Origin of the sequence: Pseudomonas sp. B392_1p, from assembly GCF_052245235.1 — a bacterium.
GTDB lineage: Bacteria > Pseudomonadota > Gammaproteobacteria > Pseudomonadales > Pseudomonadaceae > Serpens > Serpens gallinarum.
Genome location: NZ_JBQPXM010000003.1, coordinates 230,687 through 288,357, shown reverse-complemented (window position 1 = coordinate 288,357; position 57,671 = coordinate 230,687). Strand labels below are relative to the sequence as shown.

43 protein-coding genes, 3 tRNA genes and 1 pseudogene (2 of these 47 running past the window's edge) are annotated in these 57,671 nt (G+C 59.7%); 30 read left to right on the top strand and 17 right to left on the bottom strand.

Translation table 11 applies throughout. The features are described 5' to 3' along the window. Positions 1 to 4,998, top strand: partial view of an LPD38 domain-containing protein gene (locus tag ACTV8E_RS05840; protein WP_443198833.1) — the 3' portion only. The gene continues 4,116 nt to the left of window position 1, outside the view; 4,998 of the gene's 9,114 nt are visible here — the last part of the coding sequence; its start codon lies beyond the left edge, outside the window; it ends in the stop codon at positions 4,996 to 4,998. Here the strand turns inward: ACTV8E_RS05840 and ACTV8E_RS05835 are convergent, their stop codons facing one another. Then, positions 4,999 to 5,229, bottom strand: coding sequence for a hypothetical protein (locus ACTV8E_RS05835; RefSeq protein ID WP_443198832.1), 231 nt, complete (start codon positions 5,227 to 5,229; stop codon positions 4,999 to 5,001). It lies immediately after the preceding gene. 46 nt (positions 5,230 to 5,275) lie between these two features. Beyond that, complete coding sequence (locus ACTV8E_RS05830) at positions 5,276 to 5,878, bottom strand: hypothetical protein (RefSeq protein WP_443198831.1); 603 nt, start codon at positions 5,876 to 5,878, stop codon at positions 5,276 to 5,278. A gap of 790 nt (positions 5,879 to 6,668) precedes the next feature. On the opposite strand from ACTV8E_RS05830, the gene ACTV8E_RS05825 reads away from it, so the two are divergent. From ACTV8E_RS05825 to ACTV8E_RS05770, 12 genes are all read left to right on the top strand, one after another. Beyond that, positions 6,669 to 9,032, top strand: a complete 2,364-nt coding sequence (locus ACTV8E_RS05825; protein WP_443198830.1) for a DNA polymerase II — start codon at positions 6,669 to 6,671, stop codon at positions 9,030 to 9,032. Positions 9,033 to 9,431: 399 nt separating this feature from the next. Beyond that, positions 9,432 to 9,659 (top strand): PLD nuclease N-terminal domain-containing protein, encoded by a 228-nt coding sequence (locus ACTV8E_RS05820; RefSeq protein WP_443198829.1) that lies wholly within the window; start codon positions 9,432 to 9,434, stop codon positions 9,657 to 9,659. A 107-nt stretch (positions 9,660 to 9,766) separates the two neighbouring features. Then, complete coding sequence (locus tag ACTV8E_RS05815; RefSeq protein ID WP_443198828.1) at positions 9,767 to 11,566, top strand: thiamine pyrophosphate-requiring protein; 1,800 nt, start codon at positions 9,767 to 9,769, stop codon at positions 11,564 to 11,566. A gap of 230 nt (positions 11,567 to 11,796) precedes the next feature. Beyond that, positions 11,797 to 12,441 carry a response regulator transcription factor GacA gene (gacA, locus tag ACTV8E_RS05810; RefSeq protein WP_273535078.1) on the top strand — a complete coding sequence of 215 codons (645 nt, stop codon included), beginning with the start codon at positions 11,797 to 11,799 and terminating at the stop codon, positions 12,439 to 12,441. 2 nt (positions 12,442 to 12,443) lie between these two features. After that, on the top strand, positions 12,444 to 14,273 hold the full coding sequence (gene uvrC / locus ACTV8E_RS05805) for an excinuclease ABC subunit UvrC (protein ID WP_443198827.1): 1,830 nt from the start codon (positions 12,444 to 12,446) through the stop codon (positions 14,271 to 14,273). A 34-nt stretch (positions 14,274 to 14,307) separates the two neighbouring features. Next, complete coding sequence (gene pgsA / locus ACTV8E_RS05800) at positions 14,308 to 14,868, top strand: CDP-diacylglycerol--glycerol-3-phosphate 3-phosphatidyltransferase (protein ID WP_251836155.1); 561 nt, start codon at positions 14,308 to 14,310, stop codon at positions 14,866 to 14,868. A 61-nt stretch (positions 14,869 to 14,929) separates the two neighbouring features. Continuing rightward, a tRNA-Gly gene (locus tag ACTV8E_RS05795) sits at positions 14,930 to 15,005 on the top strand. A gap of 40 nt (positions 15,006 to 15,045) precedes the next feature. Then, positions 15,046 to 15,119: transfer RNA gene (locus ACTV8E_RS05790), tRNA-Cys, on the top strand. A 111-nt stretch (positions 15,120 to 15,230) separates the two neighbouring features. Then, a tRNA-Leu gene (locus tag ACTV8E_RS05785) sits at positions 15,231 to 15,317 on the top strand. A 1,055-nt stretch (positions 15,318 to 16,372) separates the two neighbouring features. Continuing rightward, complete coding sequence (locus tag ACTV8E_RS05780) at positions 16,373 to 17,170, top strand: AraC family transcriptional regulator (RefSeq protein ID WP_443198826.1); 798 nt, start codon at positions 16,373 to 16,375, stop codon at positions 17,168 to 17,170. A gap of 257 nt (positions 17,171 to 17,427) precedes the next feature. Beyond that, complete coding sequence (locus ACTV8E_RS05775) at positions 17,428 to 18,162, top strand: AzlC family ABC transporter permease (protein ID WP_443198825.1); 735 nt, start codon at positions 17,428 to 17,430, stop codon at positions 18,160 to 18,162. Further along, the gene (locus ACTV8E_RS05770; RefSeq protein WP_251835934.1) at positions 18,159 to 18,461 is read left to right on the top strand and encodes a hypothetical protein; all 303 of its coding nucleotides are present in this window, start codon (positions 18,159 to 18,161) and stop codon (positions 18,459 to 18,461) included. Before ACTV8E_RS05775 ends, ACTV8E_RS05770 begins: the two co-directional genes overlap by 4 nt. Positions 18,462 to 18,535: 74 nt before the next feature. On the opposite strand, the pseudogene ACTV8E_RS05765 reads toward ACTV8E_RS05770, so the two are convergent. Beyond that, positions 18,536 to 19,197: pseudogene (locus tag ACTV8E_RS05765) on the bottom strand (PFL_4669 family integrating conjugative element protein). Between the two features lie 775 nt (positions 19,198 to 19,972). Here ACTV8E_RS05765 and ACTV8E_RS05760 point away from each other — a divergent pair. The 5 genes from ACTV8E_RS05760 (at position 19,973) to ACTV8E_RS05740 (ending at position 24,334) form a co-directional block, all read left to right on the top strand. Beyond that, a complete protein-coding gene (locus ACTV8E_RS05760) occupies positions 19,973 to 20,191 on the top strand; it encodes a hypothetical protein (protein WP_251835936.1) in 219 nt (72 codons plus the stop codon). Between the two features lie 685 nt (positions 20,192 to 20,876). Continuing rightward, a complete protein-coding gene (locus ACTV8E_RS05755) occupies positions 20,877 to 21,473 on the top strand; it encodes a paraquat-inducible protein A (RefSeq protein ID WP_443198824.1) in 597 nt (198 codons plus the stop codon). Then, positions 21,470 to 22,096: a paraquat-inducible protein A gene (locus ACTV8E_RS05750; RefSeq protein WP_443198823.1), complete on the top strand. Its 627-nt coding sequence runs from the start codon at positions 21,470 to 21,472 to the stop codon at positions 22,094 to 22,096. Before ACTV8E_RS05755 ends, ACTV8E_RS05750 begins: the two co-directional genes overlap by 4 nt. Continuing rightward, positions 22,096 to 23,721, top strand: coding sequence for a PqiB family protein (locus tag ACTV8E_RS05745; RefSeq protein WP_443198822.1), 1,626 nt, complete (start codon positions 22,096 to 22,098; stop codon positions 23,719 to 23,721). Before ACTV8E_RS05750 ends, ACTV8E_RS05745 begins: the two co-directional genes overlap by 1 nt. A 25-nt stretch (positions 23,722 to 23,746) precedes the next feature. After that, positions 23,747 to 24,334, top strand: coding sequence for a PqiC family protein (locus ACTV8E_RS05740; protein WP_443198976.1), 588 nt, complete (start codon positions 23,747 to 23,749; stop codon positions 24,332 to 24,334). 9 nt (positions 24,335 to 24,343) lie between these two features. Here the strand turns inward: ACTV8E_RS05740 and ACTV8E_RS05735 are convergent, their stop codons facing one another. The 4 genes from ACTV8E_RS05735 to ACTV8E_RS05720 are packed head-to-tail and all read right to left on the bottom strand — an operon-like array spanning position 24,344 to position 29,153. Beyond that, positions 24,344 to 25,378, bottom strand: coding sequence for a DUF2955 domain-containing protein (locus tag ACTV8E_RS05735; RefSeq protein WP_251835940.1), 1,035 nt, complete (start codon positions 25,376 to 25,378; stop codon positions 24,344 to 24,346). Between the two features lie 8 nt (positions 25,379 to 25,386). Next, complete coding sequence (locus tag ACTV8E_RS05730) at positions 25,387 to 26,514, bottom strand: HlyD family secretion protein (protein WP_251835941.1); 1,128 nt, start codon at positions 26,512 to 26,514, stop codon at positions 25,387 to 25,389. Then, positions 26,511 to 28,034, bottom strand: a complete 1,524-nt coding sequence (locus tag ACTV8E_RS05725; protein ID WP_443198821.1) for an efflux transporter outer membrane subunit — start codon at positions 28,032 to 28,034, stop codon at positions 26,511 to 26,513. The genes ACTV8E_RS05730 and ACTV8E_RS05725 overlap by 4 nt, the downstream gene beginning before the upstream one ends. A 15-nt stretch (positions 28,035 to 28,049) precedes the next feature. Continuing rightward, the gene (locus tag ACTV8E_RS05720) at positions 28,050 to 29,153 is read right to left on the bottom strand and encodes an AI-2E family transporter (protein ID WP_443198820.1); all 1,104 of its coding nucleotides are present in this window, start codon (positions 29,151 to 29,153) and stop codon (positions 28,050 to 28,052) included. 347 nt (positions 29,154 to 29,500) lie between these two features. Here ACTV8E_RS05720 and ACTV8E_RS05715 point away from each other — a divergent pair, with 347 nt between their 5' ends. The 5 genes from ACTV8E_RS05715 to ACTV8E_RS05695 all read left to right on the top strand — a co-directional run bounded on the left by ACTV8E_RS05715 (position 29,501) and on the right by ACTV8E_RS05695 (position 37,218). Continuing rightward, positions 29,501 to 31,801 (top strand): Orn/Lys/Arg decarboxylase N-terminal domain-containing protein, encoded by a 2,301-nt coding sequence (locus tag ACTV8E_RS05715; RefSeq protein WP_443198819.1) that lies wholly within the window; start codon positions 29,501 to 29,503, stop codon positions 31,799 to 31,801. A gap of 53 nt (positions 31,802 to 31,854) precedes the next feature. Beyond that, the gene (locus ACTV8E_RS05710) at positions 31,855 to 34,155 is read left to right on the top strand and encodes an Orn/Lys/Arg decarboxylase N-terminal domain-containing protein (protein WP_443198818.1); all 2,301 of its coding nucleotides are present in this window, start codon (positions 31,855 to 31,857) and stop codon (positions 34,153 to 34,155) included. 72 nt (positions 34,156 to 34,227) lie between these two features. Further along, positions 34,228 to 35,577, top strand: coding sequence for a putrescine-ornithine antiporter (potE, locus tag ACTV8E_RS05705; RefSeq protein WP_443198817.1), 1,350 nt, complete (start codon positions 34,228 to 34,230; stop codon positions 35,575 to 35,577). An 8-nt stretch (positions 35,578 to 35,585) separates the two neighbouring features. Further along, positions 35,586 to 36,491, top strand: a complete 906-nt coding sequence (locus ACTV8E_RS05700; RefSeq protein WP_443198816.1) for an amino acid ABC transporter substrate-binding protein — start codon at positions 35,586 to 35,588, stop codon at positions 36,489 to 36,491. Positions 36,492 to 36,549: 58 nt separating this feature from the next. Beyond that, positions 36,550 to 37,218: a DUF3313 domain-containing protein gene (locus ACTV8E_RS05695; protein WP_443198815.1), complete on the top strand. Its 669-nt coding sequence runs from the start codon at positions 36,550 to 36,552 to the stop codon at positions 37,216 to 37,218. A gap of 31 nt (positions 37,219 to 37,249) precedes the next feature. Here the strand turns inward: ACTV8E_RS05695 and ACTV8E_RS05690 are convergent, their stop codons facing one another. Next, positions 37,250 to 37,927 carry a hypothetical protein gene (locus ACTV8E_RS05690; RefSeq protein WP_443198814.1) on the bottom strand — a complete coding sequence of 226 codons (678 nt, stop codon included), beginning with the start codon at positions 37,925 to 37,927 and terminating at the stop codon, positions 37,250 to 37,252. Between the two features lie 288 nt (positions 37,928 to 38,215). Between ACTV8E_RS05690 and ACTV8E_RS05685 the strand changes: the two genes are divergently transcribed. After that, on the top strand, positions 38,216 to 39,184 hold the full coding sequence (locus ACTV8E_RS05685) for a hypothetical protein (RefSeq protein WP_443198813.1): 969 nt from the start codon (positions 38,216 to 38,218) through the stop codon (positions 39,182 to 39,184). Positions 39,185 to 39,189: 5 nt separating this feature from the next. Here ACTV8E_RS05685 and ACTV8E_RS05680 read toward each other — a convergent pair whose 3' ends face one another. Next, a complete protein-coding gene (locus tag ACTV8E_RS05680) occupies positions 39,190 to 40,083 on the bottom strand; it encodes a DUF2950 domain-containing protein (protein ID WP_443198812.1) in 894 nt (297 codons plus the stop codon). Between the two features lie 10 nt (positions 40,084 to 40,093). Next, the gene (locus ACTV8E_RS05675; protein WP_443198811.1) at positions 40,094 to 41,458 is read right to left on the bottom strand and encodes a DUF3300 domain-containing protein; all 1,365 of its coding nucleotides are present in this window, start codon (positions 41,456 to 41,458) and stop codon (positions 40,094 to 40,096) included. Between the two features lie 196 nt (positions 41,459 to 41,654). Here ACTV8E_RS05675 and ACTV8E_RS05670 point away from each other — a divergent pair, with 196 nt between their 5' ends. Together ACTV8E_RS05670 and ACTV8E_RS05665 are read left to right on the top strand one after the other, a co-directional pair. Then, a complete protein-coding gene (locus tag ACTV8E_RS05670) occupies positions 41,655 to 41,999 on the top strand; it encodes a hypothetical protein (RefSeq protein ID WP_443198810.1) in 345 nt (114 codons plus the stop codon). Between the two features lie 446 nt (positions 42,000 to 42,445). Continuing rightward, positions 42,446 to 43,453 (top strand): AraC family transcriptional regulator, encoded by a 1,008-nt coding sequence (locus tag ACTV8E_RS05665; RefSeq protein ID WP_443198809.1) that lies wholly within the window; start codon positions 42,446 to 42,448, stop codon positions 43,451 to 43,453. Positions 43,454 to 43,557: 104 nt separating this feature from the next. On the opposite strand, the gene ACTV8E_RS05660 is transcribed toward ACTV8E_RS05665, so the two are convergent. After that, complete coding sequence (locus ACTV8E_RS05660; RefSeq protein WP_443198808.1) at positions 43,558 to 45,228, bottom strand: arylsulfatase; 1,671 nt, start codon at positions 45,226 to 45,228, stop codon at positions 43,558 to 43,560. A gap of 455 nt (positions 45,229 to 45,683) precedes the next feature. On the opposite strand from ACTV8E_RS05660, the gene ACTV8E_RS05655 reads away from it, so the two are divergent. From ACTV8E_RS05655 to galU, 3 genes are all read left to right on the top strand, one after another. After that, positions 45,684 to 47,984, top strand: coding sequence for a multiheme c-type cytochrome (locus tag ACTV8E_RS05655; RefSeq protein WP_443198807.1), 2,301 nt, complete (start codon positions 45,684 to 45,686; stop codon positions 47,982 to 47,984). Positions 47,985 to 48,213: 229 nt separating this feature from the next. Continuing rightward, positions 48,214 to 49,152, top strand: a complete 939-nt coding sequence (locus tag ACTV8E_RS05650; RefSeq protein WP_443198806.1) for a DNA replication terminus site-binding protein — start codon at positions 48,214 to 48,216, stop codon at positions 49,150 to 49,152. 177 nt (positions 49,153 to 49,329) lie between these two features. Beyond that, positions 49,330 to 50,169: a UTP--glucose-1-phosphate uridylyltransferase GalU gene (galU, locus tag ACTV8E_RS05645; RefSeq protein WP_251835960.1), complete on the top strand. Its 840-nt coding sequence runs from the start codon at positions 49,330 to 49,332 to the stop codon at positions 50,167 to 50,169. 97 nt (positions 50,170 to 50,266) lie between these two features. Here galU and ACTV8E_RS05640 read toward each other — a convergent pair whose 3' ends face one another. Next, the gene (locus tag ACTV8E_RS05640) at positions 50,267 to 50,689 is read right to left on the bottom strand and encodes a VOC family protein (protein WP_443198805.1); all 423 of its coding nucleotides are present in this window, start codon (positions 50,687 to 50,689) and stop codon (positions 50,267 to 50,269) included. Between the two features lie 80 nt (positions 50,690 to 50,769). Here ACTV8E_RS05640 and gorA point away from each other — a divergent pair, with 80 nt between their 5' ends. Then, positions 50,770 to 52,125 (top strand): glutathione-disulfide reductase, encoded by a 1,356-nt coding sequence (gene gorA / locus ACTV8E_RS05635; protein WP_273535250.1) that lies wholly within the window; start codon positions 50,770 to 50,772, stop codon positions 52,123 to 52,125. A 100-nt stretch (positions 52,126 to 52,225) separates the two neighbouring features. Here the strand turns inward: gorA and ACTV8E_RS05630 are convergent, their stop codons facing one another. The 5 genes in view from ACTV8E_RS05630 to ACTV8E_RS05610 are tightly spaced (at most 46 nt apart) and all read right to left on the bottom strand, a layout consistent with a single transcriptional unit that may run on beyond the window. Beyond that, positions 52,226 to 53,266, bottom strand: a complete 1,041-nt coding sequence (locus ACTV8E_RS05630; RefSeq protein WP_443198804.1) for an acyltransferase family protein — start codon at positions 53,264 to 53,266, stop codon at positions 52,226 to 52,228. Positions 53,267 to 53,312: 46 nt separating this feature from the next. Then, positions 53,313 to 54,251, bottom strand: coding sequence for a glycosyltransferase family 2 protein (locus ACTV8E_RS05625; protein WP_443198803.1), 939 nt, complete (start codon positions 54,249 to 54,251; stop codon positions 53,313 to 53,315). 8 nt (positions 54,252 to 54,259) lie between these two features. After that, positions 54,260 to 55,549 (bottom strand): O-antigen ligase family protein, encoded by a 1,290-nt coding sequence (locus ACTV8E_RS05620; protein WP_443198802.1) that lies wholly within the window; start codon positions 55,547 to 55,549, stop codon positions 54,260 to 54,262. Beyond that, positions 55,536 to 56,663, bottom strand: a complete 1,128-nt coding sequence (locus tag ACTV8E_RS05615) for a glycosyltransferase (protein WP_443198801.1) — start codon at positions 56,661 to 56,663, stop codon at positions 55,536 to 55,538. Before ACTV8E_RS05615 ends, ACTV8E_RS05620 begins: the two co-directional genes overlap by 14 nt. Beyond that, on the bottom strand, positions 56,660 to 57,671 hold the 3' portion of the coding sequence (locus ACTV8E_RS05610) for a WecB/TagA/CpsF family glycosyltransferase (RefSeq protein ID WP_443198800.1). The gene runs 797 nt beyond the window's last position; only the last 1,012 of its 1,809 coding nucleotides appear in the window; its start codon lies off the right edge, out of view; it ends in the stop codon at positions 56,660 to 56,662. The genes ACTV8E_RS05615 and ACTV8E_RS05610 overlap by 4 nt, the downstream gene beginning before the upstream one ends.

Sequence of the window (57,671 nt, the reverse complement as noted above, 5' to 3'; positions counted from 1 at the left end):
GCCGACGATAAAGGCAAGCCCAAGGCCCAGAAAGTGACCATCGAGGACGCAGGCGAGAAGCTTGGCGGTGCCCGCAAGGACGAGCTAAGGACGGTTCGCGAGCGGCTAGATGATATGGACGATGCAGCCATTGCCGGCAGTACGCTTAGCCAGCTCTGGCCCAAGGACGAAGTTGATCGGATCCAAGATCCATTCAATGCCGCCGCCTATTACGTTGTGCGCAGCTACATTCCGGCCAAGCCGCGTGTTGCGTACAAGGTCAAGCGCTGGGTCGAGAAGGTCAAAGCCGCTCGCGACATTCTGGATACGCTCGGCAGGCTGGGCGCGGATGCAACCGTCAACAAGATGCGCGAGTTCAGCCCATCGCTGAATCTGGTCGCCGATCAGATCGAGCTGCTGACTGCCGTGGATCGCGGACAGTGGGGCCGGATTGGCGAGGTAAGGCGCGCTACTGGCCGCTACAACAAAGACGGCGAAATGGTCCCGGGCTCTTGGGTCGAGGTGAAGATCGACGGGCGCGGCGCTTCTTTCTACGGGCATGAGTCGGTAACCAGCGCGCTGCCTGAGATCAAGGAGGCCCTGGAGCAGAAAGAGGCTCCAGAGAAGAAGATGAAGTTTGCCATCTACTACAGCAAGAGCAGTGGAGCGGCATACATCACAAAGGATGGCGACAAGGAGCGCCGTCAGCTGAAGTCATTCCCGGACACCACGGCAGCCCGCAAATACCTGGATGAGCATCATGATGATTTGGTCGCCGCATGGGATGCGGTGAAGAACAGGGACAACGTGACCAAGGCGGATATGCGCCGGGACAGCAACGACGAGCGCGTGGGTCGCGACTACCGCAACGGCGAGGACGTAACGCCGGATCAGTTCCTTGAGGCCTTTGGGTTTAGGGGGGTCGAGTTCGGCAACTGGGTGAAGCAGGGGGCTGGCGGAAGGGAGCGTCAAGGAATTCTCAATGATGCTTACGATGCTTTCATGGACCTCGCCAGCGTTGTTGGTGTCCCGCCGAAAGCGTTGAGCCTGGACGGCAAGCTTGGCATCGGCTTTGGCTCGCGCGGTCGCGGCAGTGCCTCGGCCCACTATGAGCCCGGCACAACCGTCATCAACATGACCAAGACCAAGGGCGCAGGAAGCCTGGCGCACGAATGGTTTCATGCCCTGGACAACTACTTCGCCGGCAAGCGTGATGCAGCAGAAGCCGGGACGGTGCGCGAAGGGGCGTATATCACCTATCGTCCGGAGCCGATGCTGGTCAACAAGCGCTACCCGTCGCAGCGCATGACCCGCGCCAAGCTGAATATGTACCAGGTCAGCCATCCGGGCGCAGCGCTTTATGCCGAAGAAAACTGGTCGCCAGATCCCAGTCACCCCAAAGGCGTGAGGCAGCAGGTTGAGAAGGCGTTTGCCGAGCTGGTGGAGACGCTTGACCGTTCACCAATGACTCAGCGCGCTGCTGTGCTGGACAAGGGGACTGCGGACGGCTACTGGTCACGCATCATCGAGCGCGGTGCACGATCGTTCGAGACGTATGTGATTGCCCGCCTGGCTGACCAGGGCGCCCGCAATGACTACCTGGCAAACGTGCAGACGCTTGAGCAGTTCGTACGCGACCCTGGCCGCTATCCGTACCTGACCCCGGGCGAGCAAGGCCCTGTCAATGAGGCGTTCGACAAGCTGTTCACCGCCATAGAAACCCGCGAGACGGACAGCGGCGTGCAGATGTATCGCCTCGAGGACGGCGCTCTGTCTTCGGCTCGTGAAATACGGGACGCTCTAGCTCAATTGCCCGAGCTGGCCAGCGTCACGGTGGTTCAGTCATTCGAGGATCTGCCTGCGCCAGTGCGTGCCCGTGCTGAGCGCGATGGTGTTTCCCCAGGCGATGTGCGTGGGGTGTTCCGCGAGGACGCCCAGTATCTGGTCGCCGACAATCAGTCGAGCCTGGAAGACGCCATCCGCACGGCCGTGCATGAAATGGTCGGTCACCGTGGCATTCATGGCCTGCTGGGCAGCGAACTCAACGCAACCATGGAGCGCATCTATTCGAGCGAAATGACCCGCGCAACGGGCCGCAAGCGCATCGATCAGATCCGCGAGCATTACGCCAAGGTGCTCAAGGGCAAAACGCCCGAGCAGCAGCGCTTGATGATTGCCGAAGAGATCGTGGCGCACCTGGCCGAAGAGGGTGACCGCCCCACGGTACTGCAGCGCGTCGCCTCCAAGATCCGCGAGCTGCTGCGCAAGCTGTTCCCCCGGGTGGCATGGACGTACACCGACGTGCTGGCCCTGATTGGCCAGTCGAGGGACTGGCTGCGCCGCAACAATGCCGCCGTCGAGGCGAGCGAGAACGAGCAGCTGTATAGCTTGCGCTCCAGTCGGCCGCACACCTCTGAGGCGTTCAGCGACCTCACCGCCAAGCAGAAGGAAGCGCTGGGCAAGATTGCGCCGCTCACGCCACAGCAACGCGCCATCGACTGGTTCCGCCAGCAATCTGACCGGGCGTTGTTGAAGATCCGCCAAGGTCTGGTTGATCGCTTTGCCGCGCTGCGCGACCTGGATGAGGCCGCACACGGCAAGGACATCCTGAGCACTGACATTACGAGCAGCTCTTGGGTGCTTGCGCGCATGTCGTCCGCGGCGAGTGGTGCGCTGCACGCCATGCTCAACAACGGCCGGATCTTCCTGGACCAGCAACAGAAGGTGATCGACATCCAGCCCGGCACGGCAATGGGTCTGGGGTCAACCCTGGCGCGCCTTGGGACGGCGGCCGAAATTGAGCGATTCATGGGCTGGATTGCTGGCAACCGCTCCGCCAAGCTGGCCGCCGAAGGACGGGAAAACCTTTTCGATGCGGCGGAAATCGATGCATTGCGCACGCTCAACCGTGGCACGACCGAAGGCGGAAAGGATCGCGGCACCCTGTACGACGAGGTGTTCGCCGAGTTCCAGCAGTACCGCGACGACGTGCTGGCCATCGCCGAGCAGACCGGCATCATCACGCCGGAAAACCGTGCTATGTGGCGCGACGAGTTCTATGTTCCGTTCTACCGCGTGATGGATGACGATGGCCCGACCGGCCCAATGGCATCCAAGGGGCTGGGCCGCCAGGAGGCCTACAAGAAGCTCAAGGGCGGCAAGCAGAACCTGAACGATCTGCTGCAGAACACCCTGCTGAACTTCAACCACCTGCTGACCGCGAGCCTGAAGAATCAGGCGGCTGCGCAGGCAATCACCAATGCCGAGCAACTGGGCATCGCGCAGCCGGTGAGCGAATCGGCACGCGACAAGAAGGCCAGCACCTTCGTGCTCAAGGATGGCGTAAAGCAGTGGTACAACATCGACGATCCGCTGGTGTTCGAGGCGCTGAGCTCGCTCGGCGATGCCGGGCTGAACAATGCCGCCGTGCGCGCCATGAGCTTCTTCAAGCGCCTATTCACCAACATGACCACGATCACGCCGCAGTTCATCATCGCCAACTTGCTGCGCGACTCGATGTCGGCCACGGCAACGTCACCGGTGAGCAAGAACTTCCTGAAGAACATCGCCGTGGGCGGCAAGGACTGGACCGACGCACGCAAGCGGGCGCGAATGCTCGCCAGTGGCGGCGCATTCAGTTTCGGCCACATCTACAGCAATGATCCGGAGGAGGTGAAGGCGCACCTGACGCGCAACCTGCGCAGCGCCAAGCTGATCGACGGGCCGAAGCTGGTACCGCAAGCGCTCAAGGCGGGCTGGGATGCCTGGAACGCCTTCGCCAACACGGCAGAAAACACCAACCGTGCGGCGATCTTCGGGCAGAACGAGCAGGACAAGGGAAAGCTGGCCGCCGCCTTCGAGGCGCGCGACCTGATGGACTTCTCGATGCATGGTGCCTGGCCGGCGGTGCGGTTCCTGATTCGCGTGGTTCCGTTCCTCAATGCGCGCCTGCAAGGCTTGGACAAGCTGTACCGCGCCGGGGTTAAGCCCTCGCTACTGACCGCGTTCGGTAAGGGCGATGACGCGGACAAGCAGGCAGCCAAGCGTTTCATGGTGGTGACCACGGCGCTGTCGCTAGCGAGCATGGCGCTCATGCTGGTCAATAACGACGACGAGGAATATCGCAAGCTGGAAGAATGGCAGAAGGACACCTATTGGTTCGTCCGCCTGGGCGGCAAGGCCTTCTTCATTCCCAAGCCGTTCGAAGTCGGGGCTATCGCTACCATGACCGAGCGACTGCTGCAGCAGGCCATTGACGACAAGGCCACTGGCAAGCTGTTCGCCCAGCGCCTTGGCCACACGCTGACCCAGACCTTTTCGTTCTCGCCGGTACCGCACATGTTCCAGCCGGTGCTGGACGTGTATTCAAACGTGGACGCCTTTACGGGCAGGCCGATTGAGTCGGCCGGCATGGAGCGATTGAGCAAGGGGCTGCGCGCGCGGACCAACACCACGGTGGTGGGCAAGGCTGCATCGGCTGCCACTCGCGTATTCGGTGACGAATTCCCGCTTGCGGTATCGCCGATCCAGGCTGATCACTTGATTGCCGGTTACCTCGGCCAGGTCGGGGCCTGGGGCGCGGGTCTGGTCGATACGTTCTGGCGGTCGGCAAAGGGCGAAAGCCAGCCGGCGAAGCACTGGCATGAGTACCAACCGATCCGTCGTTTCTATCGCGACCTGGATACGCCAGCCGCCTACACCCGTTACAGCACACTCTTTTATGAAGGGCTGCGCGAGGCGGGGCAGGCCTACGCTGACGTGAAGGAGCTGCAGGAGTTGGGCCGCATGGAGGAGGCGCGTAAGGTTATCGGCGAGAAGCGCGACGTGCTGGGCATGCGCAAGCAGCTCAACCAGGCACAGCGCCGGCTGTCTGCGATCAACGCGAGGATGGACTCCGTTCGGCTGAGCGAGCTCGATGCCGATGCCAAGCGCCGGGAGCTGGATCGTCTGCTGGTGGTGAAGAACCGATTGACCGAAGCTGCGGGCAGGCAGATTGAGGAGCTGCGCGCCAGGCGCTGATCAGCGCCGCTTGGACTGGCCGGCATATAAGCCGGTCAGCACCAGGGCACCGAAAAGCAGGGCGGGCACGTTGATCAGTAGGCCAATGAGCATGAAGAACAACGGTATGCCCACCAGGCTTACAGTCAGCCAGCCGCCGGTTGTTTGCCAGTGGCGTGGCATCTGGGTCATGACCAGGCCGCCAAGGACCAGGAAGCCGAGTATCCCGCCGATAAGGGTTTGATAATCCATAGGAGGGAAGATACCGAGTGGCTGGATGGACTGCGAGGGCCGCTGACTACTCTGAGGCGCGGAGGTGGCCGGCCTTCTTGAGGGCGTCGGCCAGTTCGCTGGCGAGGCTTGAGGCGAACACTTCATCGGTTACGTTAAGCAGGCCTTGACCTGACACGCGCGCCCCACCAATCCAGGCCTTTTGAAGTGTCGCGGTATCGATGAGCACGATGTCGAAACCCTGCTGTCGCGAGTACGAGTAAGTAGAGAAGGTGCTGCTGTTCGCGCTCGCAGAGTTGCCGTAGACGTTGACGGTGCCAAATGACTGGCTGCCAATGTACTGGCTTGAGCTGGACTCGCCGCCAATGATGATGGACAGGTATCCATCCACGCTACGCGAGCGAAGCGTCTCGGATATCTGTTCGTTTGTGTATGTGCGAGTCGGAGAAAACAACTCGAGCGACGTAGCGCATCGAACGCTTGGAGAGGACAGCGCTTTGCAGACCTCGGAGGTGATTAGCTGCTGAGTCTCGAAGTTGCCGCCAGAGTGCACGACAAGGTTTCTGAATTCGGTGCCCTTGAATGAGGGGTCGCTAAAGCTTGTCATTTTGGTATTGGCGCAGCCGGCCAGAACCATGACGGCAATGAGGCCGAATATTCCTTTTTGCATGTGAGGCTCCTTGTTTGATGGCCTCGCGATACTACAACAGGATAGGGATTTTGATATGCCCAGAACGGGCGAGAAGGGGCGAAAATCGTTTCCGCAACTGGAAAGACGACCCGCGTGGAATGCGGCCTGCAGAGCAGCGAAAATGCGTTGATTGCGGAAACGAATATCGCTGTAAGCCGCATGGTTACTGGTTTCATCGGTAGACTTGAAAACCGCCGACGGGCAACTGTCCTAGAGTTCGAATCTCTACGCTTCCGCCATATAAGTGCTTGATTTCACTGGGGTTTAGACCGAGCCAACCCTGAAAAAGGGGCGATTTGGGAACACTTTGGGAATATCAGGCAAAAGAAAGGGGCCTTTACGGCCCCTTTTTCATTTTTCAACCGAGCTTTAGCGCCTGGTTGAGCAGGCTCACGACATCCGGGCCGTCTTCGTTGATCCCACTTCGCGTTGTACTGCTCAGCATCTGACTGGCGAATGTATGCCGTCAGGTGCTCGGTCCGCGCTGTCGTACGCCAGCTTTCTTCAACTGGCTGATCCACCAGCCGTGCGTAGTGCGTCGGATGTTCGATACGGCTCGCCGGTGGCCCAACACGAAGCGCACCACTTGGGCCCGGTTGTCGCGGTCAATCACCTCGATGCGTTCGGCTTTCGAGTGCTGGTGTGCTGTACTTGCAATCCGGCCTGACTTTCAAGCGCAACATGTTGGTTCGGACGTTCAACCCGCACAAACGACCAGCGTGCTGAGCATGTAGTATTCCCTCGTCAGCATTCTCTCAAGGTCATCGGCGTGGAAGGGCAACTGGGTTTCGTGCTGACGCGGCACTGGCGCGACACGTCTGCGGGCATCGAGGTCGAGTTCTGGCTGGCGACCGATAACGGTCCCTGTCGTGTACGTGTTCCCGTGCAGCCAGCGGTGGCCTTTGTGCCGGCCGAACAGCGCGAGCGCGCCGAGCAACTGCTGTACGGCGAGCCGGATGCCGAGCTGCGCGAGCTCGGGCTGTGCGATTTCCGCCATCGTGCGATGCTCGGACTCTACTGCCGTCAGTACCGCCACCTGCTGAGTCTGGAAAAGGCGCTGCGGGCCGCAGGCGTGGACGTCTACGAGGCCGACATCCGTCCGCCCGAGCGTTTCCTCATGGAGCGCTTCATCACTGCGCCGGTGTGCTTCAGCGGCACGCTGGGCGACGACGGTCTGCTGCGGGATGCCCAACTGCGTTCCGTGTCGGACTATCGACCGCGCTTGCGGCTGGTCTCCCTCGATATCGAGACCAACAGCCGGGGCGACCTCTATTCCATCGCCTTGGAGGGCTGCGGCCAGCGCCAGGTGTACATGCTCGGCCCGGCCAATGGCGACGCGACCGCGCTGGATTTCGACCTGGAGTATTGCGACAGCCGCGCGAAACTGCTGGAGCGACTCAACGACTGGCTGGCGCGCCATGATCCGGATGCCATCATCGGCTGGAACCTCGTGCAGTTTGACCTGCGGGTGCTGCGCGATCACTCCCAGCGCCTGAAGGTGCCGCTGCGCCTGGGGCGCGGTGGCGAGGAGATGGGTTGGCGCGAACATGGCAGTCGCAACAGCCATTTCTTCGCCGAGGCCGCCGGGCGGCTGATTATCGACGGCATCGAGGCGCTGCGTTCGGCGACCTGGAACTTCCCCTCGTTCAGCCTGGAGAACGTGGCGCAGACGCTGCTGGGGGAGGGCAAGGCGATCGACAACCCCTACCAGCGCATGGCGGAGATCGATCGCCGCTTCGCTGAGGACAAGCCGGCACTGGCGCACTACAACCTCAAGGACTGCGAGCTGGTGACGCGCATCTTCGCGAAGACCGAGTTGCTGACGTTCCTGCTGGAACGGGCCACGGTCACCGGCCTGGCGGCCGACCGCAGCGGCGGTTCGGTGGCGGCCTTCACCCATCTCTACCTGCCGTTGATGCACCGCCAGGGTTTCGTCGCGCCCAACCTCGGCGAGCGCCTGCCGGAAACCAGCCCCGGTGGTTTCGTCATGGATTCGCGCCCGGGCCTCTACGAGTCGGTGTTGGTGCTGGACTACAAGAGCCTGTACCCGTCGATCATCCGCACTTTCCTGATCGACCCGGTCGGCCTGATCGAGGGGTTGCGCCAGCCCGATGACGCGCACTCGGTGCCGGGTTTCCGCGGCGCGCGCTTCTCGCGCACCCGGCACAGCTTGCCAGCGATCGTCGCGCGTGTCTGGGAAGGCCGTGACGTGGCCAAGCGCGACGGCAACAAACCCCTGGCGCAGGCATTGAAGATCATCATGAACGCCTTCTACGGCGTGCTCGGTTCGAGCGGCTGCCGCTTTTTCGACCCGCGCTTGGCATCCTCGATCACCCTTCGCGGACACGAGATCATGCGACGTACCCGCGAGTTGATCGAGGCGCGCGGCTACCAGGTGATCTACGGCGACACCGACTCCACCTTCGTCTGGCTCGGGAGCGGGCACGCGGAGGACGCGGCGGGCCGCATCGGCCGCGAGCTGGTGCTGCAGGTCAACCAGTGGTGGCGCGACCATCTGGCTACCGAGTTCAGCCTCGACAGTGCCCTCGAACTGCAGTACGAGACCCATTACCGACGCTTCCTGATGCCCACCATCCGCGGCGCCGAGGAGGGCAGCAAGAAGCGCTACGCCGGACTGGTGCAGCGCGCCGACGGCAGCGAGGAGATGGTTTTCAAGGGCCTGGAAACCGTGCGTACCGACTGGTCGCCGCTGGCCCGGCAGTTCCAGCAGGAGCTCTACCAACGCATCTTCAGGCGACAATCCTTCGAGGATTACGTGCGTGACTACGTGCGCAGCACCCTGGCGGGCGAGTTGGATGAGCTGCTGGTCTACCGCAAGCGCCTGCGCCGGCGCCTGGAGGACTACGAGCGCAACGTGCCGCCCCATGTGAAGGCGGCGAGGCTGGCCGATGAGTTCAACGCCCGCCAGGGACGCCCACTGCAGTACCAGCGCGGTGGCTGGATCAGCTACGTGATCACCGTTACCGGCCCCGAGCCCCTGGAGAATCGCCAGGCGCCAATCGATTATGACCACTACGTGATGCGCCAGCTCAAGCCGGTGGCCGACGCCATCCTGCCCTTCGTACACAGCGACTTCCAGCGCCTAGTGGACGGGCAGATGGATCTGTTCTGAAGCGAAGGCCTTCCCAGATAGAAACACCCATGCGGCGCTTGCGCGCGGCATAGGTTAGCGCGCAGGTAATGCATGGCTGGAGTGATGGTGACGATGCCAGCAGCGTGGGGCCCCTCTTTCTTTCTAGCCGTATGCCCCGCAACGCAGGCGTAGGCGGGCTACTGCCTGGATCGCACCGTATGGCCAGGTCTTTGAACTGTTCAACAGTTGCATACCTCGAAACCAGACAGCGACAGGTCGCGTTTAAGCGTTTCGCTTGGATCAGCAGTTCAAAGTTAGTAGCTGTGAGCCAGCTGTTGCACTTAAAGGAGATTAGTGCTGGCAAGTGCAATACGGTGTACTGACTCCAGAAGCCAAGAACCTCGTAGCGGTTTCCCGGTCATTTTTGAGGACTTAGCCATGTCTGATGCCGTGATTTATTTCTGGATAGCTGTAGCCGCGATCATCCTGCTGCTGGATTTGTGGGTGATGGTCAGTATTTTTCGCAGTGATAAGACGGTAGGTGTCAAGGCAGCTTGGGCAATTGGATTGATCATCTTTCCCGTGCTGGGGCTTATCGTTTGGGGCGTGGCAGGGCCGAGAGGGGTCAAACAAGGTCCCAGTTCTCCCGAGCACAGTAAGGGATAAGCAAGCCGCCACGTTTTGGTCGCGTCATCGTCTTCAAGGCGATACTGCGGTATTTAAGGCACCGAGGCGCTGGCGATTCTTGAAATCACTAAGCAACGGGGTGCTTTATGAGCAGCTTGACCGTTAGCGATTATTTCATCGAACGCCTCTATCAGTGGGGCGTTCGCCGTATTTACGGCTATCCGGGAGATGGCATCAATGGTGTGTTCGGCGCCTTGAACCGGGCCGATGGAAAAATCCGCTTCATCCAGGCGCGCCATGAAGAAATGGCGGCGTTCATGGCATCAGCTGAAGCCAAGTTTGGTGGAGGGCTGGGGGTCTGCATCGCGACATCAGGACCCGGTGCTACGCACTTGCTCACGGGACTCTACGATGCCCGTCTTGATCACATGCCCGTGCTGGCAATTTGTGGGCAACAGGCACGCACCGCGTTGGGTTCTCATTACCAGCAAGAGATTGATCTGGCGTCTATGTTCAAGGACGTCGCTGGCGCCTTCGTGCAGCAAGCCGCAGCCCCTGCGCAGGTTCGTCATTTGATCGACCGCGGGATACGCACGGCACTGGCCGAGCGCAAGGTGGCGGTGATCATCCTGCCCAATGATTTGCAGGACGAAGCTTACAGTGAACCACCGCGTGCCCATGGTGCGGTGCATTCCGGTATCGGTTATGCGCGTCCCAGACTATTGCCCCACGATGAGGATCTGCGCCACGCCGCCGAGGTGCTTAATGCAGGTAACAAGGTAGCCATTCTGGTCGGTGCCGGTGCACTGGGGGCTGCTGATGAGGTTATCGCCGTGGCGGAAAGGCTCGGTGCCGGTGCGGCCAAGGCGCTGCTCGGCAAAGCGGCACTGCCGGATGACCTGCCTTGGGTCACCGGTTCGATCGGCCTGCTCGGCACCGAGGCCAGCTATAAGTTGATGACCGAATGCGACACGCTGCTGATGATCGGCTCAGGCTTCCCTTACGCCGAATTCCTGCCTGAGGAGGGTAAGGCCCGCGGCGTACAGATTGATATCAAGGCGGACATGCTGAGCATTCGCTACCCCATGGATGTGAATCTGCACGGCGATGCTGGGGAGACGCTACGCGCCTTGCTGCCGCTGCTGATGGAGAAGGCTGATCGCAGTTGGCGCCGACAGGTCGAGGAATGGCGCGGCTCATGGGATAAGACGCTGGAAGAGCGGGCCATGGCCAGTGCTGATCCTATCAATCCACAGCGCGTGGCCAGCGAGCTGTCGCCCCGTCTGCCCGATGACGCCATCATTACCTGTGATTCTGGCTCCTGCGCCAACTGGTTCGCCCGCGACATCAAGATCCGCCGCGGTATGATGTGTTCGCTTTCGGGCGGGCTGGCCTCGATGGGGGCGGCGGTGCCCTATGCGATTGCCGCCAAGTTTGTCCACCCAGACCGTCCGGTTGTGGCGCTGGTCGGTGACGGTGCCATGCAAATGAGTAATCTGGCCGAATTGATTACTGTGGCCAAGTACTGGAGGGAATGGCAGAACCCACAGTGGATCTGCTGCGTATTCAACAACGAAGACCTCAACCAGGTGACCTGGGAGCAGCGGGTGATGCAGGGCGATCCGAAGTTTGAGGCCTCGCAGAACATCCCTGATGTTCCCTATCACCGCTTCGCCGAATCCATCGGGCTTCGGGGTATCTACGTCGACCGCGAGGACGCAGTAGCCGGCGCCTGGGACGAGGCGCTGGCTGCCGACCGGCCAGTGGTGATCGAATTCAAAACCGACCCGGACGTACCTCCGTTGCCTTCGCACATCACGCTGGAACAGGCCAAGGCATACGCATCTGCGCTTTTAGGGGGAGATCCTGATCGGTCCGGGATCATCAAGCAGACCGCCAAGCAGGTCTTGGGCTCTTTGCTGCCTGGGCATCATAAGGGCAAGTAGAGGGTACTTCCAACGCTTTGGGTCAGGCAGTTCAGCCTGGCCCCACTGCTGTCGGCCCTGAACATGATCCTGTCCGCTGCTGGCTGTGCCTAAAGCTTCTCCGAGCGGTGTCGAGAGCTCCCGTGATATCGTGCGCCTGGACGCGCTAGGCCCTTGGAGTATTTTTTGTTAGGGTGATCTGAATACTAAGAAACCGCCAATTTGAGCGGACATGCGAAACGAGGTGTCTTTTGATTAGGGTACTGGTGGTCGATGATCACGATCTGGTGCGTACGGGCATCATTCGCATGCTGGGTGATATCAGCGAGTTGAGCGTGGTAGGGGAGGCCGATTCGGGTGAGGCGGCACTGCTGAAGGCGCGTGAGCTGCAGCCGGATGTGGTGCTCATGGATATCAGGATGCCTGGCATCGGAGGTCTGGAAGCAACTCGCAAACTTCTGCGTAGCTTCCCTGGCATTAAAGTGCTGGCTGTCACCAGTTGTGAAGAAGACCCGTTTCCTACCCGGCTCTTGCAGGCGGGTGCGGCCGGTTACCTGACTAAGGGGGCCGCGCTGGAGGAAATGGTACAGGCGATTCGTATGGTTCACGCTGGGCAGCGTTTTCTTAGTCCGCAAATCGCGCAGCAGTTGGCACTCAAATCCTTCCAGCCCAATAGCCAATCTTCACCGTTCGAATTGCTCTCGGAGCGGGAAATTCAGATTGCGTTGATGATTGCCAATTGTCATAAAGTGCAGAATATTTCGGACAAGCTCTGCTTGTCTCCCAAGACTGTGAATACCTATCGGTACCGCATTTTCGAAAAGCTTGCCATTACCAGTGATGTGGAACTGGCACTGCTGGCTGTGCGACATGGAATGGTGGATGCCGTCGGCTGATCATGTCTACACCCGTTTTTGATCCGGCAGCCTTTTTGGCTGTCTGTAGCAATCACCCAGGCGTCTATCGCATGTTCGATGCGAGCGCCAAACTGCTCTATGTGGGCAAAGCCAAGAACCTCAAAAAACGACTTTCCAGCTACTTTCGCAAGACAGGTCTGGCTAGCAAAACGGCTGCGCTGGTCTCCCGCATCGCGCAAATTGAAACCACGATTACCGCCAATGAAACCGAGGCGCTGCTGCTCGAACAGACGCTGATCAAGGAATGGCGGCCGCCGTACAACATTTTGCTGCGTGATGATAAATCCTATCCTTACGTGTTTCTGTCCAGTGAAGACCTCTACCCACGCTTGGGTATTCATCGCGGCGCGAAGAAGCAAAAGGGTCGCTATTTTGGCCCTTACCCCAGTGCTGGCGCGATCCGGGAAAGCTTGGCTCTATTGCAAAAAGCTTTTTTGGTGCGCCAATGTGAAGACAGCTTCTTCAAAAATCGTACTCGTCCCTGCCTGCAATACCAAATCAAACGTTGTAAAGGGCCGTGTGTGGGGCTGGTAGACCCTGGCGAGTATGCTGAGGATGTGCGTCGTTCGGTGATGTTCTTAGAAGGACGCAGCAATGCGCTGACCGAGGAGCTGTCGACGGCAATGGAGCAGGCAGCGATGCAGCTTGACTTCGAGCGGGCAGCAGAACTGCGGGATCAGGTAGCAATTTTGCGCCGCGTGCAGGATCAACAGAGCATGGAAGGTGGCACGGGTGATGTCGATGTCGTCGCTGCCATCATCAATCCAGGCGGAGCCTGCGTGCATCTGATCAGCGTGCGCGGCGGAAGAGTGTTGGGCAGCAAGAATTTTTTCCCCCAAGTAGCGATTGAGGAAGAGAGCGGGGCCGTCCTGGCGGCTTTCCTGGCACAGTATTATCTCGCCAACAGCGAACGTGACCTGCCAAGCGAACTGATCGTTAACACTCAGCATGAAGATTTTCCGGTCTTATTGGCCGCTATTGTCGAGCTGCGCGGACGAGAACTGAGTATCAGCTATCGGGTGCGTGGTAACCGGGCGCGCTGGCAGCAATTGGCGGTGACCAATGCCGAACAGGCACTGACCTCGCGCTTGGCCAATCGTCAACACACCGCTGCCCGGTTTGAAGCGCTTGCCGTAGCTTTGGAACTTCCCGAAGTCCCGACACGCTTGGAGTGCTTCGATATCAGCCACTCGAGCGGTGAGGCAACGGTGGCGTCCTGCGTGGTTTTCGGTCAAGAGGGGGCGGTGAAATCCGATTATCGCCGTTACAACATCGAAAACGTGACCGCAGGCGATGACTATGCCGCCATGCACCAAGCCCTGACCCGACGCTTCAGCAAGCTCAAGGAGGGCGAGGGCAAGCTTCCGGATATCCTTCTGGTGGATGGTGGCAAAGGGCAGTTGAACATGGCCCGCGAGGTGTTGCAGGAACTGGCGGTGCCCGACTTGCTGCTGCTAGGTGTGGCCAAGGGCGTGACCCGCAAGCCGGGCCTGGAAACGCTCTACTTGAATGATGCTGCCCATGAGTTCACATTGCCGGCGGATTCACCGGCACTGCATTTGATTCAACAAATTCGCGATGAAGCGCACCGCTTTGCGATAACCGGACATCGGGCGCGGCGTGGCAAGGCTCGCCGAACATCAACGCTTGAAGAGATTCCAGGCGTTGGTCCCAAGCGCCGCCGTGAGCTGCTTAAACACTTTGGAGGCTTGCAAGAACTCACGCGTGCTAGCAGCGAAGAAATCGCCAAAGTCCCGGGAGTCAGCAAAAAGCTCGCCGAGTCGATTTATGACTCGCTGCACAGCGGGTAGAATGGCTGCACATCCCGTTGCCCCAGCCGTGCTAATGAATATTCCTAATTTGCTCACTGTTCTGCGTGTTCTGCTAATTCCCGTCTTTATTTTACTGTTTTATCTTCCGTTCACATGGAGCTACTGGGCTGCCAGTGCGGTTTTTGCCATTGCCGCTGTCACTGACTGGTTCGACGGCTACTTGGCGCGACGCTTGCAGCAGAGCACGCCTTTTGGAGCTTTTCTCGATCCAGTGGCCGACAAGCTAATGGTTGCCGTGGCTTTGGTTCTGCTGGTTGAAGAACATGCCAGTCTCTGGCTTACACTGCCGGCGGCAATTATCATTGGTCGTGAGATCGTCGTGTCTGCGCTACGCGAATGGATGGCCGAACTGGGTGCCCGTGCTCATGTGGCTGTCTCCAGATGGGGGAAGTGGAAAACCGCAGCACAGATGGTTGCTCTGGTGATTCTCCTGGGTAATCCGCCCGCGTTCACTGCCTGGGTGGTACTGGGTTATGTGTTGCTGATCGTCGCGGCAGGACTAACCTTGTGGTCGATGTTGCAATACCTGCTGGCCGCTTGGCCGCATTTAAGTGCTACCCCAGAAAAGAAATAACTTTTTTGAATCAAGGGGTTGACGGACCATTTGAATTCTATAGAATGGCGTCCGTCACCAAGCGGGAATAGCTCAGTTGGTAGAGCACGACCTTGCCAAGGTCGGGGTCGCGAGTTCGAGTCTCGTTTCCCGCTCCAATTTTTACGATGACGCCGCGGATGCGGCGTTTTCGTTTGAGGCCGGGTGGCAGAGTGGTCATGCAGCGGATTGCAAATCCGTGTACGCCGGTTCGATTCCGACCTCGGCCTCCACTATTAAAACCCCTGTAACTCTCTGAGCTACAGGGGTTTTTCTTATCTTGCTTAAGCGGGCAGGGCTGTATATATTCCTGACCCACGCGAAATCAAGCGATTGCAGCTACCGCCCGAATGGCGAAATCGGTAGACGCAGGAGACTTAAAATCTCTCGACCGCAAGGTCATGCCGGTTCAAGTCCGGCTTCGGGCACCATTCACCATGCGGGTTACAGCGGTTTTAGTGCTTCTTCCCAAGTTGCCGAAAATGAGCTGTCAATCACCGGTCAATCACCAAGCTGCTCTTACCTCAAAGCACTGCTGGTGGTTTTATTACGCATCAACATCCGTCTCATCCTCGCTACTCTCCTACTTGGATGGGGTGCAAGGGGTCGTGTGTTCGAATCACTCCGTCCCGACCAAATAACTCCAAAAATCCAGTCACTTAGCGGTGACTGGGTTTTTTTGGACGATTTTTTTTGCCAATTTCGATTTTTGCCCCACTTTTTGCCCCACCCTAAGTTCCACGGTTTTACAAAGCAGGCCGCGCGGCAACTGTTTCTTATCGGAGAGGTGCTGAGTGTTGCTTGCTAGGTAAGGGGAGCGTCGCAGGAAATGAACGATTCGGCGCGAGAAATGGTGGAGTTGCTGGCTGACGCGCAATCTGCACGGCACTGTAAATTGACCTGGCCTGCTTACTATCTGAATCGCGCCTATTACAAAGAGAAGGTCGCCTGTTCAGCCGAGCTTATCGCCACCGCGACGTGCAGCCACCTTCGCTAGCTCTGCCCAGTCAAGATGCCCATCACTCTGCGCGATGGCTTCGATCATGCTATAGCGCAGCACGCTTCCAAAAGGCAGCGGAAGGTTGTTGGCTTCACAGCGCTCAGCGCCAACCGTACCTCCTTCAAACCAAGGGACAACCTGAACCCCGCAGGCGAGAATCGCTGTTCGGTGATCATAGCGCCGTAGCCCTTGTAGACGGGTGAAGGGTAGTGAGCATGAGTCGGCCAGGAGAGGACAGCCATCCCAATAAATAAATCTGTCCCCCCGTTTACTGTTCCCCCGGTTACTCAATACGCTATCCATATCCTGATCGGAAAGCTGGCGTATCATCATCTGCTCCCTAAATTCTGACAATGGCGCGTTGATCGGTCAGGAACCAGCACGTCATGCGACTGCGGCTGTTCGCAGAAATATGTTATCAGGAGACCGGCTCGGTACTCTGGGAGTGCAAGTCAAGCTAGGAGCTACAGCTGAGAAGGAAGACACATGGCTCTTAAGGATTGGGCGGTACGCGCCCCGAAAACAAAGCTGGAAAGAATGGAAGCATACTTTGGCAGCTTCGGATTCGAGCCCCATAGGCACGATACCTACGCTGTTGGTCGCACACTTGCCGGCGTACACAGCTTTCGCTATCGCAACGACATGAAGCACAGCCTTCCTGGCGGGACCATCGTCATCCATCCGGATGAGCTACATGATGGTGAAGCCGGAAGCGCCGAAGGGTTCCACTACCGCATCCTTTATATCGAACCCGCTCTGCTTCAGCAGGCGCTAGGCGGTACTACTTTGCCCTTCGTCCCGGATGGCGTTTCGCGCGACCCCCGTCTGTTCGCTGCGACCCAAACGCTTATGCAGGGGATGGACTGCCAGATCGATCCGCTCGAGGAAGATGATGCCATCTACGATCTAGCACAGGCGCTCGCCGCCGTTTCCGGCGTCCGCAAGCGACGCCGCACCCTTGACTACGTTGCGGCTGAACGCGCACGCCACTACATCCACTGTGCCCTGGACAGCATCATCACGCTTGAAGAACTAGAGCGAGCCAGCGGCCGGGACCGATGGAGTCTATCCCGGGATTTCAGGGTGCTATACGGAACCAGCCCCTACCGATATCTGACGATGCGTCGGCTCGACCAGGTTAGATCTCAGCTCCTCTCGGGCCAATCGCTGATCGATGCCGCGTTGAATACCGGCTTTGCAGACCAGAGCCATATGGCACGGCATTTCAAAAAGACCTATGGGATATCACCGGCTCGGTGGCTGCAGATGCTGCGCCGAAGCTGAACCGCAAAACCTGCACGATCGTTCAATACATTTCAGGTACCCCTCTCTAGACTCGTTTGCGCTGTGCTTGCCGTGGAGATTCGTCTCCTCGCATGCCACAGCGTGTCTCGGCTGGCACGTCTGGCTGGGACATGCACGCACTCACGGAGTGCATCATCAGGGCAAACGACTCGATCGACCCTTAGAACAATGAGAGAGGGCTTCAGGATGAACACGAACCACATCAGCGCGACGATCGGCGGAACTGCTGAGGTTGAATGAAGAGCATCGCCCGAATACGCAGTTGGGGTGCCGCTGTGCTGCAAACCGGTACGCTGCATCGCACGCTTTGTCGCGTGGCCCCGACTGCGCTTGCGCTCGTTCCGGTTAGCGCGCTGTTTGGCGCGCTTGCCGCACGTGCCGACTGGTCGTGGCTCGAGATCCTGGCGGTGGGTGTGCTTGGCTTCTCCGGCAGCGGCCAATTCGCCTTGCTGCCACTTGCAGAGGCCGACGCCGGCTTCTTCACCATGCTGATGGTCACGGCATCGATCAATAGCCGCTATTTGCCGATCGCCTATGCTTCGGCGGGACGGCTACCCACATCGCTCACCCAGCGAGCCGTGGTCGCACACATGCTGGGTGACGAGGCCTACGCCACCGAGCATGACTCTGACAGCAAGCGCGCCGTCATGCTGATACGAGGGACGATATTCTGCGCCTGGGTTGGCGCAGGTTTGCTCGGCGCTGTGCTGGGGCAATTCATTCCGGCTGCCTGGGTCGGTGAGGGCGTCAATCTCGGCTTCCCCGCGAGCGTGGTGCTGATGCACCTGTCAGCCTTGCAGCTGCGCGCCCGGCTCTGGCAGGTGCCAGGCAGCAGTCGCGCCCGGGGCCTTGCGGCGGCGGGGTTGTGTGCAGGGGTATCGCTCTTGCTGATCAGCCTCTTGGGCCCGCTTTACTTCTGGATACCGAGTGTGTTGGCGGCCACGGTGATTCTCGGAAGGACCGATATATGAATCAATCGGTGGCCATCGCAATCGGGGCATTATTCCTCACCAGTTGCCTGGTCCGGATCCTCCCAGCGTTCGTGTCGCTTCGGATGGCACCCGAGAGTCGACGTTACGTCGAGCGGGTTCTACCAGCAGCTGTCTTCATCAACTTCGCCGTCTATATCGCTTATTCCGAGCTGGTGCGAGAGCCTCTGGCGGCGGCGGTCTCGCTGGCCGTAGTTGCAGCTGTCGCTTTCCTGAATGCGCTTGGGCTCATCAGCGCAGCCGCCTTAGGTACCGCGCTTTACTTTCTTCTGGCAAGTTGACCGACCGTCGAGATCAAGAAGGGGCCGGAAATCCTTGATCAGGTATCCGAAGTGTTGATGCTGTGCCAGGGGCGTCACGACGCTGAGAAATCGTCGGTGCGTACTGCGAGCGCTGCATTCCGCTGAGAAGGCGGCACGGGTTCCAGGCGTGCGCGGACTGCCTGCGCCTCGGCGTGGTTGGCCCGAAAGTCCTTGCGGCTCAACCCCGACGGTTTGCAGCGCTGCGCCAGGTCGAACAGGCCGCGTAGCTGATGGCCGCCACTGTCCAGGATGTGCGCGATGTCTTGCTGAGTGATCAGGTGTGATTGGCCAGCAGGGCGCGGCGAGCCAGTACGTCGTAATCGGTTAGCAGGTAAACCCCCAGAAAACCCAACTGACTGCCAATGAACAGCGGCAGGATGACCGGGTGCTGATTCAGATTTTCACCCACATCGATCTGTCCGGGTCTGCCCCGATGGATGCACTCCAGGTGCTGGATCAGTTTGCTGATACGGGCCTTCGCCGTCTCCAGTTTCGCTTCGAGCTTGCACATGGCCCAGTCGGCATAGGGATCATCGCGGGCCGCCGCCTGCTTTAGCCGATTGGTGGCCTGGATATACCCGGCCATGCCGAGAATCGGTCGAGCCCCAGGGCGCGCCGTGCCACCACGCCAGATCAGGGCGGCATGGAAGGTGTGCAGCGCCAGGCTGATGTTGCTGCGCAAAGCGCCTAATTCGAGCGGAGGGAACGACTCCACGGCCAAGTCCTCGCAACGGCTAAGTGGCGTGATGATGCGCAATGGCGTGAGCCAATACAGCCAGAAAACCGAAAGTGATTTGTTCGGTTATTGCCGCTCGAGATACGTGCGGTTATGTCACTGACATAACGGCCATTGCGCCGGATGGCGGGATTATTCCACTGGCATAACGGATCAGGACCCACGCCTCAAACGGCTGTGCTGACGAAGTTCATCCAGGCAGGCCTGTACCTGTGTGGACACCGGGTCGCCAGGTTGGCGTTTGGGCTGTGGAGGACGAGGGCGTTCGGGCGGTTTGGCAGTGGGCGCAGTGCTTGTCTCGCTGGCTGGTTTCCCGCGAGGCGCTCGCGCTGCCTGGAACGCTGGACAGATAGTGCTGGAGGTCGCCGTAGCGGGGTGGTGGCGCTTCAGGCTCGCGGGCCAACAGGTGAATGACCCAGGCATTGCCTGTTCCAGAGGGCAGGTCAGATTTCGAAACCGTCGTGCACGAATCGACTTTTTTGCCATCGGTATCGCCGGCGCTGGCCCGGTCGCGGCCGCATTCGCACGGGCCCTGGCACGTTGAAACATCCCGGCGATCCTGTCCAACAGTCGCGGTCCGCCAAAGCTCAGGTATTGCACCCATGTCTGCCCGTCGCGAACGTCACGCTCATCTTAAATGCTTCATTTGCCTAGGGGCGGAATCTGACCGATCCGACCTTGGTCTGCCGGGCGAGCCTGGCAGACTAGGATATGGTGAATGTACCGGCATGGGGCCGGATCAAGGAGGAGTAACGTGGACGCACATACCAAAATTTTCGACTTTGGCGGGATCGTGTTTGATGTTCACTCTAAGAAACATCCGAACGGCTGGGAGATGAGGTTAGAGATTGGTGACCCAATCAATATCTCCAGGTGTGACGCTGATAGCCTGTACAGCACTCTTGATGAGGGGTTGGCAGCTGGCGAGGATCTGGGCAAAAAGTTAATTAACGGGTATATAAACTCTCTCTAATTGTTGTGCAGCGATTGGTTTGTTCGCGCAGCACCTCACCTCGGCGGCCCAGGCATCTGCCCGGCCGCCGATCAATCTTGACGGCAGAGTCGTCAGTCAGACGGGATGAACCGGCGTCGATGCTCTACCTATGCGCGGCTACATCCTCGGCACGGGCTCGACGGTGTAGCGAGCTGCTGCCATATCCAGTTAGGGCTTCCAGGTTGGCGCCCCTCTCCTCAATCGCCATTGTTAACTGATGCTGCACCGCTATCCAGCTCGCGCAGATCATCAACGTAGATCCGGTTCTCCGTGATCGCTCACAGTGGCAGCTCCAGGTTTTTGAACGTCCCGCTGAAATGCCGGAAGGCGCCGAGTTCGGTACGTGCGAATGACTTACTAAGCCTGTTAATTAATACGTATCGATCTGGTTTTAAATTGCCGCGCTTTCGGCAGGGATGTTGAATGCCACACCCTTAGCGGCTGCTCTTTATTGGAATTTATCAGCCGTCCTCCGCAGCTTGACGCTCTGCACCTCAATCACAGCGTGAACTTAACCAGGTAACGCTATTCTACAACTGTGCCTTCCTCGTCAATTTCCGCCGGGCTTGTCGAGGGGTCGTGAATGGCCGGATAGGTGCAACCTGTGCTTGCAAACTTTAGGTTGGCCGTATTTGGCATAGCCTATCCAGGTGGGGCCGTTGAAGTGACCGACACCCGCGAGTTCATAGTTTGCGAATACTGCGATGCGGTCTATCGCAAGTCATCCTTGTCGCGTCGACAGCGCGCGATCTGCGCGCGTTGCGGCGCGGTCCTCCAGCGTCATGTCGGTCTTTCGGTGCAACAGCGTCTTGCCTTGAGCGTGACCGCCGCCATCCTGCTGATCTACGCCAACTACTACCCCGTGATGAGCATCAGCCTGCAAGGCGTACGCAACTCCGCGACGCTGTGGGATTCGGTGCAGATCCTCAGCCAGGGATCCATCACTTTCATAGCACTGGTGGCCGCCCTGACCATTATCATCGCGCCGATCCTGCAAGTGGTACTGCTGATCTGGGTCCTGTTGTTCGCCCTCGGCCATAGGCGTTCTCCAGGGTTTGCCCTGTGCATGCGTGCCCTGGAAAGCCTGCGGCCGTGGAACATGCTGGAGGTTTGTCTGCTGGGCGCGCTGGTGGCGGTGATCAAGCTGGCTGGTCTGCTGGATGTGGTGCCGGGAATAGGACTGGTGGCCTTGGCCGCATTGAGCGTGCTGTTGATCTATATCGCCGGCCGCGATGTGCGCGATCTGTGGGACAGGTTATGAACGACCCCCCACTGGCCGGCGCGCTGAACCTGTGCCTGTGCCATGACTGCGGTCAGGTCTGCGACATGCAGGGTCACCCCGACCGCTGCAGTCGCTGCGGCGCTCCGCTGCACTGGCGCAAGCCTGATGCGATTGCCCGTACCTGGGCCTACCTGCTGGCTGCGCTGGTGTTTTACATACCTGCCAACCTGGTACCGGTCATGCACACCAGCATGCTCGGCAGTGGCGGCGGCAGCACCATTATCGGCGGCGTCGTGGAATTCTGGGTCGGCGGCGCCTGGGACATTGCGCTGATCATCTTCATTGCCAGCATTGGCGTACCGGTCATCAAGTTCGCGGTGCTGGCCTTGCTGCTGATCACCGCCCAGCGAGGCAGTGCCTGGGCGCAGCGCCAGCGTGCGCAGCTCTATCGCTTCATTGAACTGATCGGCTACTGGTCGATGCTGGATGTGCTGGTGGTAGCCCTGGTCGCCGCACTGGTACAGATGAAGGAGCTGGGAACCATCGAACCGCGCCCGGGCATCCTATTCTTTGGCTTGGTGGTGGTCTTTACCATGCTGTCGGCCATGAGTTTCGACCCCCGTCTGATCTGGGACAGTACGACTGCCAAGGGGGACGGTTGATGCAACAGCACTCGATGAATCCAGCAACGCCGGAGCCGGCCCCCATCAAGACCCGGCGCTGGAACGTGTCGCTGGTGTGGATCGTGCCGATCGTGGCCCTGCTGATTGGGGCCTCGCTGGTGGTGCGCAACTGGATGCAGGAAGGCCCGACCGTCACCATCACCTTCAAGACAGGGGAGGGCCTGGTGGCCAACAAGACCGAGGTTCGCTACCGCAATCTGGTGATCGGCAAGGTGACCACGATCGAACTGGCCGAGGACAAGAGAAGCGTTAAGGTCACGGCGAGCCTGTCCAAGGAAGCAGAATCCTTTGCCAGGGCCGACTCCCAATTCTGGGTGGTGCGGCCGCGTATCGGGGCCGGTGGGGTCACCGGGCTGGATACCCTGTTGTCGGGCAGTTTCATTGGCGCCGATGCCGGTCAATCGACCCAGCGCGCCGACAGCTTCGTCGGTCTCGAATCGCCGCCTCCCATCACTTACGGAGAGGAAGGCAAGAGTTTCTTTCTCTCGGCACCGGAGCTCGGCTCGCTGGATATCGGTTCGCCCATCTACTACCGCAAAATTCAGGTGGGACAAGTGATTTCCTATGCCTTGGATGCCGATGGTAAGGGCGTGACGATCGGGGTATTCATCCGTGCACCCAACGATGCCTACGTCACGGCGGATAGCCGCTTCTGGAATGCCAGCGGTATTGATGTATCCGTCGATGCCAAAGGTATCCGGGTCGATACGGCGTCGCTGGCTTCCGTGCTAGCCGGGGGGTTGGCTTTCGGCTCTCCGGAGTTCGTGTCCAGTGAGCAAGCGGCCGCGCCAGGGCATCGCTTCACGCTGTTTGCCAACCAAGAGAGCGCACTGGCACCGCCTACAGGTGCGGCGCGGTACATTCGCTTGCGGTTCGATCAGTCACTGCGCGGGCTGGCGGTCGACGCACCGGTCGAATTCATGGGCGTCGAGTTCGGCAAGGTCATAGCGGTGCAACTGGATTTCGATGAACAGAAACAGTCGTTCCCGCTCATCGTCGATGCGGTGATCTACCCCAATCGCCTCGGGCCGGCCTATACCAAAATGATCGAGGCGCTCAAGCATTCGCCCGGTGACGAGTTAGCTGCCGCGCAGCTCATCGAGTCCTTCGTTAAGCATGGTTTGCGCGCGCAGGCCCGCAGCGGCAACCTGCTGACCGGCCAGCTGTACATTTCCCTGGATTTCTATCCGGATGAACCGCCCGTCGCCTTCAATCCGGCGGAACGGCCGATTCTCGTCCCCACGGTGCCCGGCAACCTGGAGAGGGTTCAGGAGCGCTTGCAGCAATTGGTCGATCGGGTTAGCCAGTTGCCTCTCGAACGCATGGTCAGCAACCTGGATGCGAACCTGAACGAGCTGCGCCAAGGGCTTCGGTATTTCAATCGCGAGACGCTGCCGGGAATACAGAAGACCCTGGAAGAGCTGCAAGGAACCCTGGAGTCGGCCAACCTCGCACTTGCCGACGATTCCCCGCAGCGCCAGCAACTCGGCCAGACGCTCAATGAGCTGCGGCGCATGTCACGTTCGCTGCGCGAGCTGACGGACTATCTGGGCAGGCATCCCGAGTCGCTGATCCGGGGCCGTTCCAATTCATCCGAAAGGTAACCGATTGCGGGAGTGAGCTATGACGATGCTGCCCGAATACCTGTCGAGTCGCCTGCCTGTGGCACTGGGGATCTGCATGGCGTTGGCTCTCAGCGCCTGCGCGAGTGATCCGGTCAACTTCCACACTCTTGTGGTGCCCGCCCATGCGCAACCTGCCGTCCCGACACCGGCCATGGACATTCGCGTCGAACCGGTAACAGTGCCGCCCCAGGTGGATCGTACGCAAATTGTCATTCGCCAGGGACGCAGCGGCCTGCAAGTGTTGGAAACGGAGTGGTGGGGGGCCACCTTGGCTGATGAAATCCACAGTGCCCTGCGGGACCAGCTGAATCCGCCGCCGGCAGTGTCCCCAACGACGTCAGGCACGGCCTCGCTGCAGATCGATGTGCAGCGCTTCGATTCCGTGCTCGGGGAATACGCCTTGCTGGATGTGAAATGGCGGCTCAAGGCGCAGGGCAAAAACGGCGAGAAACGCTGTCATACAGTGCTACGCACGCCGGCCGGCGAAACCCTGGAAACGCTGGTTAACGCTCATCAGAACAACCTGACGCGGCTGGCCGCTTTGATTGCCGAGGCCAGTCACGGCCGCCTGCGCAGCTGCGCGGGTGGCTAATAAGCCCAGCTAGCCGACTACGGGAGGCCTGCGCCGCCGGCGCAGCTGATCAAGTAAAAGCACCATCAAGCAGGCGTACAGGCTGATGGCAATAAACAGGCTCATACGCACCGCGAAAGCATGGTAGACATCCTGGCCGTCGGCGCTGTCCTGCACCGACAGGCCGAGCAAAATGATCATGGTCACCTGGGTATTCAGCCAGAAGCCCGGGCTGAACCGGCCCGGCCGCAAGCCGTAGAGTTTGCGCGCCAGCAGCAGACCGACTAGCAACATCCACAGGAAAAACATCCACAGGTGCACAAACAGACCGAGCGCCCACCAGAACAGGATGGCCAGCAGGCCGCCGAGCAAAGTCGAGCCCAGCAGTTCCCGGGCGGCCATGCGCGTCGTGGTGCTGCAGCTCTGCTGGCCGAGGCTGACTGCCTTGAGGATGATCGCCAGATAGCCGGAGGGGTCGATCAGCGCCAGCAGGTAGGCGGGCATCACCACCAGCGTGGCGCGCAGTGCTAGCCAATCGGCAGCGGCCGCAGACACCGGTACCCCAGCGGGGGCAGGCGCCACGCTGGGTGGATCGGGAAACAGGCTGTGGCCGACCCATAACGCCAGCACGGCGAGCAATAACCCCTGAACCAGCGCGTTGATCACGGCCACCGCCAGTCCGAACTCGACGCTGCCCAAGGAAGAAATCATGGTCAGCCCGATCACCAGAAATGTGGTGGTCAGGGTACTTTTGCTGCCCCGTAACCCGCGGCGAAACGCCAGAAACAGGGCCAGGGCCACCAGCAACAGTGCGGTCAGTGGCGCGTGATGCAGAAGAGGAATCAGTAAAAGACCGCTGCCCGTGGTAAGCACCACCAGTACGATCAGGCCCAAGCCAGCCTTGAGCGGCAAGGGGCGGTCGAGTTTGGCGAGCAGAAAGGTGGCCAGCAACGGCGCGATGAATGGCAACGGCAGGTTGAGACCGAAGCTGGCCGCCAGGCACAGCGCGGTGCCCGTGGCCAGGCGCAACGCGCGCTGGGCGCGGGGGTCAGGCGCAGCACGCATGACGACAATTAGTAGGCATAGGCCAACCAGCTCATCACGTACAGGAACAGGCGACCGAGCAGGTTGAGCGGGTTGCCCCGGGTGGGAAAGGCCATGACATCGGCCTGACCGCCGACGCGAATGCCGCGCAGGCTGGCCAGTTCCCCCGGATCGAATTCAATGATGACCGGAAAGCGCTGGGCCGGGCGCAACCAGTCGCGGCTGTTCTCCACGCTGGGCAGCGTGCCGGGGGCGGTGTTTTCCCCAACACTGACCCCATAGCCGACACTGCGCACCCGGCCTTCAAATATCCTGCCGGGCAGCGCGTCCAGCACGATGGCCACCGGCGTGTCCGGCACGACGCGGCCCAGGTTGTTCTCGGTCATTTCCGCACGGATCCAGACGGCCTGCAGCGTGATCAGCGTCATCACTGGGCTGCCGGCCGCGGCAAATTGACCCACGTCGGTACGCAAGTCGGTAATCAGTCCGGCCGTACGGGCCCGTACCTTTGTGTTAGCCAGGTCCAGCTGGGCCTTTTCCAGGGCCGTGGCGGCGCTGCGCAGCAGCGCGTTCTGTTCCTCGCTGCCGCCTTGCTGTTCCCGCGCCCGTTGCACTTCGGCGCGGGCCGCTGCGACCTGACTGATCGCCTGCTCATGGGTGGCGCGTGATACTTCCAGGCGGCGTATGGAAATGGTGCCTGGATCTTCGCGATACAACCGTTCCAGGCGGTTCCGGTCCTGTTGTGACTTGAGCTCGTCGGCCTGGGCGGCGCGTAGGGCGGCCAGCGCCGAGTCAATGCCGGCGGTGCTGGCCGCGATCTGTCGGCGTGTCGACTCAAGGTCGGCCCGCGCCCGCTCGACAGCGATCTGATACTGCTCCGGGTCTACCTCGAACAGCACGGCGCCTGCCTCGACCTCCTGGTTGTCGCGCACCAATACGCGGGTTACCCGGCCGGCCACTTCAGAAGCTACCGGCACGATAAAAGCCTGGACCCGCGCCTGTTGGGTGTAAGGCGTGAAACGGTCGGCCAGCAGGTACCAGCACAGGCTCAGGACGATCAGCCAGATCACCCGCTTGACCCCTTTATCCACGGGCGCAGCGGGCGGCTCCGGCGCGGCGGCGGGCGGATTCGGCGCAGGCTGCTCGGCGTCAGTCATGGTGGCGCTCCTTGTGGAGGGCTGGGCGCGGGCTCGTCGAGCAGATCGCCCCAGTGGGAGCGTTGCTGCATCTGCGCGCGGCTGGCCGCATCGACTCTGGGCTGGGCGCTGTACCAGCCGCCGCCAAGGGCCTTGTACAGAGCAATCAGGTTGTTCACCGCGCTGTTGCGCGTCACCAGGTAATTGTCCTGCTGCACAAGCAGCGCGCGCTGGGCATCCAGCACGCGCTGGAAATCGGCGTAGCCTTCGCGGTACTGGGCATTGGCCAGGGTCAACGAGCGCTCGGCGGATACCGCCGCCTCACCCAGGATGCGCGCGCGCTCCAGCGCCTTGGTCAGCCCCCGCGCCGCATCGTCCGCCTCGCGCGCCGCCTGGCGCACGTTGTCGCGGTAGATTTCGATCAACTGTTGCAGGCGAGCGTCCTGCACACGCACGTTGTTGCGGGTCCGGCCGTAATCGAACAGGTTCCACCGCAGGCTGGGGCCGCCGAAACGATCCAGGGTATTGGGCGCACCGTCCAGTGAACTGGTGGACCAAACGAGGCTGCCCAGCAGGCTCAGCGAGGGATAGAGATCGGCCTGGGCCACGCCAATCAGGGCGGACTGGGCGGCGACATTCAACTCGGCCGCGCGGATGTCCGGCCGGCGGCGCAGCAGGTCGGCCGGCACATCCTGCAGCACAGCGTGGTCGATCAGCGGGATCAGGCTTTGCTGCTCGACCAGTTCTGGCAGCTGGCCCGGAGGGCGGCCGACCAGCACCGCCAGGGCATTGCGGGTGCGGGCGACCTGATCCTCGAAGTCGGGGAGGGTGCTCAGGGTGCTCAGGTACTGGGTCTTGGCCTGTTGCAGGTCGAGTTCGTCACTCTGGCCGCTGCTGAACAGCTTTTCGGTGATCTCGAAGCTGCGCCTCTGCTGCTCGGTGTTTTCGCGGGCGACGCGTAGGCGGGCCTCGGTGGTGCGCAGCAGGTAATAGGTTTCCGCCACTTGGGCGCGCAGCAGGACCAGCACATCCTCATAATTGGCTTCGGCAGCGAAGTAGGCGGCATCGGCCGACTCGATGGCGCGGCTGAAGCGACCCCAGAAGTCCAGCTCCCAGCCGATATCGAAGCCCAGGCTGTGTTGCCAGAACTGGCTGTCCTGCGGGTTGCGCCCGCCGGACTGGTTGCGGTCCAGGTAGACGCTGTCAGCAGTGGCCTGCTGCAGTTGCGGGTAACGTCCACTCTGCGCGATGCCCAACTGGGCGCGGGCTTCCATGACCCGCAGCCCGGCAATCCGCACGTTGGCGTTGTAAACGTCGGCTTCGGCAATCAGGCGCTCCAGCAGCGGGTCGTCGAACACCTGCCACCAGGTACGCAGGTCAGGATGGGCGTGCTGCTGGCTGGCCTGTTGGATGGCGCTGCTGTGCCACTGTTCGACCCAGGCTTCGCCCGGCGCCTGGAAGTCCGGCCCCAGACGAACGCAGCCGGTGAACGCGAGTGTGCCGAACAGCGCCAACCGGCCGGGGTAGCGTGCGCTAGGCATGGGCGGTCGGATGATTCAGCGCGGCAGCGGGCTGTCAGGTCCGCCGCCGGGCGAATCCCTGACCCATTGCCAGAACAATTGGTAACCGACCGCCAGCACCACCGGCCCTATGAACAGGCCGATGACGCCATTACTGACCATGCCGCCCAAGGCACCGATCAGTACTACCGGCATCGGTACATCGACCCCGCGACCGAGCAGCAGTGGCTTGAGCACGTTGTCAGCCAGCCCGGCAATGAATACGTACACGGCAAAGACAATGGTCGCTGTGCTGGCGCCTTCGCTGCTGAAGACGTAGATGATCACCGGAATGGTGATCAGCGTGGCCGGTAGCTGCATGATGCCGAGCAGCAGGACTGCCAGGGCCAGCAGACCGGCGCCGGGAATACCCTGAATCACGAAGGCGACGCCGACCAGAAGCATCTGGATGAAGGCGATACCCACCACGCCCTGCGCCACTGCCCTGATGGTGGCAGTGCACAGCATGGCGATTTGCGGACCCTTTTGCGGCCCTGAGAGGCGCGTGGCAATCTCCTTCGCGCTGCGGGTGCCGCTCTCGCCATAGGCCATGAAGATCCCCGCGATGATCAGGGCGGCGATGAACACCAGCAGATCCACGCCCAGGTTGGTGAGCTTGCCCAGCAGGACCAGGGCGGAGCTCCTGATCTGGGGCATGAATTTCTGCACCAGGCTGGTCATGTCGGTGGACGCTTGCAGCCAGGAATCATGCACGGGCTTGCCCACCAGCGGCCAGGTGGCCACCGACTCGGCCGGCGGACGAATATGGAACGTGTCGCTCCTGACCATATCCAGCGCCTTGTCCACCGATTCGACTATGGATGCACTCAACAGGTAGATCGGTACCAGGAGGATGATGATGGTGATCAAGATGATCAGCGTCGCGATGCGGCCGTCACGCCCGCCCAGGCGGCCCTTGAGCCTGAGCCTTCGCTGCAAGGGATACAGGGTGACTGCCAGGATCATCGACCAGAGCATTACGTTCAGAAAAGGATGGAAGATTCGGAAGCAAAACAGCACCAGTACTGCAATCAAGCCAGCTCGGATCAGCACATCGAGCAAATCACGCGACGCCTTGGCGGAAGAGGGCATGGGCAGCATCGAGAATCTCCTTGCTGGTAGATGCAATGATGCAGAATGATGCAGATCGGTACGCCCAGCATAGTCAGTCGTTGGGTTGCGCAACGGCATACGGGCCTCTGCTATTGCAGGCATGACTGCCGGTCATCGCTTTTTTGGAGGTTCGGGTAGCACTTGATAAAAAGCACACTGTCGTAAAGGTGCCTGCCAAAGGGAGACTTGGTTTCCCTGGGATGTCGTTCGGTCGTTCCCAGCCTTCTTCCTGTCCATCAGGAGCGTTAAGAGTCGTTACCGTACCCGCCACATGCCGATAGTTCGGTGCATGTCAGGTGTGCCTGGAATGTGATGCTTAGCCAGAGGCGTGACTCATGATCGGGCGCACCAATATCCAATTGAAGAAGCGAGTCCTGCTGGTCGACGATGATCTGGCCAACCCTGCGAGTGCCCGTGGCCGGGTCCTGAACGAGCTGGAAGACGAATTACACAACCGTGATACCGAAGTGATCAGCGCGTCCTCCTACGAGGACGGCAGGGCCTCGGTGGTGTCTGACGCCGCGCTGCACTGCATTTGCGTCGACTGGACACTGGGCCGCAACGATACCGAGAGCCATACCGGGGCGTTGGAACTGTTGCGCGCCATACGCCAGCGCCACGAGCGGGTGCCGGTGTTCTTGATGGCCGATCGCGATGCCAAGCGCAGTATTTCAGTCGAAGCCATGGGGCTGGCCGACGAGTTCATCTGGATGCTTGAGGACACCGCGCCCTTCGTCGCCGGGCGGATCGTTGCCGCAATCGAACGCTACCTCGAACACTTGATGCCACCCTTTACCGATGCGCTGATCCGCTACACGCTCAAGGATGAACACTCCTGGGCGGCGCCCGGACACCAGGGCGGTATCGCCTTCACCAAATCCCCGATCGGCCGTGTGTTCTTCGATTTCTTCGGCGAAAACCTGTTTCGCGCCGACAGCGGGATCGAGCGTGGCAACCTGGGCTCGGTGCTCGACCACAGTGGTCCGGTCGGCGAATCTGAAGCCTATGCCGCGCGCGTCTTTGGCGCCCACCTCAGCTATGCGGTGCTCAACGGCACCTCCGGCTCGAACCGCACGATTTTCATGGCCTGCGTCGGCGAGAACCAGTTCGCCCTGTGCGACCGCAACTGTCACAAATCCATCGAGCAGGGCCTGGTGTTGTGCGGCGGCCTGCCGGTGTACATGACACCGACGCGCAATCGCTTCGGCATCATCGGCCCGCTGCTGCCCGAGCAGTTCGACCCGCAGCGCATTGCCGCCGCCATCGCCAACCACCCCCTGCGGGCCCAGGCCCAGGGCGACACGCCGGTCTATGCGGTGCTGACCAACTGCACCTACGACGGCATGTGCCTAAATGCCGAACGCGCCGAAGACTTGCTGGCGCAGAGCAGCGACCGCATCCACTTTGACGAGGCCTGGTACGGCTATGCGCGGTTCAATCCCATGTATCGCGGGCGCTTCGCCATGCGTGGCGATCCGCTGGATCATCGTGCCGATGCGCCGACAGTGTTTGCCACACACTCCACCCACAAGCTGCTGGCGGCGCTGTCGCAATCCTCGTTCATTCATATCCGCAACGGCCGCAACCCCATTGAGCACAGCCGCTTCAACGAATCCTTTGTGATCCAGGCCAGCACGTCGCCGCTGTACGCGATGTTCGCCTCCAACGAAGTAGGCGCGGCGATGATGGAGGGCAATGGCGGCTACAGCCTGACCCAGGATGCGATTCGCGAAGCGGTGGACTTTCGCCAGGCGCTGGCGCGAGTGCACCGTGAGTTTGCCAGCCGTGGCGATTGGTTCTTCCAGCCGTGGAACGCACCGCAAGTCCGCGACCGGAAGGGTTCGCGGGTCGATTTCGTCGATGCCGATGCCGAGCAACTGGCGAGCGATCCTGCCTGCTGGGAACTGGAACCGGGTGCGCAATGGCACGGCTTCGCCGGTCTGGAAGAGGGCTGGTGCCTGCTTGATCCGATCAAGGTCGGCATCATGGTGCCGGGCATGGGGGATGACGGCCAACTGGAGGCCGAAGGCATCCCCGCGCCCATCCTCGGCGCCTTCCTGTACCGCAACAACATCGTGGCCTCACGCATCACCGATTTCATGGTGCTGTGCCTGTTCAGCATCGGCGTGACCAAGGGCAAGTGGGCCACGCTGATCAATGTGATGCTGGCCTTCAAGCGTCATTACGACAGCAACCAGCCGCTGGAGCGCGTGCTGCCCGACCTGGTGGCCGGGCATCCCGCGCGCTACGCCGGCATGGGCCTGCGCGATCTGAGCGGCGAGATGTTCGAGTACATGCGCTCCAGCCGTATGGATGCGCTGCAGGCACAGGCTTTCAGTCAGTTGCCGCGCATCGAAATGTCCCCGCGCGCCGCCTTTCAGGCACTGCAGGTCGGAAATGCGGAACTGCTGCCGCTGAATCAGGCGGCCGACCGGGTTACCGGCGTCGGCGTGATGCCCTATCCACCGGGCATTCCCATCGTCATGCCCGGCGAAAACATGGGCGCGCTGGATGGCCCCTGGCTGGGCTACATCCAGGCGTTGCAGGACTGGGGCAATCGATTTCCGGGCTTCGAGAAGGAAGTGTCAGGGGCGGTGCACAGGGACGGCGATTACCACTTCTGGTGTTTGAAGTAAGCCAAACCGTTACCTGTGCTGCGACTGCCGCAGTGCTCTTTGAGGGTTCCGCCATGGGCCGTTCGCCAACGTCATTGCCCCCCGTCCTGGCCCAGCGTTATCCAGTGCTGATCGTGGCCAGCGCGCGCGGCCACGAGGAGGATGTGATTCTTCACAGCGCCCAGGGAGTCATGCAGGCGTTGCAGGAACATGACCTGGCGGTGGAGCTGGTTAGTTCCCTGGACGACGCGCAAATCGCGGTTCAAGCCAATCCCGCCTACTGCTGCGTAATCCTGGGTTGGGGACTCTGCGAGCAGGATTTGGACAAGGCGCAGCAAGTGATCCGCTTGATCCGCCGGCGCACCGCCCAGTTGCCCATCCTGCTGGGCATGACCCAGGCACACCAGCACCGCGTGCCCCTGGCATTTATCGAGCACATGGACGGCTTCATCTGGTTGCCGGAAGACAGCCCTGAGTTCATCGCCGGGCGCATTGCGGCGGCGGCCAGTCGTTATCTGGACACCATCCTGCCGCCTTTTTTCGGCGCCTTGGTCAACTTCGCCGACACCCACGAATACTCCTGGCACACCCCAGGCCACACTGGTGGTACCGCCTTTATGAAGACCGCCGTGGGGCGCAGTTTCCTCGATTTCTACGGCGAGCAGCTGCTGCGCTCCGACCTCAGCGTGTCGGTGGGCGGGCTGGGCTCCTTGAACGACCACTCGGGGCCGATGGCCGAGGCGGAGCGCTACGCCGCCCGGGTGTTTGGTGCCGACTTCACGTTCTTCTCGGTCGGCGGCAGTTCTGCCAGCAACCAGATCATCCTGCACGCGTCGGTGACCGACGGCGATGCCGTGCTGGTCGACCGCAATTGCCACAAATCGCTGAACTACGCGCTGAACATGTCCGGCGCGGTGCCGCTGTACTTGCGTCCGCGACGCAACGCACGCGGCCTGATCGGCCCGGTGCCGCAGAGCGAACTGACCCCCGAGGCGGTGGCGCAGAAGCTCGCCGAAAGCCCGCTGGCGCATGACGAGCAGGCCCGCCCGGTGCTGGCGGTGCTGACCAATTCAACCTACGACGGCCTCTGCTACAACGTGCAGACCACCACCCGCGAGCTGAGCAAGACGGTCGATCGCATCCATTACGACGAGGCCTGGTATGCCTATGCACGCTTCAATGCCCTGTACGAGGGGCGTTACGGCATGCACCGCGGCGAACGGCATGCCGACGACGCCACGGTGACCGTCACCCACTCCACCCATAAGCTGCTCGCCGCGCTGTCCCAGGCCTCGATGATCCACATCCGCTCGGGCAAAGTGCCGGTCAAGCCGGCGCTATTCAACGAAGCGTTCATGATGCACACCTCCACCTCGCCGCAGTACAGCATCATTGCCTCCATTGATGTCTCGGCGAAGATGATGGGCGACTCCGGCGAATACCTCACCGAGGAGTCCATTGGCGAAGCCATCGCCTTTCGTCAGGCCATGGCGCAGCTGGACCGTGAAATGCGCGAGCGCGATGCGCAGGACTGGTGGTTCGGCATATGGCAGCCTGACGAGGTGGACGGCGTGCCCTTCGCCGACCTTGACGCGCAGGCCCTGCGTCGGGGCGACGCCTGGATTCTCACACCGGGGGCCCAGTGGCATGGCTTCGGCGACCTGGGCGAGGACTATTGCATGCTCGACCCGATCAAGGTCACCGTGCTGACCCCGGGCCAGACGCTCGAAGGCGAGATGCAGGACAGCGGCATTCCGGCACCCCTGGTGTCGTCCTTCCTGTCCAGCCGCGGCATCGTGGTGGAAAAGACCGAGCCGTACTCGATCCTGGTGCTGTTCAGCGTCGGCGTGACGCGAGGCAAGTGGGGTTCGCTGGTCGCCGGCCTGATGGAATTCAAGCGCTATTACGACGCTAACACACCACTGGAACAGGTGATGCCTGACCTGCTGGCCAGTCATGCCGAGCGCTATGCCGGCATGGGCCTGCGCGACCTGGCCGAGGCGATGCACCGGGACATGCTGGATTCGCGTCTGCTGCAGAACATGGATGCGGCGTTCAGCCTGCTGCCCGATCCGGTGTCTTCGCCGCGCGACACCTACGCGCGGCTGGTGAAGGGCGAGATCGAACAGATTGCCGTGCGCGACATGCTCGACCGTACCGTGGCGGTACAGATCGTGCCCTACCCGCCGGGCATTCCCTTGATGATGCCGGGCGAAAAGGCCGGCGCCGACAAGCGTGCCCTGATCGACTACCTGCTGGCCATGGAACTGTTCGACAGCCATTTCCCCGGCTTCGGGCATGACAACCATGGCGTCGAGGTCGAGCACGACGCCCAGGGGCACCTGACTTACCGAGTCTACGTCGTCAAACAGTAACGCCCGGCTCCCTCTGCCCGGGCGCGCAGGCCCGGACCCAGGGCCGCCGCCGCAGAGCGCGAGGAGTCTGGTATGGCCGATTCAAGCAAGAAGATGGGCCTGGTGGGTCTCACCACCCTGGTGGCGGTCAACATGATGGGCTCGGGCATCATCATGCTGCCCTCCAACATGGCGCAGCTGGGCGCGGTTTCATTGCTGTCCTGGGCGGTGACGGCGGTCGGCTCCATGGCGATTGCCTACTGCTTTGCCCAGTGCGGGCTGCTCTGCAACCGCTCGGGCGGCATGTCGGCCTACAGCGAGGAGGCGCACGGCAAGTCGGAGTTTTTCCTGTGCTCCTTCCTCTACTTCCTGTCATTGGCGATCGGTAATGTGGCCATTGGCATTTCCGCGGTGGGCTATATGTCGTCGTTCATCCCGTGGCTGAGTAGCGGCGCCATTCCGTTGGTCATCGGCACGATAAGCCTGCTCTGGCTGACCACGGTGGCCAACTTCGGCGGCCCGAACATTACCGGGAAGTTCGGCACGGTTACCGTCTGGGGCGTGATCATCCCGGTGGCCGGCCTCAGTCTGATCGGCTGGTTCTGGTTCGACCCCGACGTGTTCGCCGCCGCCTGGAACCCGAACAACATCGCCGTCAGCGATGCCATCACCCAGAGTATCCCGCTGACCCTGTGGGCCTTCCTGGGCATGGAGTCGGCGGCGCAGAGTTCCGATGCCGTGGAGGATCCCAAGCGCAATGTGCCGCTGGCCTGTCTGTTCGGCACGCTGGGCGCGGCGGTGGTGTACGTGCTGTCGACCACGGTCATCCAAGGCATCGTGCCGAACGCCGAGCTGGCCAATTCCTCGGCGCCGTTTGCGTATGTTTATGCGCAGATGTTCAACCCCGTGGTCGGCAACATCGTCATGGCGCTGGCGGTGATGGCGTGCATCGGTTCGCTGCTGGGCTGGCAATTCACCCTGGCGCAGACCGCCAAGATGACCGCCGACCAGGGCATGTTTCCCAAGCTGTTTTCCAAGGTGACGGCGGCCAACGCGCCAATCATCGGCATGATCGTCTGTGGCGTGCTGCAGACCCTGTTGGCGCTGTCGACCATCTCGCCCAACGCCAGTGAGCAGTTCGGCAAGTTGGTGAGTCTGGCGGCGGTGACCAACCTGATCCCCTACGTGACCGCGCTCACCGGTCTGCTGGTGATGATGTACAAGGCCGATGTGAGCGGGTCGGTGTACAGCCGTAACGTGGTGGTCCTGCTGATTGCCATGGCCTACTCGTTCTACGCGATCTATGCCTCCGGCAAGGATGCGGTGTTCGGCGCCACCCTGGTGCTGGCGGTTGGTTACCTGCTCTACGGCTTCATCGCCAAGCGATTTGTCAATGAGCAGCCTCTTGTCGTGCCGCACACCAGCCAAGACATCCGCGTGTAGGACAGGAGATGAACATGAAGCCACATAACCTGATCAGCCTTCTGCTTGCCAGCCTGCTCGCACTGCTGCCGCTGCCGGCTGGGGCCAATACGCTTGAGCGCATACGCATGAGCAACGCCTTTACCCTGGGCTATCTGCCTGACCTTGCCCCCTTCAGTAGCGAAGCGGGGGGGAACGTCAGTGGCTACGGCATCGAGCTGTGCCTGAAAATTGCCGACCGGGTGAAGACGGAACTGGGCCTTAGCGACCTGCAGGTGCGCTATCAGCCGCTCAGCCGTGAGCAGGCGCTGGGCGCCATCCGGTCGGGGACGATCGACATCTTCTGCACACCCACGCCGGAAACCCTGGCGTACCGCAAGCAGGTGAGCTTCTCGCGGCCGGTATACACCGCGGGCTTGGGCGTAGTAGTGCGCACCGATGCTGCGCCCTCGCTGGTCAGGGTCCTGAATGGCGAAGAGGTCCATACCGGCCCGACCTGGCGCGCCACCATCAACCAGGGGTTGGCCCTGCACACCTATGCCACGATCAAGGGCGGGCTCACCGAAGACTGGGCGCGCGACCGCATGCGCAAGCTGGGGGTGATCGCCACTCTGGTAATGGTCGACAGCCATGCCCAGGGCATACAGATGGTCGCAGAGCGCAAGGCCGATGCCTTCTTCGGTGAACGCATGCTGCTGCAGAGTGCTCTAGATAAGAGCGGGGCCAACGATCAGATGCGGGTGCTGGATACCCTCTTCACCTTTGTGCCAGCGGCTTTCCCCCTCGAGCGCGGCGACGAGGATTTCCGCTTGCTGGTGGATACCGTGATCAGCGAGTTGTACCACTCGGGTGAAATCGAACAGGTGCACCGCAAGTACCTGGGAGAGCTTCGTGAGGGCGCGAGGCTGTTGTTCCCCATCTATGGGCTGCCCTAGGGAACAGACCCTAACGAACCGCACCGGATTGATAACCCAGCAGAACAGGAGCAACACCATGAAAGGTTCCCACATCGCCGTCACCGGGCTGTTGTTTTCCGCACTGCTGCTCGCTGGCTGTGCCTCCGATGGCATGACACAGCCGGAGCAGTATTCCGGCTTTCTCTCGGATTACTCGCGGCTGGAGCCGGCCAAGTCGGCCACTGGGCAGCCGGTGATGCGCTGGATTCGGCCGGGGGTCACGTTGGACGACTACCGCTACCTGCAGGTGCGTTCGATCGGTTTTTACCCCGCCCCAAAGCCCACCGAGCAGATCAGCAGTCCGGCCCTGGCCGAGTTGGAAGCGTACAGCCGTCAGCAAATCAGGGCGGCTTTTGGCCGACGCTTCGAGCTTCTTGAGCCAGGGGCGCAGCCGCGTCCGGATACCTTGATCCTGCGGGCGGCTATCACTGGCGTGGATACCAAGGCTGAAGGGCTCAAGCCCTACGAGGTGATTCCGATCGCACTGGTGGTGGCCGCCACGACGAGCGCCAGCGGTTCTCGCGACCGCACGACGGAATTGTTCATCGAGGCGGAGCTGGTTGATGCGGCGACCGGTCAGACGGTGTTCCAGGTGGTGCGCAAGGGCTATGGCCAGGAGTTGGAAAACCGCGAAGAACAAGTCACTTTGGCTACCCTCAAGAGCGTGATTGACAGCATCGTCCAAGATATCGATCGGTTCAAATAGGACCGACTGGCACGTACCGCCGGCGTGCCGCTCAGCCGCCCAGGGCGATGGTTGCGAAGACCAGGGCCACGCCCAGCAGGGTAAAGACCAGTGCGGTGATCGTCGGGCTGCGGGCGCCGGCAAAGCGCCCGTAGCCCAGGCCAATGAGAAACAGCATGAGCAGGGCAGTCGCATTGGAGACGCGCAAAGCCAGCAACGGCTCGTCGAGCAGCACAAACGGCAGCACCACGGGCAGGGTGGAAAGCACAACCAACAAAAACACCGCAAGGGCCGCCAGCAGGTCGCTAGGGTCGAGTTTGAGGCTGGTTCGCGCGATGCGTTGCTCCAGCACACGTTGGTGCAGTGTCTGCACGTCGTTGGCGTGCATAACCTTGGTGACCAGGGCCGGCATGGCATCAGCCAGCAGCTCGAAGGCCTGTGCAGAGCCCAGCGGAATTTTCTTCAGATGGTGAAACAGACGCCAGGCATGGCCACGCTCAGCGAGACGGTTCAGCAGGAGCATGCAGCCATCCACCATGCCCCAGGCCATGTTGCAGCCGAGGCTGGCGATCAGCAGTTCGCGTACCGAGCTTTCACCCGCGTTGGCGACGCTGAAGGTGCCGGTGAAGGTCAACACCATCAGCAGGCCGAACAGGATTTCGGACATCCGGGATAGCGGATCGAGCACGCGTTTTCTTGCGGGCTTGTCGACTGTCTCGTTGATCGCCATGGAATTCGCCAACCAGCACTAAGTGACATGCCACTCAGTATGCGAAGTAAACGTCAGGCTGCCAGCGGCTGGTGCGATAGGCCGTCATGGAAGCGACTGACTGAACGGGCGGCCCACCGCCAGTCCGCCCGACGGAGCCGGCGGTGCTACTCCAGCACCTAAACTTTGAATGTAAGGCGTAGAGCGTCCCGCGCTTGCTTCGGTGTCAGGGCCAGCGATATGAAGAGGTGCTTCCTGCTCGTAGTCTGGATCGTCATGCTGGCCGGCTGTGCGTCCCGGCCCCCGCCCGTGACCGTTTCCCCGAGTACCTGGAGGCAGGTCGACCGCGAAATCATTGCCGCGTCGCAAAACGCTACCGAGCAGGCCAGCCATTTCGCACGCGATGCCCTGCAGGAGTGGCTTGATTTGGTTCGCCAGCGCACCGAGTCGGACTTCATCCCCTGGTTTTCGCGCTACCGGACCCGCAAATGGATGAGCATCAAGGTGTCTTGGTACCAGATGGGCGCCGATGAGGATAAGGAGGAGGTCGTCGACAGGCTGGCGCTCTATCTGCAGCAGCAATACCGCAAGCGCGTGTTGGTGCCGGTGGCTAGACAGACCGACCCAGTGCGAATCAGGGAGCGCACGACGCGCTTTTATGTCTGGCTGCTGGGCGAACTGCTGGCCAAGATTCCGCTGCGCCACGGTGTCCCGCCGGAGCAGTTCGAGCGCAGGCTAGCGGGTATTCCGGCGATCACTTTGGCGCCTCCTGCCAACCAGGACGCTTCGCTCCAGCAACTCATCCGCACCGAGCGTCTCGATCGGCTGCCCGCTTATCGCGCGCTGAGTATCCATATCCGCGAGGCGCCTGCCATGGACGTTCTCTGGTCCGATGATGCTGGCATCACCTCCGTGGCCCGGCAGACCAGCCGCCAACTGACGACCGAGCTGGCCACCAGCAGCGTTGCTGGTGCGGTGGGGGCCGTGCTCGGCCCTGCGGGAGCGGTGCTGTCCCTGGGCGTGATGGGCGTGACTGAGCTAATGCGTGAGCACGAGCGACCGGAACGGGAGGCCCGGCTGCGTAAAAGCCTCAATGCCGCATTCAACCAGGAGTGGCGCGAGTGGATGCGCAGTCGTGATCACGGGGTGATGGCCGGCGTGCATTACCTGGACGACAGCCTCGAGCGACAGCTGCCTCAGCGCGTCGAATCGCCAGCGCGACCGGCGTACTCGGCACAGTCGTCCCTAGGCCATGGGCTGATCGAGAACGCACCCTAGGATAATCAAAGCGGATCTTCCGCTTCAGCTACTGTTTTCCAGCTGCTGTCTGGATCGAAGCGGGTCATGGCCAGGGCCTGCTTGCCGCCGTCCGGTCCCAGGTCTTTCTCGAACACCTGGCCGTCGTGGCTGATCATGAAGCTCATTACTCCGCTGTCACCGTAGGCGGACGGCCAGGCGATCAGCGCAAAGCCCCGGCTCATGTTGTCGCCGAGCAGGTAGTCGTAGGGGCCACCCGGCGCTGAAGGTCCTTGGGCCGTAAGGATGCGGTAATGGTAGCCATGCCAATCGCCATCCGGCAGCTCGTCGCCGAACAGCGGGCCCAGTGGGCTCTGTTCTTCGCCGGGCTGCTCGGCCCAATACAATCCATCGTGGCGGCCCTCGCTGCTGGCGAATTTTTGCGCGTACTCCAAGGCTCCATCGCCGTCTCGGTCCCATTCTGCATAGTCCATCTGGGCGTCGTGGTAAGCGCGCACGGCTTGCAAGGTGGCCAGTTCGTTGCGGCCAATCCGACGTATGCGAATGGTCTCGCCGCCGGCTTTGGTGTCGAAAAACCAGCCGTCCTTGCCGCGTACCAGCGGCAACGGCAGCTCCCAAGCGGCGGTGCCCACCACCAGGTGTGAGCGGTCGCGAGACTCTGTGCGGATCTCATGCCGTTCCCCGTACAGGGCGAGAAATGCCTCGACATCGTCGCGTTCGATGCCTTCCAGCGGTATATAGCTGTTCCAGTCATCGCCCAGCAGGGCGGCCAAGCGTGTGGCGTCGGCCTGCCGGGTGCCGAGGGCGGCGATAAATGCCGCAACGGCTTCGTCGGCACTGGGAAAGGCCTGCTGCGCCTGCAGTGCGTGGACGGGGAATGCCAGCAGGATGAGGAGCGTGGTTCGCAGAGCTGCATGCATGGCTGGCTCCTTATCGGCGCCCCCGGGCGCCCCCACGAGACGATGCGATGGCCGGGCGGCTTACCGCCCGCCCGCTCGCACGAGCTGCTTGCGGACGGCTGGCGGCGGCGCGACTGACCTGTCCGCGTTGCTGGGAAGCCCTGTCCCTGTTGGGCGCGCGGGCACCAGCAAACGCGTTGTCGGGTGTGATGCGGGAGGCGGCATGCTGCTGGCGCGCCTGTTGGCGGGCCTGTTGGCGGGCCTGTTGGCGGGCCTGAGGATTGCTGCGGGTCTGATCCCGCGATGGTTGCCGTGCCTGGGCCGGATCGCGCATTTCGCGATTCGCGGTCTGTACCCGCTCGCGTGCCTGGCGATTGTTGGTGGCAGGGCTCTCGAAACCACGCTGTTCCAAGCTTTTCCGAGCGTTCTCGCGGTCGGCAGTACGGGCTGTGTCACGACCTCGCAGGGCCTCGCGCTGCTCGCTGTTGGCCAGGCGCTGGCCATACTGCTCGCGGCTGGCGCGGTCCCGGTAGGGCACGCCGTCGCGGTTGACCGCGTTGTGCTTCCAGTTGTTCTGATTGGCGTTGAGCTGACGGTTGGTGTTGATGTTGTTGTAGCGGTTCACGTCGATGTCGATGTCGCCGCGGCCCCAGTCGCAGTCGCCCCACAGCGAGTCGATGATCGCGACGCCCGCGGCGAAGCCCAGACCGGTGGCCAGTGCGCTGCCAAAGTTATAGCCCGGGGGCGGCGGGTAATAGGCCGGTGGGTAGGACGGATAGGCCCAGGTGCCGTACACCACATTGGGGTTATAGGTGGGCACGTAGACCACCTGCGGGTCGGCTGATTCGATGATGATGGTCTGCTGGCTGCTGCCGCCCGATTGGGCCACTCCCTGGGTTGGCTGCTGGATGACCGTCTGCTTGTCGTCGGACTTGAGGTTGCCCGCCTCCTTGGCCTGGCGTCGCAGGCGCTGCACCGAGTCCATGACTGCGTCGGGCTGGGCGAGAAAGGCGTCGCCGACCTTCTGTACCCAGGCCGGGTCCTGGCCCAGGGTGGCCAGCACGGCAGGGAAGGCCACCAGCGATTGCACGCTGGGGTCCCAGGGCTGCTCGGAGACCTGGCGCACCGCGGCGTCGCCGCTGGCATCCGGGTGTTCTTTGGACCATGACGCCGCATCCGCCACGTCGCCGGGGTAGGTGGCGGCCATTAACACTTGGGCCAGCAGCGCATCCGGGTACAGGGCCAGTGGGGCGAGCATCTGGTCGAGTTCCTGAGCGCTGAACACTTGTTCCGGGGCTGAGGGACTGCTCACCTCGGCCGCCCAGGCCGGCGAGATGGCGGCGCCAGACAAGACCAGTAGGAGAGATAACATCTGAACGCCTAGGTGAATATGCATGACGCTTTTCCTCCCGCGAATGCAAAGCGGCTGTCGCGCCTCACTAAGCTTAGCCCCCGGCACTACAGAGGATGGCTTAAGTCTTCCTGACAGCCATCCCCACCTCTCAGGGCTTCACTTCCACGCATCACCGAAATCCAGGCGGTCTTCCCGGCCTCATGGCTAAGCGGGAAGTGAGCCACTGAGGCGGGCGAAGATGCTGTTTTGCATAACGTTTTCTCAGTCAATGCAGTGCCGCTCATCCGAAGCGAAGCGGTTGAAATTAAAAGGAAATATTGAGGTCCTATCATCCGAAAATGATGTTCATCGAGGTGCTTTTTTTATGGTTCGTTCAGCAAGAAATATTCGGAAGACCCTCGATACCGCGGCCGAAAACAACGAGGCAGCTGCAGTCGTGGTGATGCGCGCGGCGGAGCAGCTTGAGATGAATGATTTGCTGAGGCAGCAACTGCTTAATGTCATTCACCGTCTTCATCAGGACGCTGATGAGTTGCGGGAGATACGTGACGATGTGCTCGAATATGAAAGCAAGGTGGTCTGATCTCGCCGCACTTGCCGGTGCTGACGATGCAAGTATGGTCGTGCCGTTTACCTCGCTGTCACCCCGTCCAATAGCAGGCCTGAGCGCGCACTGCCGTAACGGCTCATGGCGGCAAAATAGTTACGCCTAGCTGATATCTGATGGCCTACGACTGAGTTAGGTCGGCGAGCAGGACTCGAGCGATAGGGTGGTCCCGGTGCATAGCTCGGGCTCCTGCTACGGTACGCTTTCCCCTAGGTTTCACGGTGCACTCAATTGAATATGGGCCATCGCTTTAGGTCGTACGCGGAGCGCGTGTTGCTTTCGGCCATGCTTCGCCTTTCCATGGCATCCCGGATTAAGACGGCAGGATCTGGACAGCCCCTGCAAAACTCGCCAGAGTTTCCGCCTTACGGTGGCTGAAATGCCGGACTGGAATAAAAACAACGCGCTATATGGGAGACAGCGTGCAAAATACCCGTACGACTTTCCATAGCGAGCCTTCCAGGCAACCCGACTTGGGGCGATTACCGTTTTCCAAAAAACCGTGGCTGTCGTCGCGTAACCTGGATGAAGCCGCGGCCTTGCTATGCAGCCAGATTGAAGAGCGCAACTTGCAGCCCTGTGCAGAAGGCGAAGCGGACATTCATTTCACCTTGCAGGCGATGCCACAGCTGAAGCTGTTCGGAGCAGACTTTGGCCAAAAGGTTAGAGTCAGTTCCTTGGCGTTGGCTAACTGGCATGCCATTTTGCCTGTGCGCGGAAGCGTAACCAGCCTACTTGAGGGCCATACCGCCGGGGCTGGCGATATGATGTTATTCACCCCGGGGTACGAAGTTGATGCGGTGTGGCATAAAGGCACGCAGGCGGTAGTGCTGACGCTGGAAACTGTGAGCCTGGCCGAGCACGTCATGCGCCATCACCAGATAGAAATGTCTAACCCCTCCACTCAGGCGCAGGTGATTACTCGCGATAACCCGGCGCTGGTCAGTCTCGGTAATTTGCTGCGATTGGTCGATAGCGAAGTTGCCAGCCCCGTCGGCTTGCTGGCGACCCCTGCCGGCCAACAACACATACAGCATTTATTTTGTGAGAACCTGCTGCATCTCATTCCTTCGCTCCGCAATTTACCCCCGCGCAGCGTGTTACCTGGCACGGTTAAACGGGTGGTGGATTACATCCATGCGCACCTTGAGAAGCCCTTATGCATCAGCCTCCTGGTGTCAGTCAGCGGCACCAGTCGACGTAGTCTGGAGCAGGCGTTCCGCCTTAGTTTGGGGACCAGCCCGCAGCGCTATATCAAGAACTGCAAATTGAAAGTCATCCGCGATTTACTGCTGCGCCATCAGCCGGGTGAAGTGCAGTTGTCCGAATTGGCTCACCGTTGGGGATTCGCTCAGCCGAGCCATTTCACCACGGCCTACAAGCAGGCATTTGGTGAACCGCCGTCGAAGACTTTGGCGCGGCAGCACTGAGCTGCTTGGGCAATGAAAAACACCCCTGGAGATTGCTCTCGAGGGGTGTAAAAGGGGGCTTCAATATTGGCCGGCGTAGGCTGCTGTAGCCAATGCCCGAGGTGTTACTTGAAGCAGTACTCGTACAGACAGGTTTCGAAACCGTACTTGAAGTTCATATCGCCCAGCAGCACGTTGTTGCGTTTGACATAGGCATCCCACTCTTCAACCATCTCTGCCAGTTTGGCGGGTTCCTGTTTGGCCAGATCGTTGGCTTCGACCGGGTCTACCGCCAAGTTGTACAGCTGCCATTGGGCGGTGCCGTAAGGGGGGCCCATCCAGATCATTTTCCAGTCGCCCTTGCGCAGGGCGCGCCGACCAAACAACTCCCAGCCCACCGCGCGCTCGGGCATGGCGTTGCCGTGCAGGCCAGGCAGCATCGAAATGCCTTGCATCGGGTAGACGTCACGATTGCGGAATGTGTTGCCCGGGTGCTTCACGCCCGCCAGCTCCAGCAGGGTCGGCATTACATCCATCACGTGGTAGAAGTTATCGTCCAGTTTCCCGGCTTGGCTTTTCAGGCTTGGGTGGCTAACGATGGCGGGTACGTTGATGCCACCGCCGCTCGGAAATCCTTTGAATAAAGGTAGCGGCGTAGCGCTCACCTGCGCCCATTGTGCTCCATAGCCGATGAAGGAGCCTTTACGGCCCATGTTCTCCAGGCTGTTGTCGAAGCCGGTAGACAGCCACTCGCGGTTGCCTGGCAGGTCGACTGGGCTGTTGCCGTCGGCACCGTTGTCGGAAACAAACAGGATGAATGTGTTATCCAGCTCGCCTGTGTCACGCAGATAGTCCACGACACGACCGATATGGTGGTCCATGTTGTCGACCATGGCGGCATAGATTTCCATGCTGCGTGCTTCGCGTTGTCGTTGTTCGTCGCTCAACTGCTCCCAGGTCGGCAGGGCAGTTGCCAGAGGCGTATTGGGGGTTACGCCAGCGTCGACCAGGCCGATGGACTGCATGCGCTCGAGTCGCTCTTGGCGGATAGCTTCGTAACCCTCGGCGTAGCGGCCCTTGTACTTGTCGATCCACTCATCCGGAGCGTGCAAAGGCCAGTGCGGCGCTGTATAGGACAGAACGGCAATGAACGGCTTGCCGTTGGCCTTGTCCGCCTCGATGTTCTGGATGATGCGATCGGTATAGAACTCGGTGGAGAAGAAGTTCTCGGGGGCCTCTACCTGCTTGCCGTCTTCACGGTAGATGGCCTTGGGGTCGGCGGCGATGATCGCGAATTGATCATCGAAGTGACTGGCACCGCCCTGCACCAGGATGAACGAACGGTCGAAGCCGCGCGCCTTGGGGCTGGTCTCTTCGGTGCGGCCCAGGTGCCACTTGCCCACGGTGTAAGTGTTGTAACCAGCGTCTTGCATGACCTCGGCGAGGCTGGCGACGCGATCATTCAAGTACCCTTCGTAGCCTGGCTGGCCCTTCTGGTAGTCCTGCAGAAGTTCGCCCATGTTACCCAGCCCGGCCAAGTGATTGTCGGTGCCGCTGAGCAACATGGCGCGGGTTGGCGAACAGGTTGGCGCCGCCTGGAAGTTGGTCAGGCGCACGCCTTCGCTGGCCAAGGCATCCAGGTTCGGCGTGTCGATTTCGCCGCCGAAGCTGCCCAGATCGCTGTAACCCAGGTCGTCGGCAATGATGATGAGAATGTTGGGCTTTTCTGCCGCCTGAAGACTCAGGCTGCACAAACCCGTCAGGCAGAGCGCAAGACTTAAACGTTTCAGATTCATGTTGTGTTTTCTCTTTTTTTTGACGGCCCCACAGGGCCGGTTTATCGCCTGGAAAGCAGTTGCCCTCTGAGCTATTTCCGGGGCGGTGCCGCAAATTGCCCGGGCCTTGGGTACAGCTGCCTCTCCGGACGTGGGCGGTGCTTCACCTTGGAATCGTTGGCGATATAAAAATTCGCAGATCCAGTTCAACGCTCTGTCGCAAGGACCTTGGTTATCGGCACGGTTGCGCCGTGCTGCCGGCCACGGTGGCCATCGCGGCGTTACGAATAGGGGGGTATCTCCCAGGCTGCTTGTTGTTCGACTGAAGTATTCCAAGCTGCACCATTGAGTGTTATCGCTTCTGCGCAGGTACTGGCATGTGCGCGCAGCTATTGCCGACAACTGCTATTCGCGCGCCTGGGTCAACGGCAGCATAGTGTTCCGTATGCCAATGTTCGCCCGCCGGGAAAAGTCCCATGTTCAACGCGCCTTTGTTGTTTGTTAACGGTCGATTCAGTGTCCGCCTAGTGCTGGCGCTGTTGGCAGTGGCAGCCAGTTGCTGGCAACCGGCACTGGCCGATCAAGCGCTGGGCTTTGCTGGAAGTCAGGCTTGCGCCGGTTGCCATGAGCAACAATTCGCAGCCTGGCAGAACTCCCAGCACGCGCATGCCATGCAGCACGCTACAAGCGACACCGTGCTAGGGGACTTCAACGATGCGCGATTTAGCTATGCAGATGTCGAGTCGCGCTTTTTCCGCCGTGATAGCCGTTTTTTTGTGCAAACCGACGGGGCTGACGGTGCGCTAGACGAGTTCGAGATCCGTTACACCTTCGGCGTTGATCCACTGCAGCAGTACTTGGTGGAATTTCCCGACGGTCGTTTGCAGGCCTTGTCGATTGCTTGGGATAGCCGCCCGGCCAACGAAGGCGGGCAGCGCTGGTTCCACTTGTACCCCGATGATGCGGTGAGCCATCGGGATGAGCTTCACTGGACCCGTCCTTCGCAGAACTGGAACTATATGTGTGCCGACTGCCACTCCACTGGCCTGCGCAAAGGCTACGATCCAAAGACCGATACGTTTGCTACTCGCTGGGCTGAGATCAACGTGGGTTGTGAGGCCTGCCATGGGCCGGCGTCGAACCATTTGGCCTGGGCTAAAGGCGATGGTGGTGGCGCCCGCAAAGGCCTGACGCTGATCCTGGATGAGCGTCGAGGCGTTAGTTGGCGCCGGTCCATTGAAGAGTTAACAGCACATCGCGATAGCCCCGCGCAGGCTAGCAAAGAGCAGCAGGTGTGCGCCCAATGCCACGCTCGACGCAGCCAGATTGCCGAGGGTTACCATGCCGGCAAGCCGCTGTTGGATCACTACAGTCCGGTGCTGCTGGAGCCGGGGCTGTATCACGTGGATGGACAGCAGCGTGAAGAGGTTTTCATCTCGGGCTCCTTTGAGCAGAGCAAGATGCATGCGGCAGGTGTGACGTGCAGCAACTGTCATGACCCCCATAGCCAGGCGTTGCGTATTCAAGGCAACGCACTGTGCAGCCAATGCCATTCACCCCAACACTTCGACAGCCCCCGTCACCATTTCCACCCGGCCGGCTCTGCTGGGGCGCAGTGTGTAAGCTGCCATATGCCGCAAACCACCTATATGGTCATCGACCCCCGGCGCGATCACAGCTTTCGGATTCCCAGACCGGATCTCAGCATCGCTCAGGGTACGCCCAACGCCTGCAATGCTTGCCATCAGGACAAATCGGCTGAATGGGCGCTCAAGGCCATCGGTAAACATTATTCGCAGCCAGCCAAAGGCTTCCAGCAATTTGCCAAAATCTGGGCTGACGCCGAAGCCAGTGTCCCTGGCTCGGCGGCGGGTTTGACTGCGCTGCTTGACGATCCGGCGCAGCCCGCGCTGGTGCGTGCAAGCAGCGCGGCACGGTTGCAAAGACCGCAAGCGCCCGAGCAATGGCGAGCGCTGTACGCTGCCCTAAGTGACCCCGACGCGCAGGTACGTCGTGCAGCTCTAGGCGCCTTCGCCCACGTGCCGGCAGGGCAGCGGGGTAAGTGGCTGGCGCCTTTATTGACTGATCCCGTACGCAGTGTGCGTAGCGAAGTGGCGCGTTTACTGATTGATGCGCCAGTGCCTGAGGCGCAGCAACCAGCCTTTGCCAATGCGCTGGCTGAGTACGAGGCTCAATTGCAGTTGAACGCCGATCGAGCCGACGCCCGTAGCGAATTGGCGCAACTGCGCCGCCGGCAGAGTGACGACGCGGGTGCGCTGGAACATCTGCAAGCCGCGCTGCGCCTTGACCCGTTATATCAGGCAGCCTATTTGGAACTCGCCGAGTTGCACCGCAGCGCCGGTCGTGAAACGCACGCTGCGCAGGTGCTGCGCGAGGGGTTGGCGCTGCGTCCGCAATCGGCGTTGCTGCATTATTCACTCGGCCTGAGCCTGGTACGCCAACAGCACAAAACTCAAGCACTTGAGCACTTTCGGCAAGCCCAAAGGTTGGCATCGGACGATCCCCGATTTGCGCTGGCTCTGGCGCTGGCCCTCCAAGCGCAGTCGCCACACCAGGCGCTGGTCGTGGTCGAAAGGGCGTTGGTAGCCAATCCAAACGAGGCAGATCTTCTCTGGTTGGCAGCTGCCTATCACTTGGAGCTAGGCAAGACGGAGGAGGCACTGACCTATGCCGAGCGACTGATGCGGGTGACGCCTGACGCACCGCGTGCCCGACAGCTGGTTCGGCAGGTTAGAGCACGTTTGGCGCCGCGTTGAGCCCAAGGAGGGTCCTGTATTCCAGCGATGCTTCGCGCTAAACGGCTGGTCATAGGCGCCGCCGAAATATCCTTGGCCTGGCGCATCAGCACTTAAATTCTTCCAACCACAGGCTTAAGTGCTATATTCCCTGTCTATTAATACCACCCCTTCATTGACTCTTGACCTAGTTTGTAACCCCTGTGCGACCCGCTGTTGAACAGGGAAGGGGGCGTTTTGGAGGAAGCTGATGATCAGTGAAATATGTGCGGCCCATGCACGGCTCAAGGAGGCGCTGGAGGCTTTTGATCAAACCTGGCCAGCCTTGGTTGAAGAGGGCGTCGCGTGGCGATTGCCTCTGCTGAAGACGCAGAAAACTCCAGACGTTATTGCCGTGCAGCGTTTGAGCAAGCAGGAAGCGATCAGTGCTGCGCGTCAGGCGTACGGGGAGTTTGAGCGGGAGTCCGGTCAGGCGCCGGGCACGGTCATGCGCCTGCCTGGCTATTTTGTTGTGGGCCGCAGCGTGCTCGAGCAGGTTATCCAGATCAATCAATTGAAGGATGACCTGATCGCAACGGTGGAGCGGACCCGTCTCGAATTGAACCTGGTCAAATCAGCGCGCCCGCGTATCTTGCGATCGGCACTCGGGCCGGCCTTTTCCATGATGCAGATCTCAAGGCATATCCAGGTCTTCGATGCAGCTCCCCGGATGATGGTTTTCACGTGGGCAGGCCACACGGCTGGAGCGGAAAAGGTACGTGTAGGCACAGTGCGAGAGCTGTTGCTCACCCGTGCGCAGGCGCAGGCTGCGGCGGAAAACTTGTCCGTGGCCCAGACACCTGCAGGCATGGAGCTGCGCGCAATAGTGAATATGGATGACGATGACGTGCTGCATCGCTACAAGAAGCTGGCCCCACATCCGCGAGTCATGCTCTGGTTCTCCGAGAAGACTCGCTATGACGCCATGGTTCATGCCAGCTTGCCGATTTTTGTTCGGCAGGGCGACGGGTTCAAACTCCGCGAATTAGCAGATTTTGACAGGAACGATCGCCAGGCGGAGCGCCCGGACCGCAAATCGCGGATTAGTGTCGTTCCGCGCATGAATCTCTATCTTCCAACGAAGGTGAAACCCACAAAGAGTACTGCAGCCCAGGTCATCGAAAACGTGAGCTCGACCTACAAGACTTGATTTGCTTCACCGGGTCAGCGCAAGCCCTTTCGCTCTGGCGCGTGCACAGCATCTCGTCGCTGTGGGGCTATTCATCGACAAACGGCGCAGAGAAATGGTGGGCATAAGCATCGTATGGTAAGAACCTCAGAGCCACCTATACTTCGCCGCTGCCGATGCCTTAATTCTAGGAAGATCATGATCAAAAAATGCATGTTTCCCGCTGCCGGTTACGGTACCCGCTTCCTTCCTGCAACTAAGGCCATGCCGAAGGAAATGCTGCCGGTGGTCAACAAACCGCTAATTCAATACGGTGTCGAAGAGGCTCTTGAAGCTGGTCTGTCGCAGATCGCCATGGTCACGGGTCGTGGCAAGCGAGCGCTCGAGGATCATTTCGATATCAGTTACGAGCTGGAGCACCAAATTCGAAATACCGACAAGGAAAAGTACCTGGTGGGCATTCGCCGGCTCATCGATAACTGCACCTTTTCCTATACGCGCCAAATCGAAATGAAAGGCCTGGGCCATGCCATCCTGAGTGGTCGCTCGCTGATCGGAGATGAGCCTTTCGCCGTGGTGTTGGCCGACGACCTGTGCTTCAACCTGGAAGGTGATGGCGTACTGACCCAAATGATGAAGCTGTACAACCAGTTCCGCTGCTCGATTGTAGCCATCGAGGAGGTACCCCCCGAGGAAACCTCCAAATACGGAATCATTGCCGGGGAGACCATACGCGACGACATCTTGCGGGTTCATTCAATGGTCGAAAAACCTCAGCCGGAAGATGCCCCTTCAAATCTGGCGATCATTGGGCGCTACATCTTGACCCCCGACATTTTTGACCTGATCGAACAGACCGAACCCGGAAAAAGCGGAGAAATCCAGATTACAGACGCACTGATGAAGCAGGCGAAAGAAGGCTGCGTACTGGCCTATAAATTCAAGGGCAAGCGTTTCGATTGCGGTAGCGCTGAAGGCTACATCGAGGCGACAAACTTCTGTTTTGAACACATCTACAAGACGGGTAGCTCGTTCTGATCGGCAGTGTTCAGTACTACCGTTAAATACCTCAGAAAAAATCCCCGGTAGAGAATGCCTTCTCCCGGGGATTTTTGCATGACGGACATGGGGCACTTCAAAGCGACGGCAAATGCACTGCTCCTGGCCCCAGTGGCTGGCCATAACTGAACTCTACATAGTTGCCCGCAGGGTCGCGCACACCACAGTAATAACCTACTGGGTAGGGTTCGTCTCGCGGCGCCCAAATGAGGCAACCCGCCGCTCGGGCACGTTCGGCGATCGCATCCACTTCATCGCGGCTCGCGCAGGCAAAACCAAAATGGCTGTAATCATCGGCCGCCAACTGACGTTCGTTGCCGCCTGGCATGATGACAAAGATGAAGCTCTCAGCCTTGCCGGGCTCGGCGATCCAGACAATGCGTGAGCCTTTGCCGGCACGCTCATGGACAACCTCCATCCCACAGAAATTTCGGTAAAACTCGAGGCAGGCGTCAAGGTCTGGAACATGCAGGGCAAGGTGCGTGAGGGTCGGATGCATGATGCTCTCTCCACAGCCGTTTTCAGGCGTTGCCAGGGATTCCTGGGGTATGCTGTTGGCCTGTTTATGGAGACAAGATTATGGCCTTTGATTTCGACCTTTTCGTCATTGGTGCAGGATCCGGTGGTGTACGCGCCGCTCGGTTCGCGGCTGCCTACGGCGCTCGCGTTGCGGTTGCGGAAAGCCGCTACCTGGGCGGCACCTGCGTCAACGTCGGTTGCGTACCGAAAAAGCTTCTCGTCTATGGCGCCCATTTCGGCCAGGAATTTCGCCAGGCCCAGGGCTTTGGCTGGAGTATTGATGATAGTCGTTTTGACTGGAGCACGTTGATCGCCAACAAGGATCGGGAAATTCAGCGCCTCAACGGCATTTACCGCAACCTGTTAGTGAACAGCGGTGTGCAACTCCTTGAAGGCCACGCGCGACTTATCGATGGCCATCACGTCGAGGTCAACGGACAACGGCATAGTGCTGAGCACATCCTGATTGCCACGGGTGGATGGCCTCACGTTCCGGAGTTTCCCGGTCATGAACATGCCATCAGCTCAAACGAGGCGTTTTTCCTCGACAAGCTTCCCGAGCGCGTGCTGGTAGTCGGCGGTGGCTATATCGCGGTCGAGTTTGCGTCCATCTTCCACGGCCTCGGCGCGAAAACCTCGCTGCTCTACCGTCGTGAACTGTTTCTACGCGGCTTTGACAACAGCATGCGTGAGCATCTACGTGATGAAATGCTTAGGAACGGTGTGGATTTGCAATTTAACAGCGACATCGTGCGCATTGATAAGCAAGCGGATGGCACGCTTTCAGCCACCTTGGCGGACGGCCGGGTGCTCGAGGCGGATTGCGTGTTTTATGCCACGGGTCGGCGCCCGATGCTGGATAGCTTGGGCTTGGAAAACACCTCAGTCACACTGAACGATAAAGGCTTTATTCAGGTGAATGAGCTGTATCAGACCAGTGAGCCGTCGATCCTGGCCATTGGTGACGTGACCGGCAGGGTGCAGTTGACCCCCGTTGCATTGGCCGAAGGCATGGCGGTCGCGCGGCGTCTGTTCAAGCCGGAGGAGTACCGTCCTGTCGATTATGATTTGATTCCGACTGCAGTCTTCAGCCTGCCGAACATCGGCACAGTAGGACTCAGCGAAGAAGAGGCGCGCAAAACCTTCCGCGTGAAGGTCTATGAAAGCCGTTTCCGCCCTATGAAACTGAGCCTGACCGACGATCAGGAGCGCACCCTGATGAAAATCATCGTTGATGCCGACACTGACCGCGTTCTGGGCTGCCATATGATCGGCCCCGAAGCGGGTGAGATCATTCAGGGCCTCGCAGTGGCGCTGAAGGCCGGTGCCACCAAGCAGACGTTCGATGAAACCATGGGGATCCACCCTACGGCAGCTGAAGAGTTTGTCACCATGCGTACCGCCACGCGGAACTAAGCTTGCCTAAAAGGCAAGAAAGCAGCTCCTCGCAGAGGAGCTGTTGTTCAAGACACTGCACGGAAAGAGTGCCTATCTTTGCCGACGTTTCGTTCAGACCTTAAGAGCCTGATACAGCTTTTCTAAGCGGCACCGTCACTGCGTGTTTATTACCAAACAGCAGCAGATCAGACAGGGCATGTTGTTGCGCCAGAAGCTTCAGTGCAATCGGCATCAGCAAACCCGCTGCCAGGCTGACCGTAAACACCGTTACGGTTGAGTATATTTCAAGCCTGTTCAGCAAAATTCTTGTGCCAGCTGTTCCAAACACATGGAACAGATACACCTCAAAGGAATATTTTCCCAAAAATATCAAAGGGATGCAGTTGAATCTGTAATGAATCAAGGTGTGGATGGCGCAAAGACCTAATGCCAATCCCAGTGGATCAATCCAATGATTGGGCAGGTTATGCAGGCCAAATAGATAAGCCTGATGGAGTGTGATCAATGCCAGGGCAAATGTTGAAATCAAACGTGGAATTATGCCGGCCAGCTTTTCAGGAAATCTGCACGCTATGAGGCCGAGAAGAAAAAAAGGAAGCAAGTCAAGTGCTCTATAAAAGCTAAAAAGTTTTATTGGTTGTTCAAATATCTCGGGAATAAGCAGCGAGGCGAATAGCGCCAGTAAAGCGCCTGCAAAACCTTTTGTTATACGAGCTTTCTCAAGCACTATCACGCCCAGAAAAATCAGCAGAATGGCCTGCAGAAACCAGAAATGGGCGTACCCGTAAAAAAATATGCCGAAGAAGTTTTCATGGTCAGGCTTTTCATTGGTGCCTGGAATCAATGATTGCGCCAAGAAGAACAGTGAAGAGACAACAATCATCGGAATCGCAATGCGGTAGGTCTTACCTTTCAAGAAGCGTTGGACAGAGCCGGAGGTGGTCACGGGCCGCAAGGCATAAACGTAGCCAGAGATAGCTGTAAAGAGTGGCATTCGTATATAAACGAAAGAGTCATAAAGGTAACGTAATAGTGAATCATCGGGTACCCTCATACCCGAATAGGCAGAACTGCCAATGACATGGCCGGCGACCATCAATATCAGCGCGAGACCTCGTAGAGACTCAATCCTTGTGTCCTTGTAAGTTGACGTGTTCATAAGGCGGCCTTCAAAAATCAGCAGCCCGTATTCAAGACCTTACACGCTATCCACTCGAATATGGACTCATTAGAAGTATCGTCCTTGAATGAATGTAACGAAGTGTGCTCTTACCTTTTAGAAAGAAAAGTGTTTTCCAGGAATGCTTGAGCATTTCCTTGTAAACTTTTGTGACGTTGTGGTGAGCGCCAGCTCGTGAAAAAGCATCGAGAAACTCTGCATGATTAGAAAGTATGAACTGAAGCCTTTGCTGACCCGATAATAGGCTCCCGTAGCGCCGAAGATAGAGCTCAATAAAACGGGTTTTGTGCTCGTAGGTCTTTTCAGGATGGGCAGTAATGTTGTTTTTGCCAACGAGGCGGTGGTAGAGAATCTCCGCTACGGTGTGGATTTCATAGTGTTCAGCAATTTGCGTCCACAGCCACCTGTCTTCAGCGAAGCGTATATGGGGGTCAAAACCACCACACTCTACAACAGCGTGTCGAAGTACCAATACTGACGATGTTCCGTTCATGACGTTGCTATTCACGAAGCTAAAAAAATGCTTGCCCTTCTTGATGTGGCCAAACAGTAATTTCCTGCCATCGTCAAACAGACTCAATCCAAAACAGTCCACCATCCCCACGTTGTGATTGGTCTTTGAGAGTGCCTGGAAGAGGCTCACCTGTTTTTCCAGTTTTTCCGGAAACCAATAGTCATCAGCATCCAGAAAAGCCAGCAGCGTCTCATGGGCGCGGAATAGGCCGGCATTCCTTGCGGCCGAAGGGCCCTTGTTTTTTTGCTGTATCAACAGCAATTCATAAGGGAATGTAAGGCGTTCGACCGTCTGTGCGCTGTTATCTGTAGAGCCATCATCCACCACTATGACGCGATCAGGCAGGCGTGTCTGCTGCGCCAGTGACTCCAAGGCTTTGCCAATCGTGGCGGCTGCGTTGAACATGGGAATGATCACGCAAACTGTAGGCTCGAATTGATCTCCCTTCATAAAAAGGCCTATCTCAGAGGTGAAGAAAGCCGGACGCTCTGGGCATCAAGGTACGCATTCCTGACGGAAGACGGGTTTCGAAACGAAATGATCAGTATGCAAAAAATGAGGAACTCAGTAGAGCGGTAGTTGGGGATTACATACGCGACGTAGTTTGAGATGATCATCAGTGCGATAATCACCAAGGCCCCTACATGGTATTGGGTGGCGAAGCTGGAGTTGATGATCTTGTATTGTTTTAGCAAAGCGTGGAAAAAAAGAGCTATCAGAGCAACCAGCTGAATGATTCCACCGTTAAGCAATGTTTCTTTATAGCCGCTATGTGCGTTGCCGATGTAGCCCCAGCGCTGGAGAAAGTAGTCGGCGCTGGGTGTGAACCAGAACGCACCGAATCCATAGCCTTTGATATATTCCGCATCTATCGACGGAGCCAGCAACTCCCAAATGCGCGTACGGTCTGTGAGCGTACTGTCTCGCCCCAAGGTAGAAAGGAAAAGCTCATAATTCGCATATATAAGAAGGAAAATCAAAATATAAATCAGCGTCGAAATTAAAAAGACCGAGCGCGATTTATTGATGCGTAGTTTCACCAAGGTAAGGAAGTACCAGTAACTGGCGGCTCCCGCGAAAATCAAGACCAGTCCGGTGGCTGACTTTGCCAAGATAACAGCTACCAAAGAAAAGAAAGCGCAGACCAGAGCCAGCCGGTTCTGACGATAGACATAAGGCAGAAGCAGCAGAATGGCTATTGCGTTGATCCGGGCTCCTGCGTTTTTCTCAGGAAAGATTCCCTTGAAGGCGCCTTGGCGGGCGCCTTCCTGCGCAAAGGTATGTTCGGGAAAAACCAGCGCCAGCGCCAAGCCCATCAAGGAAAAAAGCCCGATCATGCAACCTACGGTAAAAGCTATCTGCTGAACCCTGTAGTGATAAACAATGAATCCAGCAAAAAAAACCGTGCTCAGCATGGCTATGAATCGCTTGAGACTGATTGAAGGCTCATGTGACCAGAAGACGGAGAGCAGCACGGTAGACAGAAAAAAAATGAACACCAGGTTTTGCTGGTAGAAACTTTTCCTTAAATAAATTTTATGCTTAATAAAGAGATATAAGGGAACCGCAAATGTAATCAGTCCGCACACCTGGTTTACAACATTTCCTTCGCTGTCATTCTGCATGCCACGCAATCGGCTGCTGCTGCTCAATGCCATGAAAAAATAAATGACATTCATATAAAAAATCAGTCCGAATAGCGCGAACGCATCGCGCAAGGTCGAACGTCTGATCTCAAGAGTTTTCATCGCGTGGTTCTTTACGGAACAAGGCAGATAAATAGGTTTTCGCCGCGTTGGAACACGTAAAGCGGGCTGCTGCTTCAATGCGTGCTCGCCGTGCTTGTTCACAACTGTGGTTCAGGGCTTGATCAATTGCCCTGGCCATTGCAGCTGGATCATCGACGGGCACCAGAATTCCCAGCTGGCTGCTTACCAGCACTTCTTCAGGCCCGTAGGGGCAGCGTGTCGAGACCACCGGAACGCCCGTGGACATGGCTTCCACCAGAACATTGGGGCTGCCCTCGAAACGTGAAGACAGGACAAAGCAATCGGCAGCGTTGACTTCAGCCAGGGGGGCAGGGCTATAACCCGCCAGATCGAGTCGATCGGCAACGCTGACGGCCTTAGCATGGTTAATCAGCTGTTGTCGCAAGGGACCTTCGCCAAAGATGATCAGGCGTACCGTGCGGTCGGAGAGCCGGGCGAGGGCAGTGATCAATGTATCGAAGCCCTTTTGCTCCACGAGCCGACCTACCGCAACGATGACCGGGCAGGCTTTATGCTCCAGCCAGGGGTGCGCGGGCGATAGCGGCGGCGTTTGGCGAAAATCATCGTCCAGCACCGGATTGTCCGCCGTCGTGACATCCCGCTCACGGGCGACTGTGGTGCGCACCAGGTCCTGAGCCACGCCCCGGGATACGCAAATGACCGGGTTGGGCGTCAGCCGATATAACAACGGCGCCAGCCAATAAGACAGGCGCACACTGAATGATGGATTGACGTATTTGTCATGGGAAAAGGCATTACGCTCGCTGACATGCTGACGGGCCAGGGTCCCGGAGAAAAGCGCGGCCAGGATGGCGACGACGTTGACATGGGTGAGAGCCGCCAGTTGTGCATCAAACCGGTGGGCTCGTAAATAGCGTGCCAGATCGGGCAAAGCACTGGCAGTACGTAAGCTGCCTAGATGAACCCGCTTTACGTTAGGTGAAAGGTGAGCGGCATTGACGCCTTCAGCAGTCAAGGTCAGAAGGGTGACGTCATGCCCGAACTCGGCAAGCGCGCCAGCCAGGCGCACCATCATTTTCTCGGCGCCGCCACCTCGCAAGTCCTGCAAGATAATCAGCAGTTTTTTTCTCATTGATTCCACACGTGATAATACGCCTGCGCCGCCTGCTGGCTTGTGTATTGCTGTATGACCTCAAGGTGGGCAGCACGGAGCCCGTCGCTGTGGTTCAGGGCCTGAATAATCCCCTCCGCCAAGGCCTCGACATCATTGGCTTTTACCAGGATGCCCAAGCGGCCATTGTCGAGAAGCTCACGCGGGCCGGTATCGCAATCGGCAGCAAGCACCGGTGTACCCAACGCCATGGCTTCGATTAGAGCGGTCGGCAATCCCTCATGCCTGGAACTCAGTACAAAAAACCGGGCCTGTTTGATCAAGGGATAGGGGTTGCTCAGAAATCCGGTGAAATGCACGCGACCAGCAATACCCAACTGATCGGCTTGCTTGTGCAGAGCGCCATGCTCAGGCCCCGCACCCACCAGTACCAGGTCTGGGAGTGGGCGTTGGCTCAGCGCCTTGGCATAGGCGGTCAGCAAAAGATCGAAGCCTTTTTCTTCGGTAAGCCTGCCCACCGCCAGTAGGTAGTTTGAAGGCAGGTGGGCGGGTAGGGGGCAGGCGGCCTTGGCCGACAACTGTTCAGTGACGACTGCATTGGGGCAGTGTTTGATGCGCGTTTTTCCCCACGGCACCCTCCGTGTGAGCCCCGCTTTGAGGCCATGGGAAACGGTGACCACCTGACCGTGCCCCAGCAGATAGAAGGAATACAAAATAGCGAGCAAGGCCGGGTTGAGCGTCTGTTCGGCGCTGTCGAGTGCCGCATGGCGGGTATAAATGACTCGGCAGTTGCCGCCAAGGGTGGCGAGCCGGGTGCAGAGATTAGCCAACTCCTTTGCGGCGATGACATGGGTGACCTGCTGTTGCCGGATGATCCTGCGTAGACTGAGTGCGGAATTGAGAACCGAGAAAACTCCCCAACTACAGGGCTCGCCGATTTGCCTGATGGTGTCTGTCGGAGCGGTATCCGCCCGCTCGCCATTCATGATGAAAAAAGTGACCTGCTGGCCATCGAGGCAGAACTGGTTG

Excerpts from the sequence above, each read along its gene's own strand:
- ACTV8E_RS05735 (WP_251835940.1), bottom strand. The coding sequence starts at position 25,378 with ATGCGTGCTGCGCCTGACCCCCGCGCCCAGCGCGCGTTGCGCCTGGCC.
- ACTV8E_RS05630 (WP_443198804.1), bottom strand. The coding sequence starts at position 53,266 with ATGAACACGTCAACTTACAAGGACACAAGGATTGAGTCTCTACGAGGT.
- ACTV8E_RS05780 (WP_443198826.1), top strand. The coding sequence starts at position 16,373 with ATGGCTCTTAAGGATTGGGCGGTACGCGCCCCGAAAACAAAGCTGGAA.
- ACTV8E_RS05815 (WP_443198828.1), top strand. The coding sequence starts at position 9,767 with ATGAGCAGCTTGACCGTTAGCGATTATTTCATCGAACGCCTCTATCAG.
- ACTV8E_RS05670 (WP_443198810.1), top strand. The coding sequence starts at position 41,655 with ATGCTGTTTTGCATAACGTTTTCTCAGTCAATGCAGTGCCGCTCATCC.
- ACTV8E_RS05680 (WP_443198812.1), bottom strand. The coding sequence starts at position 40,083 with ATGCATGCAGCTCTGCGAACCACGCTCCTCATCCTGCTGGCATTCCCC.
- ACTV8E_RS05725 (WP_443198821.1), bottom strand. The coding sequence starts at position 28,034 with ATGCCTAGCGCACGCTACCCCGGCCGGTTGGCGCTGTTCGGCACACTC.
- ACTV8E_RS05660 (WP_443198808.1), bottom strand. The coding sequence starts at position 45,228 with ATGAATCTGAAACGTTTAAGTCTTGCGCTCTGCCTGACGGGTTTGTGC.
- potE (WP_443198817.1), top strand. The coding sequence starts at position 34,228 with ATGGCCGATTCAAGCAAGAAGATGGGCCTGGTGGGTCTCACCACCCTG.
- ACTV8E_RS05730 (WP_251835941.1), bottom strand. The coding sequence starts at position 26,514 with ATGACTGACGCCGAGCAGCCTGCGCCGAATCCGCCCGCCGCCGCGCCG.
- ACTV8E_RS05750 (WP_443198823.1), top strand. The coding sequence starts at position 21,470 with ATGAACGACCCCCCACTGGCCGGCGCGCTGAACCTGTGCCTGTGCCAT.
- uvrC (WP_443198827.1), top strand. The coding sequence starts at position 12,444 with ATGTCTACACCCGTTTTTGATCCGGCAGCCTTTTTGGCTGTCTGTAGC.
- gorA (WP_273535250.1), top strand. The coding sequence starts at position 50,770 with ATGGCCTTTGATTTCGACCTTTTCGTCATTGGTGCAGGATCCGGTGGT.
- ACTV8E_RS05625 (WP_443198803.1), bottom strand. The coding sequence starts at position 54,251 with ATGAAGGGAGATCAATTCGAGCCTACAGTTTGCGTGATCATTCCCATG.
- pgsA (WP_251836155.1), top strand. The coding sequence starts at position 14,308 with ATGAATATTCCTAATTTGCTCACTGTTCTGCGTGTTCTGCTAATTCCC.
- ACTV8E_RS05745 (WP_443198822.1), top strand. The coding sequence starts at position 22,096 with ATGCAACAGCACTCGATGAATCCAGCAACGCCGGAGCCGGCCCCCATC.
- ACTV8E_RS05835 (WP_443198832.1), bottom strand. The coding sequence starts at position 5,229 with ATGGATTATCAAACCCTTATCGGCGGGATACTCGGCTTCCTGGTCCTT.
- ACTV8E_RS05715 (WP_443198819.1), top strand. The coding sequence starts at position 29,501 with ATGATCGGGCGCACCAATATCCAATTGAAGAAGCGAGTCCTGCTGGTC.
- ACTV8E_RS05690 (WP_443198814.1), bottom strand. The coding sequence starts at position 37,927 with ATGGCGATCAACGAGACAGTCGACAAGCCCGCAAGAAAACGCGTGCTC.
- ACTV8E_RS05655 (WP_443198807.1), top strand. The coding sequence starts at position 45,684 with ATGTTCAACGCGCCTTTGTTGTTTGTTAACGGTCGATTCAGTGTCCGC.
- ACTV8E_RS05710 (WP_443198818.1), top strand. The coding sequence starts at position 31,855 with ATGGGCCGTTCGCCAACGTCATTGCCCCCCGTCCTGGCCCAGCGTTAT.
- ACTV8E_RS05615 (WP_443198801.1), bottom strand. The coding sequence starts at position 56,663 with ATGAGAAAAAAACTGCTGATTATCTTGCAGGACTTGCGAGGTGGCGGC.
- ACTV8E_RS05695 (WP_443198815.1), top strand. The coding sequence starts at position 36,550 with ATGAAAGGTTCCCACATCGCCGTCACCGGGCTGTTGTTTTCCGCACTG.
- ACTV8E_RS05640 (WP_443198805.1), bottom strand. The coding sequence starts at position 50,689 with ATGCATCCGACCCTCACGCACCTTGCCCTGCATGTTCCAGACCTTGAC.
- ACTV8E_RS05830 (WP_443198831.1), bottom strand. The coding sequence starts at position 5,878 with ATGCAAAAAGGAATATTCGGCCTCATTGCCGTCATGGTTCTGGCCGGC.
- ACTV8E_RS05700 (WP_443198816.1), top strand. The coding sequence starts at position 35,586 with ATGAACATGAAGCCACATAACCTGATCAGCCTTCTGCTTGCCAGCCTG.
- ACTV8E_RS05775 (WP_443198825.1), top strand. The coding sequence starts at position 17,428 with ATGAAGAGCATCGCCCGAATACGCAGTTGGGGTGCCGCTGTGCTGCAA.
- ACTV8E_RS05720 (WP_443198820.1), bottom strand. The coding sequence starts at position 29,153 with ATGCTGCCCATGCCCTCTTCCGCCAAGGCGTCGCGTGATTTGCTCGAT.
- ACTV8E_RS05620 (WP_443198802.1), bottom strand. The coding sequence starts at position 55,549 with ATGAAAACTCTTGAGATCAGACGTTCGACCTTGCGCGATGCGTTCGCG.
- ACTV8E_RS05650 (WP_443198806.1), top strand. The coding sequence starts at position 48,214 with ATGATCAGTGAAATATGTGCGGCCCATGCACGGCTCAAGGAGGCGCTG.
- ACTV8E_RS05740 (WP_443198976.1), top strand. The coding sequence starts at position 23,747 with ATGCTGCCCGAATACCTGTCGAGTCGCCTGCCTGTGGCACTGGGGATC.
- ACTV8E_RS05675 (WP_443198811.1), bottom strand. The coding sequence starts at position 41,458 with ATGCATATTCACCTAGGCGTTCAGATGTTATCTCTCCTACTGGTCTTG.
- ACTV8E_RS05820 (WP_443198829.1), top strand. The coding sequence starts at position 9,432 with ATGTCTGATGCCGTGATTTATTTCTGGATAGCTGTAGCCGCGATCATC.
- ACTV8E_RS05770 (WP_251835934.1), top strand. The coding sequence starts at position 18,159 with ATGAATCAATCGGTGGCCATCGCAATCGGGGCATTATTCCTCACCAGT.
- galU (WP_251835960.1), top strand. The coding sequence starts at position 49,330 with ATGATCAAAAAATGCATGTTTCCCGCTGCCGGTTACGGTACCCGCTTC.